The organism is Sphingobacterium siyangense (assembly GCF_007830445.1).
Lineage (GTDB): Bacteria > Bacteroidota > Bacteroidia > Sphingobacteriales > Sphingobacteriaceae > Sphingobacterium > Sphingobacterium siyangense.
Genome location: NZ_VLKR01000037.1, coordinates 1 through 56,012, shown reverse-complemented (window position 1 = coordinate 56,012; position 56,012 = coordinate 1). Strand labels below are relative to the sequence as shown.

56 protein-coding genes and 1 pseudogene are annotated in these 56,012 nt (G+C 38.9%); 26 read left to right on the top strand and 31 right to left on the bottom strand.

The genetic code is table 11. The features are described 5' to 3' along the window. Positions 1 to 449 (bottom strand): Rpn family recombination-promoting nuclease/putative transposase (locus IQ31_RS23390; RefSeq protein ID WP_244294567.1); only part of this gene is annotated, 449 nt, incomplete at its 3' end. Between the two features lie 10 nt (positions 450 to 459). Here IQ31_RS23390 and IQ31_RS23385 point away from each other — a divergent pair. Beyond that, positions 460 to 930, top strand: a complete 471-nt coding sequence (locus IQ31_RS23385) for a hypothetical protein (protein WP_145330432.1) — start codon at positions 460 to 462, stop codon at positions 928 to 930. Positions 931 to 1,149: 219 nt separating this feature from the next. Further along, positions 1,150 to 1,677, top strand: a complete 528-nt coding sequence (locus tag IQ31_RS23380; protein ID WP_145330430.1) for a DUF4468 domain-containing protein — start codon at positions 1,150 to 1,152, stop codon at positions 1,675 to 1,677. A gap of 81 nt (positions 1,678 to 1,758) precedes the next feature. Here the strand turns inward: IQ31_RS23380 and IQ31_RS23375 are convergent, their stop codons facing one another. Beyond that, positions 1,759 to 2,505 carry a hypothetical protein gene (locus tag IQ31_RS23375; protein WP_145330427.1) on the bottom strand — a complete coding sequence of 249 codons (747 nt, stop codon included), beginning with the start codon at positions 2,503 to 2,505 and terminating at the stop codon, positions 1,759 to 1,761. 262 nt (positions 2,506 to 2,767) lie between these two features. On the opposite strand from IQ31_RS23375, the gene IQ31_RS23370 reads away from it, so the two are divergent. Beyond that, complete coding sequence (locus IQ31_RS23370) at positions 2,768 to 7,276, top strand: AAA domain-containing protein (RefSeq protein WP_145330425.1); 4,509 nt, start codon at positions 2,768 to 2,770, stop codon at positions 7,274 to 7,276. A 284-nt stretch (positions 7,277 to 7,560) separates the two neighbouring features. Here IQ31_RS23370 and IQ31_RS23365 read toward each other — a convergent pair whose 3' ends face one another. Together IQ31_RS23365 and IQ31_RS23360 are read right to left on the bottom strand one after the other, a co-directional pair. Next, positions 7,561 to 7,956 (bottom strand): hypothetical protein, encoded by a 396-nt coding sequence (locus tag IQ31_RS23365; protein ID WP_145330423.1) that lies wholly within the window; start codon positions 7,954 to 7,956, stop codon positions 7,561 to 7,563. Between the two features lie 3 nt (positions 7,957 to 7,959). Beyond that, positions 7,960 to 9,132 (bottom strand): FAD-dependent monooxygenase, encoded by a 1,173-nt coding sequence (locus IQ31_RS23360; RefSeq protein WP_158638961.1) that lies wholly within the window; start codon positions 9,130 to 9,132, stop codon positions 7,960 to 7,962. Positions 9,133 to 9,215: 83 nt separating this feature from the next. Between IQ31_RS23360 and IQ31_RS23355 the strand changes: the two genes are divergently transcribed. Further along, positions 9,216 to 10,169, top strand: a complete 954-nt coding sequence (locus IQ31_RS23355; RefSeq protein ID WP_145330419.1) for a helix-turn-helix transcriptional regulator — start codon at positions 9,216 to 9,218, stop codon at positions 10,167 to 10,169. Positions 10,170 to 10,174: 5 nt separating this feature from the next. Here the strand turns inward: IQ31_RS23355 and IQ31_RS23350 are convergent, their stop codons facing one another. Both IQ31_RS23350 and IQ31_RS23345 read right to left on the bottom strand, forming a co-directional pair. Next, positions 10,175 to 10,432: a hypothetical protein gene (locus IQ31_RS23350; protein ID WP_145330417.1), complete on the bottom strand. Its 258-nt coding sequence runs from the start codon at positions 10,430 to 10,432 to the stop codon at positions 10,175 to 10,177. A 147-nt stretch (positions 10,433 to 10,579) separates the two neighbouring features. Continuing rightward, on the bottom strand, positions 10,580 to 10,816 hold the full coding sequence (locus tag IQ31_RS23345) for a hypothetical protein (protein WP_075992239.1): 237 nt from the start codon (positions 10,814 to 10,816) through the stop codon (positions 10,580 to 10,582). Between the two features lie 343 nt (positions 10,817 to 11,159). Here IQ31_RS23345 and IQ31_RS23340 point away from each other — a divergent pair, with 343 nt between their 5' ends. After that, positions 11,160 to 11,627, top strand: coding sequence for a hypothetical protein (locus tag IQ31_RS23340; protein ID WP_088161279.1), 468 nt, complete (start codon positions 11,160 to 11,162; stop codon positions 11,625 to 11,627). 26 nt (positions 11,628 to 11,653) lie between these two features. On the opposite strand, the gene IQ31_RS23335 is transcribed toward IQ31_RS23340, so the two are convergent. From IQ31_RS23335 to IQ31_RS28305, 3 genes and pseudogenes are all read right to left on the bottom strand, one after another. Next, entirely contained in the window at positions 11,654 to 12,100 is a 447-nt protein-coding gene (locus tag IQ31_RS23335; protein WP_075992237.1) for a hypothetical protein, read from the bottom strand. 119 nt (positions 12,101 to 12,219) lie between these two features. Next, a complete protein-coding gene (locus tag IQ31_RS23330; protein ID WP_075992236.1) occupies positions 12,220 to 12,477 on the bottom strand; it encodes a hypothetical protein in 258 nt (85 codons plus the stop codon). 4 nt (positions 12,478 to 12,481) lie between these two features. Further along, positions 12,482 to 12,589 (bottom strand): annotated as a pseudogene (locus IQ31_RS28305) (DUF3606 domain-containing protein); the annotation flags it as partial. Positions 12,590 to 12,756: 167 nt separating this feature from the next. On the opposite strand from IQ31_RS28305, the gene IQ31_RS23320 reads away from it, so the two are divergent. From IQ31_RS23320 to IQ31_RS23310, 3 genes are all read left to right on the top strand, one after another. Then, positions 12,757 to 12,957 (top strand): DUF2188 domain-containing protein, encoded by a 201-nt coding sequence (locus IQ31_RS23320; RefSeq protein WP_088161276.1) that lies wholly within the window; start codon positions 12,757 to 12,759, stop codon positions 12,955 to 12,957. A gap of 10 nt (positions 12,958 to 12,967) precedes the next feature. Further along, positions 12,968 to 13,741 (top strand): Fpg/Nei family DNA glycosylase, encoded by a 774-nt coding sequence (locus IQ31_RS23315; RefSeq protein WP_088161275.1) that lies wholly within the window; start codon positions 12,968 to 12,970, stop codon positions 13,739 to 13,741. Positions 13,742 to 13,825: 84 nt separating this feature from the next. Then, entirely contained in the window at positions 13,826 to 14,434 is a 609-nt protein-coding gene (locus IQ31_RS23310) for a hypothetical protein (RefSeq protein WP_145330415.1), read from the top strand. Positions 14,435 to 14,501: 67 nt separating this feature from the next. On the opposite strand, the gene IQ31_RS23305 is transcribed toward IQ31_RS23310, so the two are convergent. From IQ31_RS23305 to IQ31_RS23265, 9 genes are all read right to left on the bottom strand, one after another. After that, positions 14,502 to 14,774 carry a hypothetical protein gene (locus IQ31_RS23305; protein WP_145330413.1) on the bottom strand — a complete coding sequence of 91 codons (273 nt, stop codon included), beginning with the start codon at positions 14,772 to 14,774 and terminating at the stop codon, positions 14,502 to 14,504. A 283-nt stretch (positions 14,775 to 15,057) separates the two neighbouring features. After that, a complete protein-coding gene (locus IQ31_RS23300) occupies positions 15,058 to 16,623 on the bottom strand; it encodes an ABC transporter permease/substrate-binding protein (RefSeq protein ID WP_145330411.1) in 1,566 nt (521 codons plus the stop codon). Then, complete coding sequence (locus tag IQ31_RS23295; RefSeq protein WP_145330409.1) at positions 16,620 to 17,540, bottom strand: ABC transporter ATP-binding protein; 921 nt, start codon at positions 17,538 to 17,540, stop codon at positions 16,620 to 16,622. The genes IQ31_RS23300 and IQ31_RS23295 overlap by 4 nt, the downstream gene beginning before the upstream one ends. 1 nt (position 17,541) lies before the next feature. After that, complete coding sequence (gene egtB, locus IQ31_RS23290) at positions 17,542 to 18,735, bottom strand: ergothioneine biosynthesis protein EgtB (RefSeq protein ID WP_167512272.1); 1,194 nt, start codon at positions 18,733 to 18,735, stop codon at positions 17,542 to 17,544. A 12-nt stretch (positions 18,736 to 18,747) separates the two neighbouring features. Further along, positions 18,748 to 19,749, bottom strand: a complete 1,002-nt coding sequence (locus tag IQ31_RS23285) for an L-histidine N(alpha)-methyltransferase (protein WP_145330407.1) — start codon at positions 19,747 to 19,749, stop codon at positions 18,748 to 18,750. Positions 19,750 to 20,300: 551 nt separating this feature from the next. Beyond that, positions 20,301 to 20,774 carry a hypothetical protein gene (locus IQ31_RS23280; RefSeq protein WP_145330405.1) on the bottom strand — a complete coding sequence of 158 codons (474 nt, stop codon included), beginning with the start codon at positions 20,772 to 20,774 and terminating at the stop codon, positions 20,301 to 20,303. A gap of 16 nt (positions 20,775 to 20,790) precedes the next feature. Continuing rightward, entirely contained in the window at positions 20,791 to 21,393 is a 603-nt protein-coding gene (locus tag IQ31_RS23275; protein ID WP_145330403.1) for a DMP19 family protein, read from the bottom strand. A gap of 439 nt (positions 21,394 to 21,832) precedes the next feature. Further along, positions 21,833 to 22,318 carry a CinA family protein gene (locus IQ31_RS23270; RefSeq protein WP_145330401.1) on the bottom strand — a complete coding sequence of 162 codons (486 nt, stop codon included), beginning with the start codon at positions 22,316 to 22,318 and terminating at the stop codon, positions 21,833 to 21,835. Positions 22,319 to 22,401: 83 nt separating this feature from the next. Next, the gene (locus IQ31_RS23265) at positions 22,402 to 23,058 is read right to left on the bottom strand and encodes a response regulator transcription factor (protein WP_088161265.1); all 657 of its coding nucleotides are present in this window, start codon (positions 23,056 to 23,058) and stop codon (positions 22,402 to 22,404) included. Positions 23,059 to 23,442: 384 nt separating this feature from the next. Between IQ31_RS23265 and IQ31_RS23260 the strand changes: the two genes are divergently transcribed. Next, the gene (locus IQ31_RS23260; RefSeq protein ID WP_145330398.1) at positions 23,443 to 23,754 is read left to right on the top strand and encodes a hypothetical protein; all 312 of its coding nucleotides are present in this window, start codon (positions 23,443 to 23,445) and stop codon (positions 23,752 to 23,754) included. Between the two features lie 113 nt (positions 23,755 to 23,867). Further along, positions 23,868 to 24,749 (top strand): DJ-1/PfpI family protein, encoded by an 882-nt coding sequence (locus tag IQ31_RS23255; protein ID WP_145330396.1) that lies wholly within the window; start codon positions 23,868 to 23,870, stop codon positions 24,747 to 24,749. Positions 24,750 to 24,965: 216 nt separating this feature from the next. Here the strand turns inward: IQ31_RS23255 and IQ31_RS23245 are convergent, their stop codons facing one another. Continuing rightward, the gene (locus tag IQ31_RS23245) at positions 24,966 to 26,507 is read right to left on the bottom strand and encodes a DHA2 family efflux MFS transporter permease subunit (RefSeq protein ID WP_145330394.1); all 1,542 of its coding nucleotides are present in this window, start codon (positions 26,505 to 26,507) and stop codon (positions 24,966 to 24,968) included. 229 nt (positions 26,508 to 26,736) lie between these two features. Further along, positions 26,737 to 26,997: a hypothetical protein gene (locus IQ31_RS23240; protein ID WP_088161260.1), complete on the bottom strand. Its 261-nt coding sequence runs from the start codon at positions 26,995 to 26,997 to the stop codon at positions 26,737 to 26,739. A 206-nt stretch (positions 26,998 to 27,203) separates the two neighbouring features. Between IQ31_RS23240 and IQ31_RS23235 the strand changes: the two genes are divergently transcribed. From IQ31_RS23235 to IQ31_RS23205, 8 genes are all read left to right on the top strand, one after another. After that, complete coding sequence (locus IQ31_RS23235) at positions 27,204 to 27,800, top strand: TetR/AcrR family transcriptional regulator (protein WP_075992212.1); 597 nt, start codon at positions 27,204 to 27,206, stop codon at positions 27,798 to 27,800. A gap of 100 nt (positions 27,801 to 27,900) precedes the next feature. Then, positions 27,901 to 28,335 carry a GNAT family N-acetyltransferase gene (locus IQ31_RS23230; protein WP_075992211.1) on the top strand — a complete coding sequence of 145 codons (435 nt, stop codon included), beginning with the start codon at positions 27,901 to 27,903 and terminating at the stop codon, positions 28,333 to 28,335. A 52-nt stretch (positions 28,336 to 28,387) separates the two neighbouring features. Further along, positions 28,388 to 28,840, top strand: a complete 453-nt coding sequence (locus IQ31_RS23225; protein WP_145330392.1) for a VOC family protein — start codon at positions 28,388 to 28,390, stop codon at positions 28,838 to 28,840. A gap of 15 nt (positions 28,841 to 28,855) precedes the next feature. Further along, positions 28,856 to 28,984 (top strand): hypothetical protein, encoded by a 129-nt coding sequence (locus tag IQ31_RS28120; RefSeq protein ID WP_276521452.1) that lies wholly within the window; start codon positions 28,856 to 28,858, stop codon positions 28,982 to 28,984. Between the two features lie 140 nt (positions 28,985 to 29,124). Then, positions 29,125 to 29,664, top strand: coding sequence for an alpha/beta hydrolase (locus tag IQ31_RS23220; RefSeq protein ID WP_145330390.1), 540 nt, complete (start codon positions 29,125 to 29,127; stop codon positions 29,662 to 29,664). A 10-nt stretch (positions 29,665 to 29,674) separates the two neighbouring features. Further along, complete coding sequence (locus IQ31_RS23215) at positions 29,675 to 30,205, top strand: DinB family protein (protein ID WP_075992208.1); 531 nt, start codon at positions 29,675 to 29,677, stop codon at positions 30,203 to 30,205. A 67-nt stretch (positions 30,206 to 30,272) separates the two neighbouring features. Beyond that, positions 30,273 to 30,746, top strand: a complete 474-nt coding sequence (locus tag IQ31_RS23210) for a PaaI family thioesterase (protein WP_075992207.1) — start codon at positions 30,273 to 30,275, stop codon at positions 30,744 to 30,746. 42 nt (positions 30,747 to 30,788) lie between these two features. Continuing rightward, a complete protein-coding gene (locus IQ31_RS23205; protein ID WP_145330388.1) occupies positions 30,789 to 31,637 on the top strand; it encodes an alpha/beta fold hydrolase in 849 nt (282 codons plus the stop codon). On the opposite strand, the gene IQ31_RS27445 is transcribed toward IQ31_RS23205, so the two are convergent. Then, positions 31,634 to 31,807, bottom strand: a complete 174-nt coding sequence (locus tag IQ31_RS27445) for a hypothetical protein (protein WP_157626040.1) — start codon at positions 31,805 to 31,807, stop codon at positions 31,634 to 31,636. The two genes, IQ31_RS23205 and IQ31_RS27445, sit on opposite strands and share 4 nt — an antisense overlap. Positions 31,808 to 31,987: 180 nt before the next feature. Here IQ31_RS27445 and IQ31_RS23200 point away from each other — a divergent pair, with 180 nt between their 5' ends. After that, positions 31,988 to 33,130, top strand: coding sequence for a TlpA family protein disulfide reductase (locus IQ31_RS23200; protein ID WP_075992204.1), 1,143 nt, complete (start codon positions 31,988 to 31,990; stop codon positions 33,128 to 33,130). Positions 33,131 to 33,479: 349 nt separating this feature from the next. Here IQ31_RS23200 and IQ31_RS23195 read toward each other — a convergent pair whose 3' ends face one another. Beyond that, complete coding sequence (locus IQ31_RS23195) at positions 33,480 to 34,532, bottom strand: DUF5694 domain-containing protein (protein WP_088161254.1); 1,053 nt, start codon at positions 34,530 to 34,532, stop codon at positions 33,480 to 33,482. Positions 34,533 to 35,383: 851 nt separating this feature from the next. On the opposite strand from IQ31_RS23195, the gene IQ31_RS23190 reads away from it, so the two are divergent. The 7 genes from IQ31_RS23190 to IQ31_RS23160 all read left to right on the top strand — a co-directional run bounded on the left by IQ31_RS23190 (position 35,384) and on the right by IQ31_RS23160 (position 44,285). Beyond that, a complete protein-coding gene (locus tag IQ31_RS23190; protein WP_088161253.1) occupies positions 35,384 to 35,779 on the top strand; it encodes a hypothetical protein in 396 nt (131 codons plus the stop codon). Positions 35,780 to 35,949: 170 nt separating this feature from the next. Beyond that, the gene (locus IQ31_RS23185) at positions 35,950 to 40,293 is read left to right on the top strand and encodes a CusA/CzcA family heavy metal efflux RND transporter (RefSeq protein ID WP_145330386.1); all 4,344 of its coding nucleotides are present in this window, start codon (positions 35,950 to 35,952) and stop codon (positions 40,291 to 40,293) included. 2 nt (positions 40,294 to 40,295) lie between these two features. Next, the gene (locus IQ31_RS23180; RefSeq protein ID WP_145330384.1) at positions 40,296 to 41,444 is read left to right on the top strand and encodes an efflux RND transporter periplasmic adaptor subunit; all 1,149 of its coding nucleotides are present in this window, start codon (positions 40,296 to 40,298) and stop codon (positions 41,442 to 41,444) included. Between the two features lie 11 nt (positions 41,445 to 41,455). Next, a complete protein-coding gene (locus tag IQ31_RS23175; protein WP_088161250.1) occupies positions 41,456 to 41,905 on the top strand; it encodes a thioredoxin family protein in 450 nt (149 codons plus the stop codon). Then, positions 41,902 to 42,828 carry an FAD:protein FMN transferase gene (locus tag IQ31_RS23170; RefSeq protein ID WP_120333856.1) on the top strand — a complete coding sequence of 309 codons (927 nt, stop codon included), beginning with the start codon at positions 41,902 to 41,904 and terminating at the stop codon, positions 42,826 to 42,828. Before IQ31_RS23175 ends, IQ31_RS23170 begins: the two co-directional genes overlap by 4 nt. Continuing rightward, the gene (locus IQ31_RS23165) at positions 42,825 to 43,055 is read left to right on the top strand and encodes a DUF4266 domain-containing protein (RefSeq protein ID WP_198386094.1); all 231 of its coding nucleotides are present in this window, start codon (positions 42,825 to 42,827) and stop codon (positions 43,053 to 43,055) included. The genes IQ31_RS23170 and IQ31_RS23165 overlap by 4 nt, the downstream gene beginning before the upstream one ends. A 30-nt stretch (positions 43,056 to 43,085) precedes the next feature. Continuing rightward, the gene (locus IQ31_RS23160; RefSeq protein WP_088161248.1) at positions 43,086 to 44,285 is read left to right on the top strand and encodes a DUF3570 domain-containing protein; all 1,200 of its coding nucleotides are present in this window, start codon (positions 43,086 to 43,088) and stop codon (positions 44,283 to 44,285) included. A gap of 101 nt (positions 44,286 to 44,386) precedes the next feature. On the opposite strand, the gene IQ31_RS23155 is transcribed toward IQ31_RS23160, so the two are convergent. The 9 genes from IQ31_RS23155 to IQ31_RS23115 form a co-directional block, all read right to left on the bottom strand. Next, positions 44,387 to 45,124: a sulfite exporter TauE/SafE family protein gene (locus IQ31_RS23155; RefSeq protein ID WP_120333891.1), complete on the bottom strand. Its 738-nt coding sequence runs from the start codon at positions 45,122 to 45,124 to the stop codon at positions 44,387 to 44,389. Positions 45,125 to 45,181: 57 nt separating this feature from the next. Next, on the bottom strand, positions 45,182 to 46,552 hold the full coding sequence (locus IQ31_RS23150) for an MBL fold metallo-hydrolase RNA specificity domain-containing protein (protein ID WP_145330382.1): 1,371 nt from the start codon (positions 46,550 to 46,552) through the stop codon (positions 45,182 to 45,184). Positions 46,553 to 46,574: 22 nt separating this feature from the next. Continuing rightward, entirely contained in the window at positions 46,575 to 46,985 is a 411-nt protein-coding gene (locus IQ31_RS23145) for an Hsp20/alpha crystallin family protein (protein ID WP_145330380.1), read from the bottom strand. A 156-nt stretch (positions 46,986 to 47,141) separates the two neighbouring features. Then, a complete protein-coding gene (locus tag IQ31_RS23140) occupies positions 47,142 to 48,293 on the bottom strand; it encodes an FAD-dependent oxidoreductase (RefSeq protein WP_145330378.1) in 1,152 nt (383 codons plus the stop codon). Between the two features lie 35 nt (positions 48,294 to 48,328). Next, positions 48,329 to 49,084: a helix-turn-helix domain-containing protein gene (locus tag IQ31_RS23135; protein ID WP_145330376.1), complete on the bottom strand. Its 756-nt coding sequence runs from the start codon at positions 49,082 to 49,084 to the stop codon at positions 48,329 to 48,331. A 133-nt stretch (positions 49,085 to 49,217) separates the two neighbouring features. Further along, entirely contained in the window at positions 49,218 to 49,640 is a 423-nt protein-coding gene (locus tag IQ31_RS23130; RefSeq protein ID WP_244294566.1) for a nuclear transport factor 2 family protein, read from the bottom strand. 8 nt (positions 49,641 to 49,648) lie between these two features. Then, positions 49,649 to 50,842 carry an MFS transporter gene (locus IQ31_RS23125; protein ID WP_075992199.1) on the bottom strand — a complete coding sequence of 398 codons (1,194 nt, stop codon included), beginning with the start codon at positions 50,840 to 50,842 and terminating at the stop codon, positions 49,649 to 49,651. Between the two features lie 90 nt (positions 50,843 to 50,932). Further along, positions 50,933 to 51,892 (bottom strand): helix-turn-helix domain-containing protein, encoded by a 960-nt coding sequence (locus IQ31_RS23120; RefSeq protein WP_145330374.1) that lies wholly within the window; start codon positions 51,890 to 51,892, stop codon positions 50,933 to 50,935. A 138-nt stretch (positions 51,893 to 52,030) separates the two neighbouring features. Then, positions 52,031 to 54,874 (bottom strand): PAS domain-containing hybrid sensor histidine kinase/response regulator, encoded by a 2,844-nt coding sequence (locus IQ31_RS23115; protein ID WP_158638960.1) that lies wholly within the window; start codon positions 54,872 to 54,874, stop codon positions 52,031 to 52,033. Positions 54,875 to 56,012 lie beyond the last annotated feature (1,138 nt).

Genomic DNA, 56,012 nt, shown 5'->3' with positions numbered 1-56,012 from the left:
TCCGGTTTTAGTTTGCTATACTCTGCTAACTGAAATAACTTCTCAAAAATAGGCTTACGCAAATAAGTGGAAAGTCCATTTAGCGAAGACATATTTTTGAGTACATAAAGCCAACGATCTAAATCATTAACTAACTCTGCCTCAGCTTTAACAAAGTTAACCAATTCCACATATATAAAGCCTAGATCGTCATAAAATATTTTACCATGATCTCGATAACATAAACAAATATCGTGTAGAAAATACTTCTCATCCCCCGCATCAGGCATTGCAAATCCATCCATCAGTACAATGATATAAACTTCACTAATTGCATAATTCCAAGCCCTTCGGTTGCCTTTGGGTGCCTGATCCGCTATCAATTTACTGCTGTAATAAAGCATGCGCTTTTTCAAATTATCCTGCGCCGTGCGCTGCACTTCAATAATAAAACGTCCGCCATACGGCAAAAGATGCTGAATGCGCCTTGTTAATCGAATAACCGGCGAAGCTTTCCATCTGCCGCCAGATCTCACGGCTAATCTTTTCGGGGTAGCCCTTCGCCTTACAGTTGGAAAAGAACTTATCCTCAATTTCGATCAGGTGGTCTTTGCTGCGATATTTGCCCGACATCATCCGCCGGAGCACATGCATCAGCCATATCGAGTCCTCCATAAGCATGCGCATGCCTATAAACCCATGAAAGGAAATCTGGAGCAACTGCTCGCTCGAACCTGTACAACTCCACTTTGGGAGGACGATTTATTGTCAATAGACGATGCGCTATTATTGGTGGGTACAGAAAGCGTACAAGATGATTGGATCGTGCTGGTCAAGCAGAAAAGGGGAAATAAAAAGTATCTCTTGTTAATCGTTAAGGGAGGCAGTTTTGGCTTTTCTCAAATATTTTTTAGGCAAAACAGTATGGCTTTTGATATTGTTATCTATTAAAATTTTATAAAATGTAGTGAAATATGATTGCATCTATATTATAGTTTTCCGATCGACTTATCTTATTGAAAACTCAACGCATTTGATATACAAATTTCAATTCTCTAACCCGCTCGCTTTGGATTTTCCTTCACAAAGAAGTACATTGCAAAAAATTAATGCGACTAACGACTTATTTTGTAAAGTTGGTTGAGTTACTTTCCTTCAAAACAATTTAATATGAAAAATTACATAATTACTGGAATATTTTTGCTTCTGTTCATAAATTTAGCATTTTCACAATATTTCACCCTAGCTCCAACAGGTTTCGTTTCTAAAGAGAATCTAGATTATACCGTAGTGGAAGTTCCTGGCGCTAAACAGCAAGAACTTTACGATAATGTATTAAAATCGATCAATAGCTTATATTCCAACCCCAAAGAAGGCCTGACTTTGGTTCCCGGGCAGGCGATAACTTTAGCAGCTTACCAACAAAGAGGACTTAAAACATCCGCTATTGCTTACTATGATGTCGATTACACCTTGTCTTTTTTATTTAAAGATGGAAAAATAAGAATCAATAGTCCAACTTTCAGTGCTCAAATTATGAATTACAACGGTACTTGGAATAAAATGAACGTGAAAAAATTTTATTTCAAAGGCAACGGTAGCCCCAAAAATGAGAAAAAACATCAATTCGTAAACGCGTACTTTAATGAGCTGATCAAATCTATTCTTGAAAAATCAACCAATATTGATAATTGGTAATATCGATGTATTTGTTCTCTTCCTGACAATAAACTTGCGAGCTTTCATCCCATTTTTCCGGTTTTAATTCTAGAAATAATATCATTCAACGCCTTTAAAAGACATAATAACGCCAGAATATTTATCGTGATCTGCACCAATATAAGATAAATCAATACCGGATAAATTTTTATTGTTCACAGCTTCTTTAAATAGCGTATAATTCATTTTTTCGACCCTATTATTCCAGTCTTCATCCGATGTTGGCTTAATTGATTCCAAATCTTTCATTTCAAACATCGCACGATCCGATATTTTTTTAGACCGTTGGACAAAAATTGTATCTCCTTCTATCTTTAGAATCTTAACCCAACCTGCTGGTAAACCTTGGATGTTATTTCCTTCAGCATCGGTAAAGAAACTTGCACCATATAGTTGTCCTGCCTGTAGTTGTTGAGCCGATTGAGCAAGACTTTCTTTTTCATTCCGATATTTCTTACCATCTATGTTCAGTTTAATACCATAAATAATAGAGCCGATAATTGCTATCGATGCCATAATCAAATACCCTTTCCAAAGTTTGAAATACGGAATTTCTAGTGTCTTCTTAAATTTCTTTACCTCTTCTTTTATTTCAGGCGAATAATTTCTTGCGTGGATGACCTGCCCGTATTGATTGACTAAACGAGACATTTTTACCAGACCTCCTCCAACTGGAAACCCTAAAAATTTGGTCGCAGGTGTAATGATACTAAGATTGAAATTCTGCGCTATGGTCTCATTTTTTAATGTTGCAATGATATTTTTACTTCCTAAAACGTACTCGTAACGTGTATAAATGAACAGCATAAATGGAATGAATTATAACTATAACGGTTCGAAATTAAGAAAAAATTCCTCCTGTAACAATCCTGTGTCAATTAACTAATTAGTACAGAAACAGATAAATTTATTTGATATCCTACGCGTACCTGAACCATCTCGTGTAGGATCTTTGCGATGAAGCTGGAGTGTCTAATTAAAATGCTGACAGGCATTGATAAGGTAATTTGATTCGATTGCTGATTATACCGAATATTTGTATCTTAGGTTAAATACAAATATTACAATTATGTCATCCAAGATTTTCCTGCAATCTTTACAAAGTAAATTAAAAGGCGGTAACGCCCGCTCTATTCATTTAAATGCATTGCCAGGAAGGTTGGCCACACGGTTAGACCTACAGCAGCTCGACCTCATTGAGGATGGTCTAGCCAAATCATTTTTAGATACCTTGTTGACCAAAGCAAACTTTGAGTTTAAGATTTCATTTGATACGATAGACCTCAATGAAAAAGATGCGGAAACTCAAAAGAAACTGACCTTAATTTCTAAACGACTGAACTCCATCATCATAGAAAATGAAGATTATTTTAAAGAACATGGGATGAAGACCCTCGGATTCGGCTATCCTATTCTTATAAAAAGATCCTCAAAAGACCCTTCTAAGATCATAAAAGCCCCATTATTCATTTGGCAACTAGAGGCCGTTAAATCTAAAAACAAAGTCAATGAATGGTCGTTTTTGCGAAATAAAGTGGTTCAAGCGAATGGAAAAATAGTGGATTCAGATATTCACCCGATTAGTATCAATGAAGTCCTCCTTTCTTTTATCAAAAGTGAAGATGACATCACACTCCCCAGTCTAACCAATGATGCTTTAGAAGACGCACTGATTGATAGCAACGAATTAGTGAACGCTTGTGCTGAAGTACTGGAAGCACTCAATTCAAATAGTAAAGAGCAGATACTTGAGGTGCTAAGCAAAAACTTTGAAACAGCTATCAATGTATTACCCGAAGCTTCCCAGATAGATGCTATCGCCAATAACAAAGCCTACATTCATTTCGGCGGTGTTTTTGGCTTGTTCAGAGCGCAAAAAGAAAGTATTATCACCGACATTTCACGCTTATTGGATCGCTTCGATACCTTTGAATTTGATGAGCTTAAAGTGGAAAATCTATCGACAACTCCTTTCAGCGCTGTAGATACAGACCCAAGCCAACAGGCTATAATAAGTGCTCTTGGAAATGAACCGAACCAAATAATACAAGGCCCTCCGGGGACAGGAAAAAGTCAATCATTAACTGCGCTGATCACAAATGCCCTTGCCAATGGACTGAAATGTCTTGTCGTCTGCGAAAAGAAAACAGCGCTTGATGTCATTAAAGCAAATATCGAACGTACGAATCCTCAGATCGGTGCTCTGGTAGGTGTAATTGATGATGTAAACGATGCGCGTGAAGCAATCGTGGATTCCGTCAGGGATCGTCAGATCGGAGTTCCGTTTTACATCTCAGTAAGACAAGCTCAAAACCAGTATGATGCGATAAAATCAAAACTCAAGGAATCGGCTGAACTTATTAATGCACAGCATGCTGCCTTAGCTCAAACGGTCTACGGCGATAAGAGTTGGTCGCAGATCGTCGGACGGTATTTGGCCTTATTAAAAACCTTTAATCAAGTACCGCTTAAGAATATTATACCGAAAGAGGATTTTAATTTTGCTCAGGATCATACAGAACTGGAAAGGACACTTGTTGTTCTAAAGCGTAGCCATAATTTATTTAAGCAATCGCATCAGGTTCATGCCATATTTAGACCATTGGCAGACGATCTATTTATAGATCAACAGGTTGGGCCATCACGTGCAAGAATTGAGGATTTTATTGCATACGCTCATAAACAGCTACCAGGTATTGAACAGCTTATTGCTGAACTTCAAGTGAGTGGAAAGCAGTGGGCTGATGATTTTTCGAGTGGCATCCCCGCCATAATGCAGCAGGATTTTAAGTCCTATATGGCATTTTGTATTGGAGATTCAGTGAAAGAAGACGTATTACCATCCACTTTTCCTCAGGAACAGCGGATCAACGAAATTGCCTTAGCATTACAAACAGTTCGGATTAAAGCGCAGCAATTTTTCAAGCAATATGAAGATGCTTTGCAACAACATTATAGCAGCTATCATTCATCGCTAAGCAATGCAATATCAACTTATCTTGCCTACGCTGAATCAAGCATTGCTCAATATGGAAAGAACTTATTAGATAATAGTAGTGGTGCAAGATTTAAAACAAGTTTGTTGAGTATATTTTCAAGAAAGCATAAACAGATAAAACAAACGAGAATCGAATTAAAGAATCGCATCGCGCAGGTAAGATCAGCCCATGTTGAGAAATATTATATAGAACATCAATATAACGATCACTTGGAAACAAGTGATTTATCTATTTACCTAAACAATATTGATAAACTCCGAAAAAAGCTAGCCGCTTGGAAAAAGCAATACCCGATTACGATCAGTAGCTATTTGGCTAATATTACAAATCATCATTTTCATACTGAAGTGAGTGAACTAAAAACGCAAATAGCTCCCCTGATTCAAAAATTGGATAGTATAGAGCAAGTGCTGATCGCTGATTATAATATCATTCCAAGGACTCCTGTTATTGATATCAATGGGTTGATTGAGGCAGTACCTTATCTAACTGAAAGAGTAACTTTTCAATTAAGGTATTTTAATAATTTTCGTGACTATTACGCGGCACGCTCTGATGCCTATCGAAGTCTACAAAACTCGTTTGACGAAATTGAAAGTAACCAATTAACAGGAAATATTACGGATGGTGTATTTTTACAATATATAAATCTTCAAACCGCACAGGAACAATGTGATAAGATTAAGCATACCATCACAACGTTCAATGAACATATGAGTGATTTCCGTATCTACCATGAATGGAAATCATTTTTCCTTTCAGTGGATGAAGCGCAGCAAAGGCTTATTACAAGAATCAGCATACATCTTAAAGATCATTGGGCTGATGCATTTGAATGCTGGTATCTGTATTGGATACTCACGACAAATGAGCCACAGGAATTGCCAAAAAGCGATTACCAACTACAACAATATCAACAGCAAAAACAAGAGTTTAACCATGCACAGCTGAATAGTATTATTGCCTTATGGACGGAAAGGCAAGCTGAAGCCGTCGGACATTTTAAAGCCAGAGGACAAAACATCAATAGTTTGTTTAACAAAAAGGGCGCTAAGGGAATGCGCCGCAATTCACTCCGCACTATTGTGAACAGAGAATTTGAACTATTTACTGATTTTTTCCCGGTATTATTGGTCAACCCATCGGTCTGCAGTTCTATCCTTCCGCTGCAGGAAGGAATTTTTGATGTGGTCATATTCGATGAGGCCAGTCAGCTGCGTCTTGAAGATACTTACGCTGCCCTGATCCGTGGAAAAGCTAAAATTGTTTCCGGTGACAAGCATCAGATGGCTCCCTCCTCTTACTTCGAAGGAAGTGGAGCGCTACTTGACCCGATTGATGATGAAACAGAAGATTACGAAGATGAATTTTCAGATCGGACTGCGCTACAGGCTGCTCAGCTTAACCTCGCAGATAGTGAATCCTTACTAGCTTATGCTGTAGACAAAGGGTTCGTTGAATCTTATTTAAAAGTCCATTACCGCTCGAAACACCCTTATCTTATCGACTTCTCCAATCATGCATTCTACGGGAATAGGTTAATGCCTGTCCCAGCGAAGGAGCACTACACGCCTATCGAATATTTACAGATTGATGGTTTATATGAAGGGCAAGTAAATAAACAAGAGGCATTGCAAGTGGTCGAATTGTTACAACAGATCATGAAGGAAGCTAAAGACAGTATTCCAAGCGTGGGTGTTGCTACTTTCAATATTTACCAACGCAACTTGATCCTTGAGGAACTGAGTGCAGTTCGCCAGAATGACCCTGCATTCGACAGTTTAATGGCGCAGGCGGGAGATTCATTCTTTGTTAAAAATCTCGAAAACATTCAGGGCGACGAACGGGATATTATCATTCTATCCACAACATTTGGGCGAAAAGCCGACGGTTCGTTTAGTCAAAACTTTGGTCCGATTATACAAGGTAAAGGACATCGTATGTTGAATGTAATCATCACTCGAGCGCGGTCAAAGGTATATGTATGTACTTCTTTCCCGCAGGAGTATGTTGGTCAGTACCCAAATCTTATCCAACAGAAGGGCAATAAAGGCCGTGGTATTATGTACGCTTACTTTACCTATGCGAAAGCGGTAAGTGAGGGTAATGACGAATTGCGAAAGGGCATTCTCCAGCTATTGAGTCAGTATTGTACAGATAAACTGTATGAGCCAGCAGAATTTAGCTTGGGGTCTGAGTCTCCATTTGAAGATGAAGTATTCGAACAACTTGCACAGCATATCGGTGCCGATCGTTTAGAACAGCAGCATTCCGTAGGCGGTTTCCGGATTGATATCGTTGTCAAATCAAAAACAAGCCACAAACCACTCATCGCAATAGAGTGTGATGGCGCGAAATATCATAACAGTCCGGAAGCTTATGCTTGGGACAGTTTCCGACAGGAGCAACTTGAAAGATATGGTTTTGTATTTCATAGGATATGGTCAATTAAATGGTGGGATGATGCCGATGGAGAGCTGAAGCGACTACTTGATTTTATTCGTCAACAGGATGAAGAAGAGGCAAATTTGAACAACCACGTGCATGTGGCAACGAAAATCAATATAAATGATAATTAGCGAATCGCCATTGATAGAACCGATAATTCGCAGGTAACCAGCACAAATAATGTTATCTCATTGGTTCCCGACTCCTATTAAAGGTTATCGAGGCAACAATCGTAACCACAATAACCTTTAAAAGGGAGCTATTCACACCAAATGACGAAGTCTGATCTCACGTTCAGGCTTGATAACTTAAAAGATGCATATTAATTATCGCTTTTGATGACATTACTCCTACAGCACTAAATCTAGTTTCGCCAAAAAATCAGGTGGTCAATTTGCAACTAAGAATCGCATGGTCATTTGATACGAAATTTACATATAATAGAAGTTACTCGATATCCTAAAAATACACAGGGTAAAATACCTAAAATCAGCAATACCCAAAACCATATAGGATTTTCAGCCGACAACCATAGCCAACCCACGACCAGTATTATTAAACCACCAACTATAAGATTTTCTCTTGGCTTGCCCCCTATCCTCGTAGTAGCCATTCCACCCAACACACAACTAAACCAAACACAAAAAAGTTTGATGATAAATTGGGAAAAATTGGTGGCAGCGATTTCCTTACTGGTAAATATTTCTAAAGATGACGTGAACAGCAAGCCTTGCATTTTTGCAAAAACAGAACTCATTAATCCTATCGTTCCGAATCCAACTATGACGGAAAATATCTTTCTAAAATTCATTATCTAATTGATTTTAAAATTTAACTGGTCTTTCGTTAATACAATTGGATCAATCATTATTTTTTGCACATCAGCCTCAGAGGCGGCTCTGAATGAATGGACAAAACAGTTTAATTTTTCTTTACTATCAGGGATAAATGATGCTGAATTATTTTTTGCATTAGCCTGAAATTTCTGAATTATTGGCTGCATCATGGTATCATAATTGCAACAAGCCGTTTTTAAATCATTCGGATTTTGATGAATAAAATGAGCTAGCGCCTTTGCTCCATAAATTGATAATGATGCTCCCATTCCCGATAGCGCAGTGGGACAATACCCCGCATCTCCCAATAAAACCACATTACGATTTACTAAAGTGGATGAATTTACCATCCCCATTTTATCAATAAACATTAGACCGTTATCCGCGAAGCGACCTAACAAATGCTGTATATCTTCATTATACCCAGCAAAAGATGTTTTGAGTATTTCATTAGCTTTATTTTGAACAGATGGTAAATCTCCTGTATTATGTAAATAGCACTGAATGGCTATTTCATCGGAAGCAATGGGATAAATAGACAGCATCTTATTCACATCAATATAGATATTGAATTTGCCAACCTCATAAGAATGATGCTCTTTCAATCGTCCAGCCATATAAACAAATTTAAAATCCTCTAGCGTACTTTCCGGAAAATAATTTTGTCTTGTCGTAGAGCGTAACCCTTCTGAAACGATAAGGAGATCGGCCTCCAACACAGTTCCGTTGTTGAGTAATATTTGGACTTTGTCTTCATCATGCATTACGTTTTCAACAGAAGATGAGAAATGAATACTCACTTCATTTTTTACTTCGTTGTATAAAACGTGATGCAATCCGCCTCGCGTTATCAGAACGGAACGTTCAATATTCTCGTTCATTTTCTCATAGCTAAGACTTTGTATAATTGAATCGTCTGACTCCCTGAAATTTACAAATTCAGAGGGTGACGATGCTTGTTGTAATTGTTCTGCTAATCCTAATTCTTCGATAATACGAACGCCAAAACTCTTAAGCGAAATAAGAAATCCGGACTTACTGAATGATGCCGCTCTTTCCAAAACAGTCACCTTATGCCCTTGTTTGCTCAACAGTTTTGCAACAGTCAATCCAGCGATGCCACCTCCTGAAATAATAATATTTTTTTTCATTTTTTTCATTTTTATACAGCAAATATCTTTCTATATTTACAAATAAAATAGCCCAAATTAAACTAATAATAGTCCAAAAAATTATGTTTGATGAAAAGCGTAAAATGAGAAAACTTGCTGAAAAACTTGGCATCTCCTTATCTTCCATTGAAAATGAGATAAAATTTTTGCATTTCAACGAATTGAACATTGTGGACTTGATGCCCGAGATGTTAATAATGGTTCGCTCTTTAATTGCCAGCAAGACTTTTGCTTATAAAAGAAAACCAATCAGGACAATAGAAAAAGGACTACTCATTTCGTTTCAAAATATTCTTATTGACAAAAAATCGGCAAATGCCATTAGTAAAAGATCTTTGAACAATCAGCCTCATGTTCGTATTATACCTTCACATTTGGAAAGTGAAGTGTTATTTCCTAAAGATGTTCACGTACAGCAAATCAGCATTTTAGTTGAGCTGGAATACCTGAAACATTTTGTAGGAAATGATGCAGATAAATTGTCTTATCTTTTTGATATAGAAAAAACCTTTTGGATAGAAGAATTTTTGTCACCTGAAATGACTGATTTAATTGCTCAATTAGCTGACCTTTCAATAGAAAACATTTTACCGCAAGCTTTTTATCGGTTAAAAGCACTTGAACTTATTTATCTGCTTTTCAGCAATTTATTAAAAAGAAAAAAAACAGATTATTTCCATCTTAACAACGCTGAAATTGATGCGGTTTATTTGGTTCGGAATACGATAGCATCAAATCTGGAAAAATCCCTATCTAAAGATGAACTGGTAAAAATAGGTGGAATGAATGAGCTAAAACTAAGAAGTATTTTTACACAAGTTTTTGGAAAAGGAATGTACGAATATTACAATCATCTTCGTATGCAAAAAGCAGCAAGACTATTACAGCAGGAAAATCTTTCAGTTTCAGAAGTTGGCTATCAAATAGGATTTAGCAATCTGAGTTATTTCGGAAGGTTGTTTGAAAAACACTTTGGATTAAAACCAAAGAAGTGGCAGGATAAAAATAGAATGTAAATACCTTATCCCTTTGCAAATTCTACTTTACCGGAGAAATCAGAGGTTGAGAGCTCCATTTTAAATATGCCATCTGAGTCGGTAACGGTACTTCCAATTAGTTCCCCTTTTTCAGATTTAAAATTCACAGATGTATTGCTTGCTTTTTCATTAGTGTCACCCAATCTAATTACCCCCGATACAATTAGGTTTTCATACATGTTACTTTCATTCACATCTGTGTAAGCTTGCACTTCAAATCCACCGCTGTTATATCGTTGCACTCTCCTAATCGGATCTTCATTATACATTCTCCGAGAACAACCAATAGTTATAAAAATTATAGATAATAAAACTGTAAAAAATCTGTTCATTAAAATCGACTCGATAAAAAAATTACTTTTATAAACAATAAAGATAAGATTACATTTTTAACATCCCGCAGGTTGACCGTGTTGAACTGTATCATTGTTTTCTACTTTATACTGTTCAGCTTTAATACGATCTATTATACGTTTTCTTTTAGTGTCCGAGAGCTTCATAAAAGCTTTAGGACCTGTTAATCCCTTCCAAGCCATATCATTGTAAAAGTCAGAATCGAATCCATTGTCCGCATAAAATATCTTGGCGACTATTTCTTCGCCAAAATCCGGCAAGAACAAAGGCATACTGATGTATATCGGAATTTGTGGGCTAAAAGGAGGGTTACAACTTTTATTTTGATCTTCGTGTGTATACGCTAGCCGGTTAAAATTGCTGGCTCGCCACTATTTACCAATTGATAAACCTATATGCCACAGCTCTTGTTCTTTCTTAAATATTTAGAACCATGATATATACGGTTTATGCACAACAGCAGTATCAAGGCAGGAAAATCTCTCTGTTAGCAGTATTTATAATTGTAAAAAAAGATCACAAAAATAAAGTACAAAGGAGTGTAGTGACACTGAAAGATACAATTACCACAATTTGATCATTTATTTTTACTAAATTAATTAGTATTTTTGATCCATGAAACCTCTTGAAGTCTTTTGCCGTAATCGCGTTATGTATGTCCAAATGACTGTGCATGATAAAAGCATGGGCATGAAAGACTATCATCTTTACAACAAAAATGGGCTTGCTTTTTATGTTTTCAGAAAGTCTCAGGGAGTTTGGGAACTTGCGTTTGGAGAACTTGCAGATGATATAAAGGAAGCATGTATCGATGCACTGATCTTGCGATTCGATACCGATGTACCGGAGCTATTTTACCACCATGGCGTGCGCCAGGTAGTCGAGGTACGCGCGAAAAAATACAGTCTTTGGCACATTTATCTGAACAATGCTTATGTAGGCAGCATCCAGCACGACAAGTATACTAAGAATTTCGATTATCATATTGAGGACAACAGCCTACTGACCGACGACCAGGTACAAAAATACATCGGAATGATTCAACACGGGGAGCTAAAATGGAGAAAAGATGATAATAGATAATTTCGAGATTATTTGTGTGTTTAACGCTACTTTTTTAAACGTTTTGTCGGTTTCTTTTTTTGTGGCTTTGCTGGTGTCTTAATTTTTTTCTGTACGGCCTCCATGCGCTTTCTCCAGCTGATGATCTGAGATTCTTCATATACGGGAAGGCCTTTATCGTTGAGAAGCCCCATAGATTTAGCTAAACTAAGACTGAGACGTGCAGACTTACTGTTTGCTTTCTTCCAGGTCTGTTGATCGTCTTTAAAATCCTTCTCATAGGCAGCAATAGCCTGCTTAATAATGGCTAGCTCCTTCTTATATTCTTTGAGCTTTCGATAAAGAATCATTAATCTGTTATATGCCCCTGCTTGTAATGGTGCTTTCCTTATAACCAGGATATAGCTTTTGATGGCATCTTCAGTTTTACCTTCAAGCTCCTGCAATCGTGCATCTTTTAACAGCTCATTTTTGGATTTCTTAATACCAGTCATATTTATTTTTATCTTTCAATACGATCCTGAATACCCGGCCAAATCCCCGCTAATATATTGTAGAGTCCTTTTAACCTGAATATCATAATTAAACTTGAGAAAAGTAATGAACAAATTAACTAGCTCAAAGTTCCATCTCGGTTTCGGTCTACTTCCAGTAAAAGAAGAAGTTTGGCAATAGCGGGTTCCCTCCATTCTTCCGCAAGATCGCCCTCTATAAAACCAAAATCTTCATCTAAGATCATCTGGCAGCCATCCATCGTAATTCGGGCATATGGTCCGTTTTGCCCCTCCTGTCCTACTTCAAAATCACAGTATTTTTCTACTCCTATGTTATTTGTCACCGGAATTCCAGTGAATGTTGCTATAGCTCCCATATTCTCATTTTTTATTTTTCAAATAATTAATAACATCCTCACGACCATTGCCAACGCTTTTGATGGCCTCTTCGACTTGCTGCCGGGTTACGCCAAGTTCTTTTGCCAAATAATCTACCTCATAAGATCACCGCCAGCTACCTGATTGCGGTCCCTTGCATCTTTTTTATTTTTATTGTCTGTCATAATAAATGTTTTTGGAATAGAACAACCGCCAGCCAATAGCGTTTGAAAACTATCACTATTCTGATGTTGTTCTAAATACAAAAAGGAGGAATTATGCCTTGGTATAATGGAGATTATCCACCATCATATAAAAATCAACCGGTCAACATCCGGGAGAAAGCAACTGAAATCGCAAACGCTTTGCTTGAGGAAGGCGCCGAAGAAGGAATTGCCATAGCAACCGGCCTAAAAAAAGCGAGGGAGCATTTTAAAAAGGTAAAAGAAGAGAGTAGAAAGAAGTACACAAATTATTAAATCGACAACTATGCCAGAATTACCAGACCTACAGGCCTTCAGCAAAAATCTCACAAAAATGCTTAAAGGTAAAGTGCTTGAAAAAGCTGCCATTCACAACAAACAAAAAACCAAAGTCAGCCTGAATGAGCTGCAAACTCTAGAGGGCAAAAAACTCGTCAAAGTTTATCGGGAAGGTAAAAGGCTTTTTTTTGATTTTGGCAAAGATGCTACCTTGTCGGTTCATCTCATGTTGCATGGGAAACTGATATATTCTGAAGACGAAAACCCAAAGTATGCATTAGTTTCCATGAAGTTTAAGGATGGTGGCACGCTATCCATTACCGACTTTCAGAGGATGGCATATATAGAATTGAATCCTGAACATGCAAACGTGATGGATGCACTTTCTGAAAAGCTAAATCCAAAATTACTTTTCGGATTGCTGCAATCAAGCAAGGCCAAAATTAAAACTCTCCTGATGGACCAAAACGTCATTGGCGGTATTGGAAATGCCTACGCCGACGAAATCCTGTATGAAGCAGGGATATCACCACTTTCAATTTCAAACAAAATCCCCGAAGAGAAGGTTCAACATCTTGCCAAAGCAATTAAGGAGGTACTGGAAAATGCCGAACAGCAGATTCTAAAAGAGCATCCTGAAATCATTAACGGTGAGATAAGGGACTTCATGAAAGTTCATAACAAAAATGCGAAGGTTGATGGTAAGGGTCATGAAATATTGCAAACCAAAATTAGCGGCAGAACTACTTATTACACAGAGCAACAAAAAGTTTTCGAATAGGACAGGATACGACTAGAGAATTACTTATCTCAGTGAAGTTTTTTGGCACAGATCTGGTACGGAAATAATAGCAACTAATTGCATATGAATAATCTATATATTATCTTCTTTTTTTTAGTTCTCCAGGGCTGTACAATGCGTAAAAGTACAATGACACCGGTACAAAATAATAAGTCCAAAATATACAATGACAGCTCAATGCAACAAGACTATGTTTCCATTTTAGAAACAATTTTGTCTGACGATTCAGCTGGTATCAAACTGCAACGTGAAGGAGAACGAAGGGCGTTCATTCATAACAAGTTTATGAGAGATTCTATCTCATCATTGCATGACAGGAATTATGTTTTTTACAACGTCGATCCACAGAAGCTGATGAAAATACTGGATAACCAGCTCACAGATTCGCTGGATATGCTGAATCAGATGAACGAAAGGAAGGCAATCATCCCGATTCCAGCCGCTATCAAAGCAGCGTACACTGTTGATGACGCCGATAAATACAGGATGGACCGCAACCAAAGCATTTATTACTTTCATCTTCCCATTATAGGGTATAATCGCAAAAAAGCATACGTGCCGGTTGACTATATATGCGGCCCTTTATGTGGAAACGGTGATGCATTTCTGCTTGAAAAAGTGAATGGTAAATGGGTAATCATACAACGATTCTTTAACCTCTGGATCTCTTAAAAAAATGTAGTCACAATAATCTTTAAACAGAAGATATTCACGCCAAATAACCAAGCGGACTTATAGACTAATGGACCTTATCACTTTCTATAAATACACTTCCCGACAAATAGCACTCGGGAACATTGGCTAATACATAATCAATGTCCAGAATATTAGGACGAGCCGTACTTCCATGCCCACAATACAAACTCCTGATCCAGGTATCTACGTCATCCACCCATATCGCCTTCCAGGTAATATTTTGTGGATCCTGGACATTGACAGGTGAAATTAGGACATTATACCGCATCGCTCGCAGCGCGGTTAATACGACTCGATTTACTTTGACAAATTTCATCTTCGAAAGCTATATACGGTTGTCTTTACTTTGGAACAGAAATACAACCCATATGGTTCAAAAGTCATTAACTTTTTGTGCTTAGCGGCAGATCCTAATAGTACTAAATCTGACTGATCGCTTGCATCGGATCCATTCCCGAATCAAGAGACTCGTGGTGGTTACTCCTTTTTATATATAACTATTAAAACTGTCCTGTATGAGTTTTATGAGGTGTAATCATACAGGAGAAATGCTTCGGAACATCATTTTTTGACTTTCTGATTTAGTTTTTATACCACTTTTAGTAATATTTTTTCAAATCACTAATTCTTTCAATATGAAGTTCTCTGGCCTGAGACCGCCGCATCATTAGCGCATAAGCATTATTAAATCCCAAAGGTTTTAACCACTTGATGCCGTACAGCCTCTGAAACTCATTGTTCACATAATTATAGGTATCGGAAGGACTTTTGGATACGCTTCCTAATACCTGCTGATTTGGTTTTAACAACACCAAAAGGCCTGTTCCGGTGTACTCTACATAGCAATCAATCGCATCGCTCATCAAAGCATCAAAACATATTTTGGTCCCGCCTAACCCCGTCTTTGTATCTACTTTATAATTGGTATGGCCTTCAATCAGCATTTTGTATATCGCAGCTAAAATATATTGCTCCGCAAAAATTTTCGACCCTACCCTGATCGTACCAGTGCCCCCTGAACCAGGTGGTTTGTAAAGGTTGTTGTGCAGTAGAAAGTCCTTTGCAATATGTTCTGGCGTCTGCTTCAAAAAATCGGCTCTATAATTTAGATCCGTCATGACCGAATCATTGAACTTATCTGCCAGCAGATTCATTGTTTCTTCCAGCTTTGGGAATTTCTGAAGTGTTGCCGTCTTTATAATTGGCGCTGCAAAATAAGGTGGGAAAATCTTCTTGTCATCTGCCAGCACAAACAGGTCGTATGCCTTGATCCGCCCATCGGTGGAGTATCCGCTAATGAGATCAAGATCTTTTTCATAAGCGGCTTTATACATAATTGCATCGCTGACAACAAGTGGGTTGACCTGAAGACCATAGATACTGCGAAGTCCCAGGTCACCGTCCTGACGTCCCATAAACTCTGGTGTGAAACCTGCCTTGATGCGACTGTCATTGGACCTCATAACCATATAAAGCATACTTAAAATGCACACAGCGGTGAATATGCCCAAAATAATATAGGTCTGTCGACTTTTGATATTTACCTGGGAATATTGGATTAGTGCAATGCCTTTGTCCAAGAGGATTGCTAGTAATGCTGCAGGAATAGCACCGGCCAAGATCATGTTTGAATTGTTGAGGGATATACCGCCAAAAATAAATTCACCCAAGCCTCCGGCGGCAACAAATGATGCCAAGGTAGCTACACCAACATTGATCACTGCCGCTGTACGTACGCCCGCGATAATCACTGGCATGGCAAGTGGGAGTTCTACTCTGAGAAGCAGTTGCCAAGCGGTCATACCCATCGCCTTGGCTGCCTCCACGATACTAGAGGCAACTCCAGTAATGCCTGTAAAGGTATTCCGAATGATGGGTAAAAGTGCATAGATAAATAGTGCAACAATGGCAGGAATGGCTCCGATACCTAAGATCGGAATAAGAAAGCCCAACAATGCAATACTCGGAACGGTTTGCAAAACACCTGCAAAACCTAAAATAATAGCAGCAAATTTTCTTTTTCTCGAGATCAGTATTCCTAGTGGCACACCGATAAGAATTGCAAATACCAAAGATAAAAATGTAAGCCCAAGATGTTGGCCAATCTGGGTCAATAGCTTGTCCTGTTGTTCGAGCATAAATTGCCAAAAACTTTGCGCTTTCATACCACTTGTTGTTTTCGATAGTTGTTAAATGCACCCACTAGCGTTTCATAGGCTTGCGCCGTATCTGTATGCATACTCAGAACTTGAGTGGCATGCCATAAATCTGTGCTCAATGTAAATCCATAACGCGAGATAAAAGGATCTATCGCCGTAATCCCTTGTAGTTCTTGTAAGGTAGTCACTTTATACTCCAATAGTAGGCGATTTTCGGCGAAGAAATTGGCTACAAATTCATTTGCAGGTCTATATAACAGTTCTTTTGGCGTTCCAATCTGCACGATTTTCCCCTTGTCCATTAAGCAGATCCGCTGTCCAAGTTCGAAAGCCTCCGACACATCGTGCGTAACGAGGATGATCGTCTTACTGCGTATCTCCTCCAAGGATCTGAATTCTGCGTGGATATCTGCTTTGGTTATAGTATCCAGCGCTCCGAAGGGCTCGTCCATTAATAGAATTGGTGAATCGGCTATCAGTGCCCTAGCAATGCCTACGCGCTGTTGTTGGCCTCCACTTAGTTCATGAGGATAACGTTGGAGGATGTCTTCGCCTAAGTTTAATTTGTGAAGTAGCTCCACAGTACGCAGGCTTATTGTCTTTTTTTCCCATTTCAGCAATTCTGGAACTACAGCAATATTGCGTGCAACCGTATAATGTGGAAAAAGACCAGCATGCTGCATGACAAAACCAATTTGCCTACGTAAATCTTGGACTTGTTTTTCCCTGATATCTTTTCCAGCAATAAAAATCTGACCCCTATCGGGTTCGATAAGTCTATTGATCATTTTTAGGGTTGTCGTCTTTCCACAACCGCTGGTCCCTAGCAGAACAAGAACTTCGCCTTCCTTGGCCTGAAGGGAAATCTGATCGACTGCAACCTTTCCATTGAAGAATTTTGAAATGGAGACGATATCTATCATATTATCTCGCCAGTCTAATACCTGTAAATTGCCATTGCAGTGCCGTCTGAAAAAAGTTTCGGTACGTTTTGCGGCTATGATCTTTAGGTGTTGCAATAGAGGCTCCGCGCAAGACCATTTGGTTAACCATAAATTTTCCGTTATACTCGCCCACGGCACCAGCTTCCTTTTTAAATCCGGGGTAAGGTAGATATGCAGAATTGGTCCACTCCCAGCGCTGTCCCCAATTGACATAATCTGCCGCGACTTCCCACTCTGCCTCTGTCGGAAGCCGCATTCCCCTCCATGCTGCAAATGCGGAAGCTTCATAAAAGTTGACATGGCAAACTGCATCCTCATGGTCTATTTCCATCAACCCCGCTAAGGAATAATTCATCCATTGACCATCCATCAAATGCCAATATAAGGGAGCCCGAGCCTGACGCCGTTTTACCCAGTCCCAACCTTCGGCATGCCAATACCTGAAATCAGCGTACCCACCAGCTTCCATGAAAGCCATATATTCCTTATTTGTCACCAAATCACTCGCAATTTCAAAGTCATTCAGATAAACCTTATGTCTGCCTTTCTCATTGTCAAAACAGAAACCCGGACCTTCATATCCGATTTCATAAATCCCAGCATCAAATTTGACATACGCTGATTCAGCTGCAGTATAACTGATAGCGGCTTTTGTACTGCCGTATGCAGGAAAAAGTGGATTGTGCCCAAGTATATATTTGATATCTGTAAGCAGCAATTCTTGATGTTGCTGTTCGTGATTTAATCCTAGAACGAAGATGTCCAGAAGATCATTTGTCAAAAATCCACCATCCACAAACTCAATCATGTACTTGTCCACACATTTGCGGTATCTATAGATATCTGCCACGGACGGTCTGCTCAGATTTCCTCGATCTGTACGAATCACCCTTGCTCCTATTGTTTCATAGTAACTATTAAACACAAAATTATAATCAGCGTCAAATTGCTGGTAGTTTGGCAGATGCGGAAGTAAAATAAATGTTTCGAAAAACCAAGTGGTATGTCCAAGATGCCATTTTGGAGGACTAACATCTCCTATGGGCTGAACCACATAATCCTCGGTTTCCAACGGTTGGCAAATTTCTTCGGAATATGCTCGTATAGCAAGATAGCTATCGATCCATTTTTGCTTTTCCGACATTTCAATAAGCGCAGTTTGTATATTTTTCATAAATAAAACGTATTAGGACACCCTCCATACCGAATCAACAAACCATCCTTTGCTGTCTTCAATATTTGCGATCAGCTGAAATCCTGCTAAGGAAGCCATACGCTGTATTTCCTCAGGAGCATATTTCTGAGAAATTTCCATGTCAATCAATTCATTTTCCTTAAAAAATATGGAATCACCCTTAATATGAACGTGTTGATTGGTTAGGCTGACCAAGAAACTGCGGCAGGCTCCAGAAATTGGATCGTAGGACTGATAATGCTGAAAATATTGGGTATCGAAATCAGCTTCAAGTTCACTGTTGATGCGATTCAATAAATTGATATTGAAGGCCGACGTGATTCCGGTTTTATCATTGTAGGCAGAAAGAACGGTGTGTGGATTCTTTTTGAGATCGAAACCGATTATAATCATATCACCGGGGCTTAGTTTACGGCGCACTTCGGCACAAAAAAGCTGGGCTTCGTCCATATCCATATTACCTATATTACCGCCTAAAAATAATACTACTTTTCGCCGTGTGGAAATTTTCATCGCTTGGTCAAGCATTTCAAAGTACTCTCCCTCAAGCGGTACAATGTCTAAATTTGGGATGTCACGATCTAATTTTTCGACTAATAACGAAAGAATATTGCCCGATATATCGATAGGCATATAGGAGTATGAGGTGTGATTTGCGCTGAGATGTTGTAATAGATGACTTGATTTAAGGGCATCACCTGCACCGAGTTCTATCAGGTCGAAATCGGATTCATCAGTAGTGATTAAATCCGCTAGCTCAAAGGTTTTTGTGCGGAATATTTCGAGCTCGCAGTCGGTCAGGTAATATTCGGGCATATGCATGATATCCTGGAAAAGTCGATCGCCAATGGGATCATAAAAATACTTTGAATATAATTTCTTTGGATAAGTATTTAAACCTTCTATCACGTCCTTGTGAAAAATCCCTTCATACTTTTCGATCTCAGGTACAGCACTATTTACCGGTAGAACATTATTTAATTGTAAACTCATAACTCTATGGTTTTTGCGGTCTTTTATACAGCAATATAACAGGCAAAATGAGCGAATAGTTTCAGAATAATCCAATCTGTGGAAATAGTCGATCTCTAACGACAAGAGAAGAACATGAGAAGAGTAGAACTTCACGACTACACAGCACAGTCATTGGCTGAAAGAATTCCGTTCTTTAAAAAAATTTTAACAAAGTAACTTTCTGAACCACACTAAAGATTATCTCTCCGACATTTTTAGTTAAAACAACGAAGTCTGCGCCGCATCACTTCCCAATGGTAGCAATCCTTATACAGGATCGGATATTTGGGAAAGGTAATGGCCTGCACGTTTTCCAGATAGTCATAATTGTAATCCAATTGACGGCGCTCGTCCCGCAATTGCGGAAAGGTATTTTTGATAATCTCAATATCGGTATGGAGGCTAATATCCCAGCACCTAATGGTATCCTTTTTTGTTTGGCTTTGATACGAATATACGCAATTTGTACTTTAAATACCGATTGCCCTACGGCAAGAAAATGGCTGCTTATTGGTTCGGACCGGATCTGATTACCGAAGGATCTCGATAGCAAATACTTTCTTTTGGGTCTGTCCATCGCTAATGGTAGCCACTACCCGACCATATTCCAGGGAGAATAGGATATCGATCGGATTTTTGCGCTGAAACCTGGTCTTGGTACGCAGGTAATTGACAATATTTTTCTCGTAGAGCTTAAGCATACGCTTATCCCAATTCTCCTCCTTGATGCGATTGAGAAAAATACGATAGCCTGAACCTGTTTCCAGTAGACTTTCAATCTTATCGGCCTCCTGCGGCAACTGCAAAGCTCTTCCCTCCTTTGCCCCTAGTTGATGGGCATGCTGATCGGCAGCTTCCTTATCATCATAAGGCGTGAGCAGAAAACCTGTCTTTTCCTTAACATCGGGCCACTCAAAGCGCTGCAGCACAAAGTCGGCATAGCCCGACTCGACGAGCTCGCGAAACGAACTTTTGGTGACTTGTTCAAAGGGATTGTACAGCATAGGACTAAGATAGGATTTAATCAGTAAACTCTTTCTTGTTCTTTCGGATGTAGTCAACCTGAATTTTTTGCAAGTTTTCAACGTCATTAAGTTTGTAAAATTCCTCGTCAAATTTGTTTAACGGATTGTTCTCATAAGATTTACTAAAACCTTCTACCGTACCATCCTGTGCTTCGGTTATTTTCGATTTCTCCTTTTCAAAAGTGCTGTTTGCCCGCTGGGTCAGATCAGCAAATTTAGTAGCGCCAACTAATTTCAACGCTTCTGGCAGCGCAGCAGCAAATTGGCCGCTTGAATTAAAATAAAACTGGTTATAACCACCATTATTTACCTCTGCTTCTAATTGGCTGATCATATAAATTGCTTGTCTAGATTTGTTCCAAGACAAGACGATTTCATATTCTTTATCATATGCCGGCGATAACTTACGAAAGAGGTTATCATAGACGACTTCCAATAACATGTCATCCGATGTCGTATCAATAATTTGCTCGGTTAATGGCGTCTGAATTGATGGCTTATTATTATTTTGCTTCGTACGTTCAGAACAGCCAAACAAATTTAAAATCATTATTATAATTCCAATGGTAATAATCGGTGTTCGCATTGATTTTATCATCTTTAAATCTTTTTATTACTCAAATATAATCATTGATTAACCATACTTTTGTGTTTTATGTATCTCGCAAAAGGATGGCTGCTGCTGCGGCTCGGTCTTTTTTCATTTTTATCAAACCAAGGTCTCAAAAGAATTGTCCATCTATTGTCGATCGTTACGTATCAGTTCAGATTGATTGATTTAATTGTATGGTCAGGTTTTTAGGCCTGGCCATTTTAAACGTATTTTCCGGTCCTAAATGGATCTGTCTATAATTTAGTTAAGGGGCTAATCGAAAGATTAGTCCTTTTTTTGAAAAATAATGAACTATTCTATCAGAATTATGTTCTTCACCAGGTTAAGTTAGTTTGTTTTAGTAGTTATAAAGGTCGGGGATTCATGTCACCGGCCTTTTTTATTTTTTGTAAACCACCTACGATAAATTTGAGAGGAAAAATCACTAAAATAGCTTTGCAAGTATATTTTCAAAGGTGACCAAAATATTTTCGCCATATTTCTGCTGTGCTTTTGTACCTAAGAAGTTCTTTTTCAATGCTGTTTTTTCGGAAACGATTATCTGCATGTTATAGGATATTGCAAAATATGCATACAACTTAAAATGTGACTCTTCCACCGGAGTTGCGTAACCGGTAACACCTATACCAAAATCAGCATTGAACAAGTGTGATGCCTGCAGTGCCATATCTTCTGCGATCTGAGACGACACACAATCACTTGCTCTGGCCTCATCCTCATCGATTCCCAATAAATTTACTTTCTCTTCAAGCGTGTAAGCTGTAATCCCACCTTTAAAATTAACTGCAGCATTTTCGATCTGGGACAGCATAAACTGAAGCTGTCCAGCTGTTACACTTTCGGCCGTTGCGACAGTCTTACGATCAAGTAGCTTGCCAATACGTTGAATTACTTCCTTATCGAGTTCCATCTTATACTTATTAATTTAAAACTATAGCCTTAGCAGACCTTTTATCTACACGGAATCTTAAATCCATTATTGACCGTAAGCATTTATTGTAGCAGTTTATTTTCAAAGGCAAACCGCACTAGATCAGCTGTATTTTTTGTTTTTGTTTTATCAATCAGCTGCTGCCGGTGCCCCTCAACTGTTCGTTTGCTCAGAAATATCTGATCTGCTATTTCAGCATTTGTAAAACCACGTGAAATCAGTTCCAAAACCGTTAATTCCCTTTCAGAAATATCGTAGCGATGGAAAATAGCCTCTTTATCGATATAAATAGGACTATTTAGCTGAAAATGATCGAGGAGGGATAGACCTATTTCCATTGAAATATATCTTTTACCCTGTAATATGTTGAATATACCTTGAACAAGTTCGTCATAATCCGAATTTTTCGATAAAAAGCCAACTGCCCCCGCCCTAAATGCTTCAGCCACGGTATTATTATCCTCGATCATTGATAAAACAGCAACGTCAATTTCAGGATATTTGACCTTCACTTTATGGATTAATGTAATGCCGCTCATCTCTTTCATTTTGAGATCCGTAATTATAAGATCAGGTGTCTCGCTTTTATCTAAGAGTTCTAGCGCCTCTACTCCATCTCCCGCCTCCCCAACAATGGAGAGTTGCTCATGTGACTCCAATATTAGCCTAAAGCCGTTCCTTACCAATGTGTGATCGTCAACAAGTAATATTTTATACATCGTAGTAGAGAAAATCGTGTGTTATAGGTAATTCAGAACAATTAGCCTGCCATTTTTACATTACTAGAAAATTTTCAATTTATATTTTAAAATTTGTAATAATTACTTATTAACCCCAGTATTATTACCTTCCATGAAATACATAACGCCATTCCATCGTATAAACATCCCCCTATAATTTTTATAAAAAGTATCCCTCTCACTTAAAATTGGATTATGAACTTCCAATACATTAAGATCCTTAACGCTGAAACTTAATATCCGCAGTTAAAGTACTTCATCAGACTATTATAATGATTTCAAGTAGTAAATGACTTATATTGCGTAGTTTATCATTTAACGAAACCGATCCCAAGAAGGTTCACTTTATATATTTATTAAAAGATGAAAAAAAACCAAATTACGCAGGATCGGTATCAAGGTATACTTATCGTTGCATTCGCAATTGTCGCACAACAGGGCCCCGAGAATCTTCCGAACGATGTGCCAGATAATCCTGAAGAGGAATTATCAGAGAATGAATCCGATGAAACTCCAGAAATGCCCGATCAGGATGATTTAGGCATCGACGGAGAACTAGGAAACGAAGAAGAAAATGAATTTCCTGAAATTGACGAACAGGAAAAAGACGAAAGAGAGTTCCATGACCGTTTGACGACTTTGTTTCGGGGCTGTTTTCTTACAAATATTTTTTAGGCGAAACCGCACGGGTTTGGATATTGTTATCTCTTAAAGATTTATAAAGTGTGGAAAGTTTGACATTCGAAGCTTTTCAATAGCACGAATTACAAACAATAAAAAATATTACTATGTCATTATTTTCAAACGATTTGAGCAAAGAGCCTGTATTTGACGGCATTGGTTACGAACCTTCTTTTTTTTCAAGAAAGACGATGGTTACGACCAAGACAAATTACAGTAAAAAAAAGTACAGTGATAGCAATAAGGACACCCGAAAAAAGATTCTGGTGCTCTGCACAGAAGAACGGTATATGACCATGAAAAATGGAAAGAAGTTTTCAACAGGCAATCATCCGGTCGAAACACTGGTTCCGATTCTTCATTTCGAACAGGCTGGATTTGATGTTGACTTCTACACACCAACAGGTGCTCCTGTAAAATTTGAGATGTGGGCTATGCCGTATGAAGATGAAAACATCGGTAAAATCCTCGACAAGTATAATACGCAATTTTCAAACCCGCACAATCTGAGAGATTTTATAGCTGACACGAATAAAGGATATGTTGATTACGTTGCCGTTTTTATCCCAGGTGGGCATGGCGCAATGCTCGGACTACCTGAAAATAATGATGTCAAAGAACTTATCAAATGGGTAGTAGCGGAAGATAAATATCTATTGGCAATCTGCCATGGTCCCGCAGCGCTCTTAAGCGTAGCAGATTGCGGAGACGCTGATTTTCCTTTTAAGGGATATAAGATTAATTCGTTTCCTGATGAAATGGATAAGACTTTGCCAGAAAGTGGATACCAGCCCGGCGAGATGCCCTGGTTTTATGGCGAAAAACTCAAACAGCTTGGGATCGAAATTTTGAATAAAAAAATTGCCGGCGATTGTCACGTTGACAGAAAATTAATTACTGCAGATAGTCCGTTAGCGGCTGATAAATTCGGGAAACTCTGCGCAGATGAACTTCTCGCCGATGAAAAATCAAAAGTGGAAAATGGATAGGCGATTTTTTTTCAAATAAAAGGTCTATATTCTGTTTTGAAAGCACATGTGTCAAATATGCAAAATCCTCCCTTGAACTTTTGCTTCTTGATAATCACTTTATTTCCATATGCTACAGATGGCTTGGCAAGCTCCAAACCTATTCCGGCTGTACCGCCAGAAATAATAACTGAGTTGTTTTTGTGTTCATATTCTTATTTTTTGAGATTAATTTTACTAATGATCAGCTGCTGCGACCACAATTTTTTTATTACTTTTCCGCATGGAGAAAAATAACAGCAGAGGTAGAGATAGTGCAAATGCCGCCCCGATGAAAAGATAAGCGTCGATATAACTTAACATGAAAACCTGTTTTTGCACAATCATATCCATTAGGCCGATGGCCCGATGCTGCGCATCACGATGCCCAAAACCTTTAGTTTGAAAGAGAGCTGTATACTTATTCAGTCTTTCTACCACTGAATTATTTGTGTAGGTGATGTTTGAAACTAAACCTGACCTGTGCTGGGCCATTCTTCTGACAATAAACGTATTGATGATAGAAATACCAAAAGACCCGCCCAACTGTCTCATCATATTATTTATGGCTGTTCCCTGCGGTATATCTTCGGATCTTAATGACGAAATTGCAAGTGTAGAAAGGGGAACCGTCAGCAAAGCCATTCCCAGTGCCCTGAAAATCAAATTAACTGATATTGTCGTGAACGGGACTTCTAAAGTTACCCTGGACATCGACCAATTGAAATAGATGAAACAACAGAAGCCGATGAATACAACTAATGCAGGTGGTACACCTTTCTGTAGCGCACGCCCTGTAATTATCAGCGCAAACACGGCTATAATAGATCCAGGAAGGAGCATTAAACCAGCCATTGATGGGGTAAACTGTAAAAGCCGCTGAGCAAATACCGGGGTCAGATAAATGGAAGTAAACATCCCCATACCGGTAATAAAAGTGAGCAACGCAGAAATACTTAATGAAGGAGATCTTAAAATAGATAATTTCACCACAGGCTGTGCTGTGGTAAGTTCCCTGTAAACAAAAAGAAGAAGTGAAAAAAATGCAATAACTGCAAGTATGATGATATACCGGGTTTCAAACCAATCTTCTGTTTCCCCACGTTCAAGAATGGTCTGTAAAGAACCAATTCCTACGATCAATAATAAGATTCCTGCCCAGTCTATTTCTTTGACCTTTTTTCTGGTTGGCGACTCCGGAAGAATCCGATAACAGATAATAGCCGTAATGATGCCAATAGGAATATTAATATAAAAAATCCATTCCCAGGAAAAGTTATCAATTATGTGTCCACCAAGTGTTGGCCCGATCGTCGGTCCGATAAAAACACCGATACCAAACAGGGCACTCGCAATATTTTGTTTTTCTTTTGGAAAGCATTCGTAGACCACCGTCGCAGAGACAGAGAGCAATGCCCCTCCGCCGATACCCTGAAAAAAGCGGAAAGCCACCAGCTCCCATATACCTGAGGCGTTGCCACACATAAAAGAACATAATGTAAACAGTACAAGAGATCCGATATAGTAGTTTCTTCGCCCCAGGTTATTCACAAGAAAACCCGTCATCGGAATAATGATAACGTTTGCGATGCCGTAAGAAGTCACCACCCAAGAAGTATCTTCCAATGTTGCCCCCAAGCTTCCGCTCATATGATTGATTGCCACATTGACAATAGACGTATCAATCAATTCCATGATAGCCGCTGATATAACGGTGATGATCAAGAGTATTCGATTCATTTTTTTATTTATAATTATTTAAACAATTATATACCAAATAGTATATAATTGTTTAAATAAAATCATTAAGATAGTTAAGGTTGTTTTTGTATTGTTGCCCCGGCTGTTGTTTCCGAATCCAAGTTAGCCCATCGACTTGTAGATGGGCAGATATATTAGTAAACATATTCCAACTTTAAAGGCCTCCATGTGCCTCGATCGTTAATTTTAAGAGATTGTTCATAAATTATTATCGTATTATTTTGTGGCCATACAAAGTTGAAGCATCATTTATGCATTTATTGATTCGGTTGAACACAATCGAGATGTTACCCTGAAATACTGCAACTGCCGATTCATTCCGCTCGGAAAAATTACCGTATATCGGTCCTTTAGTCAGTTTAGTCACTTTCTGAATATCAGTTAATGCCGTATTTTCATATCCTTTAATATGGAATACCTGTGCTGATCTCTGAATGATAATTTCTCTTGTTTTTTCTGCTTTTGGCATCTTGACAATTACTATTGACAAAAACTTTAATCGTGTACAAATATATAAAAATATAATACCGCTCGGTATATTATTTCTTATTTTTATTGATTTGTTACATATTAAAGACTCCACATTTGAGGCATTATCCAAATAATCTTTTAAAAAAAAAAGACCGGTCGTTCTATTTTTTTAATTAACTTTGTTCTGGGCAAGAATTATCACTGATGAAAACTCAAAAATCCGAAAATACCAAACAGCTGATCATAGAGAAAACTTCGACCGTTTTTAATGTGAAAGGCTATGCGGGTACATCCATAAAAGATGTAATGAGCGCCACTGGTCTTTCGAAAGGTTGCGTTTATGGTAATTTTGAGAATAAGGATGAGATTGCATTAAGCGTATTTGACTATAATTTTGCTAAGGTAACGCAGCATATGAAAGAACGTATTTTAGCAACTAAAGATTCACTTGAAAGGTTGTTGGTTTATCCTCATACCTATAAAAACTATTTCAGGTATCCGTATTTACAGGCAGGATGCCCTATTTTAAATACTGCCACGGAGGCTGATGATACACATCCGGCACTGCAGAAACGCGTACAAAAAGCCCTGGCATTTTGGAAAACATCTATCGAAAATCAAATCAAACGCGGCATAGAGAGAAATGAAATAAAAGCAGATACCGACCCTACCGAAATTGCTGTAGTGATGATCTCGATGATCGAAGGTGCTTTTATGCAGGCAAAGGTCAACAAGCATATGACAGAGCTTAATATAGCAATGTCCTATTTAGAGAGAATGATCAGGAATCTGAAAGCATAATTTTTTTTTGCTTATGAAAAGACCGATCGGTTTATTTCAATAAATATTATACTAAAAAACGAATAGAATATCATTAAAACTAAATTACCATCTTAAAGTTATGCCAACACAAATCAGGCTCGCAACAACCGGAGATTATCCAGGAATCATGGAAATCTGGGAATCCGCTGTAAGAGCAACTCACGACTTTTTGCTTGAGGAAGATCTTTCCTTCTTTAAACGAGCTATTCCAAAGGATTATCTCCCTAACCTCGAAGTATTTATCCTTATTGAAAACGGGAAATCTATCGGATTTTCATCGGTATCAGAAGGAAACCTCGAAATGCTTTTTATTCACAATGACTACCGTAGCAAAGGATATGGAAAGCATCTATTTCAATTTATGGATGAAACGCAAGGCATTACAAAGGTTGATGTTAATGAGCAAAATTATCAGGCTAGAGGATTTTATGAAAAATTAGGGTTCAGAGAAGCAGGGAGATCCGAAAAAGATGGCTCTGGTAAAGATTATCCGATTATTCATATGCTAAGATGAAATGGTAATAATTATGACAACACTATAATTATTAATAATAAAATATATAAAAATGATTGAAGGATTATATGAGACACACATTCAAGTAAGCAACTTGGAAAACGCAGTGCAATTCTATACTCAAATATTGGGACTTGAGTTTGCGCACTATGATGAAACCCGGCCGATTGCGTTTCTTTGGATCGGAGAAAATAAAAAGGCCATGCTCGGACTTTGGGAACAACAAGGAGATCTCCATAAAACACATTTTGCATTCAGCTGTTCCAAAGATTTTATTTTAAATAACGCAAATACTTTTTTAGATAAAAACGGATTAAAAGCCTATAATTTTCTCAAAGATGGAAGCAATGAACCAATGGTTTTTGCCTGGATGCCCGCACTTGCTCTTTATTTTGACGATCCGGACGGAAATCAACTCGAATTTATCCATATTCTAAAAGGTAAATGTCAGCCAGAACTTGGCGTACTTAGCTACAAAGAATGGCAAAAAATCAATTCACTTTAATAGATTAGATACCATATGAATGAAGAAGACGATTATTTGGAAATAAACAGGGAATCTTGGAATACCAGCACAGAAGCTCATATCCATTCTGATTTTTATGACCTGGATGTCTCAAAAAAGAATCTTGTAGATACGGAGCAATAAAATTTTATATTGTCCTTAAATTAAAATAAGCTATTTCTTCAAATTATATGTTTTTCAGGTTAATAATTCTTTATCTGTCATTTCTTCCATTTGCTGTTCATGCTCAAAATAAGTATGTATTTTTTTTGCATAATAAATTTTTGGAAGAAAATCCGTTAAATGCACATCATCCTAAATACGGACCAGCGGCATATACAGCTATTTTAGAAAAACTTCAATCTAAAAATTCTGTCATACTATCTGAAAAAAGAAAGGTCGGCACTAATCCCAAGAAATATGCAAAAAAAATGATTCTTAAAATTGACAGCTTACACAGCGATGGAGTTCCTTATGACCATATTTCAATTGTTGGAACGTCTCAGGGAGGTTATATAGCTCAATATATCTCCTATTATGCCAAAAATCCAGCGTTGAAATTTGTTTTTATTGGCTCAAGCTTTAAAAATGATTCGATGAATAAAGATCAAAAGCTCAGGCTCTACGGGAAGATTTTATCGATTAATGAAAAAACCGATGTTGACGCTGAGTTATTATCAAGGCAACTTAGATTTAAAAATTCTGATTTAAAATCTTTTAAAGAAATTACTCTCAACACAGGTATGGAACACGGTTTTCTATTCAGGGCATTAGACGAGTGGATAATACCTGCCAAAGAATGGAAAAGCAGTAATAACCTATAAATTTATAGTAATGAAAGAAGTAAAGCCACAATCATTTGTCAGATGGTTCGATCGACAATTTGATTCAAACACAGGCTCGGAATATTTTGACGAATTTCTAAAACTCCTTGAAGATTTTCCGGCTGTTTTAAATCAAGTGCTGAAAAGTTGTCCTACAGAAGTTTCAACCCGCAAAATGGGAGATAAATGGTCTGTCAATGAGAATATAGGACATTTAATCCTTTTAGAAGATCTATGGCGAATCCGTTTTAGAGATATAATGAAAGGAAAACCGGATATGTCCACTGCCGATTTAAGCAATACAGCAACTGATCAATCTTCTTTCAACAAAATGGTGGTTGAAGAGCTTATTAACGATCTAGTCAGCGAAAGAGAAAAAACAATTGTAATGCTTCAGAAATTGAGTGAAGAAGATTTATTGAAGACAAGTATGCATCCGAGGTTACAACAACCCATGAATATCATTGACCTGATGCATTTTGTTGCAGAGCATGATTTGCACCATTTGCACACCATCAAGTCAATAATAGGAACCATGTAAAACAATATAATTTTTTATTAAAAAAAAGACTGACTGGTTTATTTATATAAATACAATAATTCCGTATATGGCAAAACTATCAATACTAGATTACCTAAATAAATTGATAAAAAGTGAAATTACCGGCGATATGCATACGCATATGCATTACCCGACACCAATATCAAAAACATTGGGCATAAACATTATAGAGGCTGGTTTAGGTACAGCGACCGTTCAGATCAATACTACAAAAGAACTGCACAGTAACCAACAGGGAACCATTCACGGAGGACTGCTTTGCGAATTGGCTGACGCAGCCATCGGAACCGCACATTCGACTCTTATTCAGGAAGGCGAAACTTTTACATCCGTAGAATTGAAAATCAATTTTTACCGGCCAGTTTTCGAGGATATACTTACTGCCAAAGCATCGCCTTTGCATAATGGAAAAAACTTAAATCATTACCGATGCGATATTTTTCGCAGTGATGGCAAAACAGCAGCTATGGTAACGAGTACAGTCATGACTTTAAGAGGTGATAAAGCGAAAGGACGGTAATGCAGTTCTTATTATACAACAACATTATATACAGAAATATTCATGAATAAAACGGTCTTTAAAAGCCCTGAAGCAAAAAACAAAATTATCCGGGCTTACGACGATGCAATAACAAATTCGTCATTGAATTTGAAAGCCAATGTCTTGAAAACAACTTTTGGTGGCACCCATTTTTTGGAGGCAGGAAGTCAACACCAAGAAATCGTCATCTTACTGCATGGCGCGTCTTCTAATGCAACGTCATGGTTATCCGACATAGCCGAATATTCAAAACAATATAAAGTCATAGCAATAGACATTATCGGAGAGGCAGGAAAGAGTGCAGAAACCAGACCTTCTTATGAAACAATAGATTTCGCAGAATGGCTAAAAGAGATTTTCGACAGCCTCAATATCAACAAGGCAAATATAGTCGGATTATCGCAAGGAGGATGGTTGTCATTGCGATTTGCAACAAGTTATCCTGAATTAGTTGACCGGCTGATTTTGCTGACGCCTGCAGGAATAATTCCTACCAAAACAACATTTATCATAAAAGCCATCCTCTATTCCCTTTTGGGAACAACTGGACGTATCAGGATCAATAGACTGGTCTTGGGAAGCCAGCGTGTAGATAATAAGATTATTTCATTTATGGATTTAATACAAACCAATTTTAATGCGAGAATAGAAAAAGAATACATTTTTTCAGATGACGAACTCAGTCGTTTGACTATGCCAGTGTTATTCATCGGCGGAGAGCAGGATGTAATACGCTCTACCCAGAAAATTGCCAGGAGATTGCAAAATATTGTGACAGACTTTACCATAATAGTCATCCCGGAAATGGGACATGTCTTGACTGGATTGGTACCACGAATATTCCCTTTTTTAAACAAAACAAAACACTAATTAATTGCACTACTCTGATGAATACGCAAATAAACTAAAGTCATCTCAAGATTCCATTTGATAACCTGAAAATCTATATCCTTTCCGATGGATTTCGCTATCCATCGAATGGGCGGAAACTGTTGATAAAACCAACGATTGGATCGTTGAGCCATCTGTTGTTCTTTCATTTCCATTATTCCTCAGAGGAAAAATACCTTAAAGAATTGGATACAAATCAACAAGGTATACTTAATGCTTTCCTTACGATTGCAAATTCTTTAGAAGAATCTGGATAGATACATTAAAAAGAGCACTTATTATCACTATTTTTCATATTTTGTCTTTAACTTCAATTTAAACAAGAAATTATGACCAAGTTCCTATTCGTTCTCATTTTCACCTTTTTGGCAATCAGCAATAATTATGGCCAAAACATTCGTTTAAAATTTAAAGTCTATGCGGATACCTTACCAGCATATAGTTACGTATTAATTAATAATGATGTCTTTAAAACGGAAGTTAAAAGTGGAACTTGCGAGTTTGTAATAAACAAGATTCTTGATAAAGGTCATTTCAATTTTGCGCAACTAGCCCTATCAGACAGTGTATTCACAAACCGAGAGGATTTCTCCAGTTTTTTCCGTAGACACCAGATTTTCCCACCAAACTTCTTGTATTCTTTTATTATTGATTCCAATGATCTAACGATGGATATAAATATAAACACACATCAATTAAAAGTATATGGAAGCGATTTGAACAAACAATTTACTGAATTTGAAACCACAGCAAAAACGCTCGATTTAACCAATATTCCAGTTTTAGAGGAACAGATTAAAGGTGATAACAATAGAATGACCGAATTCCTGAAAATTTTTACAAAATATTCGGCAAATAAGCTCAGCGAAGAGCATCTCACATTTCTATTGGAATACCCTAGCTTATCTTTTTACAATTCTAGTACTGTATTCCAACATAAAGATTCGATTTATCAGCTCATTCAGCTGCTGAAGAAAGAAAACTCTCCATATTTTGACAGTGAACGGGTTTTAAAAAAATATCAGGATATGGTTACATTATATAAACCAAAAGAAAATGTACCTGTCCCCAATTTTACCATAATAAACTCGCGTGGAGAAAAAAAATATATCAGGGAACTTTACGATAGTACTGAATACCTAGTTATTGATTTTTGGGGTACATGGTGCGGCCCCTGTATAGCTCAGCACCCTGAGCTACAGCGCATCGTGAATGAATATAAGGATAATGGAAAATTTAAATTTTTAGGCATAGCTGTTAATGACAAATTTACAACATGGAAGCAGTATTTGGAAAAACATCCTTATACCTATGAAAACTACATTTTTGAGAACAGAGATTACCCCAACCTTCAAAAGGAATTGGGTATATATTCATTTCCACGCTATGTCATCGTTAATACAAAGGAAAACAGGGTTGTCCGATCCAATTTTAAAATTGATCAACTTCGTGACATATTAAATACGTTGTAACTATACTATGGTATCCGCCTGACGAACTATAGGTCAGTTGGTTTCTTGAAGTTGTGCACGTGAAGGTCTTTTATATTTTTAAGGTCTCTTGATGATATTTGCTTTCATATCTTCATGCTTTTATAAGTTTTCATTAACACAAATATCGATTGTAGTACTAAGATCTATTCCCTAAAACTAATAAAATAACACACTCTCCTTATCCGGCCCTTCACTGCGCGATGCTCGAAGAGTCCGCTCATGAGAGTTCTTGCGGATTAAAGAGAATACAAATTAAAATGGTGCTGCTTAAATATGGTGCTGCTCTCGTCGATTTCCTTTTCGCTATACCAGCCTATTCTTTTTTCTACTAGTCAACTTCATTGATGTTGCTCACTTTTACAGCAGGCATCGTCTTGAAAATGTCCTGCATGTACTTTCGATGATTGGCCCCAGCTAGGACTACAACTCTTTTCGCCCCTACTACCTTAGCCCTGTTGACAACATTATGGCACATGCCCTCATTTCTCATAATCCACCAATGTATTTTTGACAGCATTTCTTCTTTGGGAAATCCATTCATATTATATAGAACAGGCAAGTAAAAATCTCCCGAGGCGGAAATCTCCGCGGCCTCATCCGTATTCAACCATTCCGTTACCCTATTTGAAGACTCTTCGACATGAGCATATTTCTCAAAACCCTTGTTAATAGCTATCAAGGCTGATTTTAACTGATTTTTAGAGGAATCGGCCATATCTTTCCTGAACAAGACAAATTTCGCGTCAAATGCTCCCCACGATGCTTGCCAATTCAGATCATAGTCCTGGCAATCCATAGCCATCAGTTCCTCGATGCCTAGCTCCTGCATCATCGGGAAGGCGATATAGGCATACTCAGAAGTTTTTAGCCTTCTCATACTTCGTCCAGTGGTATCTGCCCCAGGGCTAAGCAATTTTTCGATATCATGTTCTATTTCAGCATTAGGTTGATGCCGCAGGAAATTATAAACTTGCCAAAATTGATAATGCCCATTTGCCACATCTTGATCAAGATAATAGGCATGCGCTAAATCGACTTTTACACGATAATCATTGGGTTGCTGATTGGATCGTTTCTTCAAGCTGTCAATAGTATGCTGCAGTAATACCTCTTTTATAGGTCGATTGCTCTTAAGTTTGTTTAGCCGGTTTATATTCGGTTGTTTGCACCAATAATCCATCAGCAACCGCTCGTCTTCGCTACTCAGGAACTCGCCAAAAAAGGCGTCAGGCTTAAATTTTCTAATTTTATGATGGATGCTGGAAAAATCCTGGGTAGGATATTTACTATAATCATGGGAAACACCGATTAATAAAACCTCAATATCCTGTGCTTTTGCGTTGATCGAGATTAAGAAAAATAAATAAAAGATATACTTCATATTTTGTGCCTTCTTGTTTCGTTATTGGATGTTTCCTTATTCAGCTACACACTTGGCATTACGGTTTACAAATTAGCTTACAAGCACTTATGCCATCTACAGAATTAAAAATACAAATAAATACGTATAGTTTAACCGCATCGGCCTATAATCCTTTTTTACCCGCTAACCAGTAGCCGTGTAAAAAAACATGCCATTGGTTTTTTGTTTAATGACTTTTCTAAGCAGCTGAGCCGATTTGGCGTTACCCGTCAACACGAAGTTAGCTTCTTGCCAATCCGGGGTATCGACCATTAGGAACTTGCTGATCCATTCCTCCATGCTGAACGAAAAGTTTTTTTTGGGGTAAATATCAGGCAATTTTCCAAGCCCAATAATTTTGGAACATTTTTGTTCTCTTCATCCAATTCATAAAGGAAAATAAACTGACATAAAACCTGTTTTCTCCTCTCGGTTTATACGAGTCGGCCTACCGACACTTTTATAGACTTTATATCCAGTTCTCCCATTTCTGCAGGAACGATTTTATTCGGATCTGAAATTAATTGTCCATCTTTCTTAAATTCTTCGAGTTGCCCTGAGTAACCTGCCCTTGGTATAAAAATGTCATGTTAAACGTATTTGATCGATGAAATTACGCTTTAATCCTGAAAATCCGCCATCTTCTGCGCCAAAGGGCTGACATAGCACAAAATGGAATGATCGCCAAGATAATTGAACATCAACGAAAAGACGAGAGTCGTGAAAAACAGAGAATATCAACTGTTTTTTGAAATGGAGACCAAAAAAAAATCCGCCAAAAAAAATATTTGACTATACAACGCTCATTTTTTTTAATAACTTTGTTTAGGATGAAAAAATGGTTTGCTATATGCTTTTTGACGATCTATATCGCCTCGGCTACTGAAGTTGTTCAGTTGCTGCGATTTCCGTTGTTGATAGAGCATTATTTTGAGCATAAAACAAAAAATCCGCAGTTATCTGTCATCGAATTTCTAAAGATTCACTATAATGGAGATCACCTGGAAAACCATCCACATGATGACGACTATGACGAGGATCAGAAACTCCCATTCATGATGCATACGGCTTCATACTATGCTATTTTTGTCTGCCCGCCAACTGTAGAAGTAGAAATTCACAACAGCTCCATACCAAGGAAAATTAATACTACCCCCATACGGAACGATCAGTTTATAGACGATACTTTCCTTAATTCCATCTGGCAGCCGCCAAAATTCTGTTAATACATTCCTCCTTTTATTTTTAGGATAAAGACGTCCGCAGTGAAGCAGCTTTCTTGACAGAAAGTGCCTACAATTTCTGTATAGGAATACGGAAGCATTTTTCAATGTCAATATATTATTGGTCACTCGTGTCTTTGTCAAAACTTACGATTTAACAGAATCAAATTGATATGCTTACGAAAATTATTGAGTTCTCTGTAAAGAACAAACTCATTGTCGTGCTGTTGATGTTGGCTTTGATCGGTGTAGGTGCTTATCAGGTGACGAAATTGCCTATTGATGCCGTACCCGATATTACCAATAATCAAGTGCAGGTCATTACAATAGCTCCATCCTTTGGAGCAACAGATATTGAAAGGCTCGTGACCTTTCCGATCGAACAGGCTAACAGTAATATCGCTGGATTACAGGAAATCCGTAGCTTTTCGCGATTTGGACTATCCTTGGTAACCATTGTTTTTGATGACAATATCGATATCTATTGGGCCCGGCAACAGGTAGCTGAGCGTCTGCAACAGGTACAACAGGAAATCCCGACAGGTATAGGTTCTCCACAATTAGGTCCTATTTCTACAGGTCTTGGCGAAATATATCAATATGTCGTTCGCCCGCAACAAGGATACGAGGGTACATATAATGTCACTGAGCTCCGTACTATTCAGGACTGGATTGTCAGAAGGCAGCTGCTGGGTGTTAAGGGGGTGGCTGAGGTCAGCAGTTTTGGCGGAAAACTCAAACAATATGAGATCGCTGTAAACCCCGACAGGCTAAATGCTTATGGGATTACCATTAACGACGTCTTTGATGCCCTCAATACCAACAATCAGAATACGGGTGGCGCTTACATCGAAAAAGGCCCCACAGTCCTCTACATCCGAAGTGAAGGATTGGTTGGCACGATTGAAGACATTCAGAATATAGCAATTACAGGAAAGCAAAATGACTTACCGATTTTCATTCGGGATGTAGCCGATGTACGTCCGGGTTTTGCAACGCGATATGGTGCCATGACCTACAATGACAATGGAGAGGTGGCTGGAGCCGTCGTCATGATGCTTAAAGGAGGCAACAGTAGCCAAGTGATTGCAGACGTCAAGGCCAAGGTAGAGGAAATCAGAAAAACCCTGCCCAAAGGAGTCATCATCGAGCCCTTTCTAGACCGTACCAAAATGGTCAATAATGCGATCAGCACAGTGCAGACAAATCTTTTGGAAGGCGCACTCATTGTGGTATTTGTACTAGTTCTCTTTTTGGGGAATGTACGGGCCGGATTGCTCGTGGCCTCAGTCATTCCTCTGGCCATGCTTTTTGCGATCTGTATGATGAACCTTTTTGGGGTGAGTGGTAATCTGATGAGTCTTGGTGCACTCGATTTTGGATTAATCATTGATGGTGCAGTCATTATTGTTGAATCCGTCATGCATCAGCTTATGCAACAGCAACGATTCAAAGCCCTACTCAAAGTACCTGCTTCTGAAATGGACGATTTGGTAACTGCATCAGCCGGTCGCATGATGAACAGCGCTGTCTTTGGACAGATCATTATTCTGATCGTTTACCTTCCAATCTTAACGCTACAAGGAATCGAGGGCAAAATGTTCAAACCTATGGCAGAAACTGTTGCTTTTGCGCTATTGGGTGCATTCCTTCTATCGCTCACCTATATACCGATGATGAGTTCATTTGTACTTCGTTCAAAAAGTAACAAACCCTCGCCTTCGGATAAGCTGATGAAAAGACTGGAAAAGTTTTACCTGCACACACTGCTCAAAGTACTGCGGATTCCAAAGACAATTTTTACACTGGTTATTTTACTTTTTATAGGAGCTGTACTGATACTCAGCCAGCTAGGTGGTGAATTTATTCCTTCACTGGAGGAAGGCGATTTTGCAGTAGATACCCGTGTCCTCCCAGGAAGTAACCTGACTACGACCATTGAAAGCACACAGAAAGCTGCCCATATCTTAAAGAGCAGATTTCCGGAGGTAGAAAAAGTAGTCACCAAAATTGGTAGTGGCGAGGTGCCGACCGATCCTATGCCGATGGAGGCCTCGGATATGATGGTTATTTTAAAAGATAAAAAGCAATGGACTTCGGCGCATACCTTTCCTGAACTTGCTACAAAAATGAGCGCAGCATTAGCCGATGTCCCCGGCATTACGGCCGGTTTTCAGTACCCTGTACAAATGCGGTTCAACGAGCTGATGACAGGAGCACGTCAAGACGTTGTCCTCAAAATATTTGGAGATAACCTGGATTCCCTGACCTTACATGCTCAAAAAATAGGTAAAATAATCGAACAGGTCCAGGGAACCCAAAATCTCTACATCGAACCGATTGCCGGGCTTCCGCAAGTTGTCATATCTTATAATCGCCCTAGCATTGCACAGCATCATCTCTCGATTGATGAAATAAACAGAACCATCAATGCGGCTTTTGCCGGGCAGCGAACAGGCTTGGTATTCGAGGGTGAGAAACGCTTCGACATGGTTGTACGGCTTGCTGCCAGAGACCGAAATAATATTGCTGACATCCGTAACCTTTTGATTCCTAATTCCATGGGAAACCAAATTCCACTGTCCCAATTGGCCCGTGTAGAAATTGTACAAGGACCTAATCAGATCCAACGGGAAAATGCGCAACGGCGGATTGTCGTCGGATTTAATATCAACGGTCGGGATGTAGAAAGTATCGTTCATGACCTACAAGCTAGGATTGATAAGGAAATCAAACTTCCAACAGGATACTCCATTAAATATGGCGGTTCTTTTGAAAACCTCAACAACGCCAAGCAGCGCCTGTTGATTGCAGTGCCTATTGCGTTAGCGCTAATTTTCATACTCTTATTCCTTGCATTTAAATCCGTTAGGGAAAGTTTATTGATCTATACGGCCATACCATTATCGATTATCGGTGGAGTGTTCTTATTGGCGCTGCGTGGAATGCCTTTTAGTATTAGTGCCGGGGTTGGATTTATAGCGCTATTTGGTGTCGCTGTGCTCAATGGTATCGTATTGATTTCTGAATTTAACCGGCTTCAAAAAAGTGGCATTCGTAATATTGTGCGTATTGTTGTCGATGGTGGTGAAAATCGGTTGCGCCCCGTTTTGATGACCGCATCGGTGGCCTCACTGGGATTTATCCCAATGGCGCTGAGCAATGGAGCTGGGGCTGAAGTACAGCGCCCTTTAGCAACTGTGGTCATCGGTGGTCTGCTTATCGCGACGCTATTGACCTTATTTGTGCTTCCGCTCCTTTACGTAACCATGGAGCGCGGATTTAAACCTCATAAATTAAAAGGAAAGCATATTGTGCCTCTTTTGATTGCTCTTGCTGTTTTTGCAACAAAAAATTTGACAGCACAGACAAAGATTACTTTGGATCAATCCATTGAACTCGCGCTCCAAAACAACCGAAACATAAAAATTGAAAAACTGCGTGTGGCTTATGCCAAGGCTCTAATAGGGACATCCACTGCTGATATTCCGCAGACGGATATCGGCCTAGATTACGGGCAGATCAATAGCGCTTATCAGGATACTAAGGTTAGTATCAGTCAACGTTTTGGTTTTCCTACTGTCTACAGAAGACAACGTCTGCGCTATACCGAAGAGTGGAAAAAAAGCAAGCTGAATGTCACGCTTAAAGAGTTTGAGCTGAAAAAGGCCGTCAGCCTTACCTACTATAACATACTATATTGGCAGCAAAAGGAAAAACTTTTGAGCGAGGCATTATACCTTTATAGCAGCTTCTTTGACAAGACCATCCTCCGTAAAAAGGCAGGAGAAAGCAATGCGTTGGAAAGCTCAACTGCGGCAAATCAAAAGGCCGCAATCACAATCCAATTGAGACAGGTAGCTGATGAAATAAATGTCCTTCAACTGCAATTCCAATGGTTGCTAAATACATCAGAAGCCTACATCCCTACCATTGTGGAAAAGGCTATTTTCGTTCAGTCATCGATGGCCGATCACCCTTTACTCAAAGTGCTTCAACAAGAAAAGATAGTCGCAGCGCACACAACTGCAATGGAAAAATCCCGACTACTTCCCCAATTGCTGCTAGGCTACAATCTGAATAGTTTTAAAGGCGCGGGGCCTGATAACAGAATCTACGACGCGAGTCCAAGATTTCATTCGGTGCAGTTAGGGCTCTCCATACCGTTATTTTCCAGCGGACAGCGTGCTCGGATCGAAACTGCACGTCTGGCAGAAACCATTGCAAGCGATGAGCTTCAAAATGCACAATCTGCGCTTGAAAGACGGGCCCAAGAATTCGCGCAACGCTATCAGACCAGTCTTGCTATTGTCGATCAATATGAATCCGAGGGACTCAAAAATGCAGCAATAGTTTTTGAAACAGCGCAGAAGCAATTTTCCAATGGAGCCATTGACTATCTCGAATTTGTCACTTTAATAAACCAGGCTATCGCGTTGAAAAGTAGCTATACAGATGCATTGTGGCAGCTCAATGAAAATGCCATTCAGCTTCATTACATCATGATAAATCAATAGAAATGAAAACGAAAAATATGATAGTCCAATATATCGTTCTTATGTTGGCAACAACTGGCATCTCTTGCCAGGACAATAAAGGCGAAGCTTCACTGTCATCTGCAAAGCCGAAAGACGAAACTCTTGTTTCCTTAACGGAAGCACAACTGCAAAATGCCCAAATAGAGACAGTAACGCTTTCGGACCAGCCGATAGCCAGCATATTAAAACTGAATGGAAAAATTGATGTACCGCCTCAGAATATGGTGTCTGTAAGTATTCCTTTGGGGGGATACCTAAAGAGTACCAGCCTGCTGCCAGGCATGAAAGTATCAAAAGGTGATATTATTGCCATCGTCGAAAATCCACAGTTTATCCAACTGCAGCAAGACTATCTTGCCGCCCAGTCGAAACTACAATTTGCCCAGCTCGACTACAGACGTCAAAAAGAACTCAACCAGAGTCAGGCAAGCAGTGATAAAGTAATGCAGCAAGCACAGGCTGAAATGAACAGTCAGCAGATAACAATGAATGCAATTGCCAGACAGTTAGAACTTATTCGTATTCAACCTAGTACTGTTACCCCAGGAAATATCCGTAAAAGCGCGCCCGTATACAGCACGATCGATGGCTATGTAAGTAAAGTCAATGTCAATATCGGAAAATATGTAAATCCTTCTGATGTCCTCTTTGAATTGATCAACCCAACGGACATCCATCTAAATTTGAAAGTCTATGAAAAAGACCTTGAACAGCTGCATCCAGGACAAACGCTATTAGCTTACTCCAATGCTAATCCCAATAAAAAGTACTCGGGTAAAATCCATTTGATCGGCAAGGATGTCGATCCCACAGGTATGACAGATGTCCATTGCCATTTGGATAAATATGATCCGAATCTGGTACCTGGGGTATATATGAATGCTGAAATCCAAACGACAACGAGCTTGGGACAGGCTCTGCCGGAAGAATGTATCGTAGACTTTGAAGGAAAAAGTTATGTATTCGTCTCGGAAGGAAACAGAAATTATCGTCTGACAGCAATATCCGTTGAGGAGCGCCAAAAAGGCCTAGCAAAGGTTTTGAATGTCCGAGATTTCGCAGGTAAAAAAATAGTTAGTAAAAATGCCTATACCCTATTAATGCAATTAAAAAACAGCGGGGAAGATTAAATAAAATCGTTATGAAAACATTATTAAACACGTTGGTATTAACACTCTTGTGTTATACCATTCATGCGCAGAATCGACTGAATGTCGCAAAGCAGCAGGCGATAACGCAACATAAACTTATACTGCTCAATTTTTCCGGTTCGGACTGGTGCATTCCCTGTATAAAGTTGCATAAAAACATCATTGATAGTGAGCAATTCAAACAGCTCATAAACGATCAGATCATTGTTTTTCTTAATGCCGACTTTCCAAGAAGCAAAAAAAATCAACTGCCGGTAGAACAAAAAAAAGAGAATGCGAATCTTGCAGATCAGTATAATTCTACGGGCATATTTCCTTATACGTTGTTACTGGATGCCAATGGGAAAATTTTAAAGAGTTGGGCCGGCTTACCTCCTGAAGACCCCGCCAATTTTTGTGATGAGATCAGAACAGTTTACAACCAAATAACACGGCCATGAAAAAAGAATATCGACGTGGACTTAAACTCATGGGCAATCATTTTGAGCTAACGGTGGTTGATGACAATGAGGTGAAAGCCAATGCCCATATCGATGCGGCTATCGCGGAAATACAACGGATAGAGCGATTACTGACCACTTTCAATGAAGACAGTCAAACCAACCTGATCAACCGTCATGCGGGCATCCGTCCTGTCAAAGTTGACCGGGAAATCTACGAAATTATCGAAAGGAGCTTACGAATTAGCCGCCTGACCGATGGTTATTTTGATATTTCCTACGGGAGCATTGATAAGGGCCTTTGGAATTTTGATCGCAGTATGCTATGTCTTCCTGACGCAGAAACTGTTGAACGCAATCTGAATTTAGTGAACTACAACAATATAGTACTCGATGATGAGGCAGGTACTGTATTTTTAACAAAGCAAGGCATGCGTATCGGTTTTGGCGGTATCGGGAAAGGATATGCGGCAGAAATGGGGAAAAGATTATTGCAGCAGCGGGGCGTAGATTCGGGTGTGGTAAATGCCTCTGGCGACCTTACCGTCTGGGGAAATCAGGCTAATGGAAAACCATGGACCATCGGAATTGCCAATCCGGAACGGGCAGTCCTTCCCTTTTCCTATATGAACATCACGGATACTGCTATAGCAACATCGGGCAACTATGAAAAATTCGTCATGATCGATGGTAAAAAGTACTCTCATACCATCAACCCAAAAACAGGAATGCCCATAAGTGGAATAAAGAGCGTTACGATCATCTGCCCGAATGCTGAGATAGCAGATGCTCTTGCGACACCGGTCAGCATCATGGGCGTCCAAAATGGCATTGAGCTCATCAATCAGATTCAACAGGTTGAATGTATCATCATTGATGATGAAAACCATATTTATTCATCCCATAAAATCAACTTCAAATGAAAAACAAAAGCAATAAAATATACTGGAGCCTCGCTATGATCTTACTATTGGTAATAGCCTCGTCCTGCAGTACGGTAAAGGAATACGAAAAAAATAAACTCAACGATGCTGAAATGAGATTGGGCAACCGCCATGTCGAAAAGACTGAACTCAGCTTTCAGTCTTACAGAGAAGGTTCTTCTGGCGCAAACGCCGGAAAGGTTGGCGGCGGCTGTGGTTGCAATTAAAATGACACCTGTTTTTTAATACGTTATTACATGAAAAAAGTATTTCTTAGTGTTGCGGCCCTTTTGGGCCTGCTGCACGCAAAAGCACAGGAAAGCAAACCCACGGAAAAATCGAGGAAGCTTACTTTCGAAGAGGCAAATCTTGTCTCAAGTTATTATCATCAGGACGGTAACAATTCGGCAGTAACAGGCGGTATCGGTTCAGAAAGACTAACAGATATCTCCAATAATATCGAGGTGGTTCTCTTAAAATATGACAAGAAAGACCGGAAAAATAAATTCACTTTCAATATCGGACTGGACCATTACACTTCGGCATCATCTGATATGATCGATCTCAAAGCCAATTCCTCTGCTTCACATGCCGACAATCGAATCTACCCTTCAATTTCCTGGTCTCGGGAAAATGAAAAAAAAGGATCGACACTGATGGGCGGAATATCCCTTTCCTCTGAATTCGACTATCAATCCTATGGTGCCAATATTGGTTTTGCGCAGAAAACCAAAAACAGAATGGGCGAATTTACAGCACGATTCCAAACCTACCTCGACCAAGTAAAGCTGGTCACCCCTATCGAGTTACGATCCAACACCAACCTTGGTTCAGGTGGAAGCGAACATGAGAACTATGGCTCAAGCGGCAGAAATACCTATGCGCTTTCACTGAGCTATTCACAGATTATCAACAGCAATTTTCAGGTGGAATTTTTGGCTGATGCCGTCCAGCAATCAGGTTTTTTGAGTTTGCCCTTCCATAGGGTCTACTTTATTGATGGTACAGTGCATCAGGAAGCCCTACCCGATAAACGATTTAAAATACCATTAGGTATGCGGGCAAATTATTTCTTCGGCGACCAGTTCATCATGCGTGCCTATTATCGTTATTACAGAGATGACTGGGGAATAAAGTCCAACACGGCAAGTATAGAAATGCCGATAAAGCTTTCGCCATTTGTTTCGCTAAGTCCTTTTTATCGGTATTACCGCCAGACTGCTGCCAAATATTTTGCGGCATATCAGCAACACAGCGGATTGGACGATTACTACACCAGTAACTATGATCTATCTCAATTCAGCAGCAATTTCTATGGTGCCGGCGTCCGTTTGAATCTCCCCAATGGACTTTTCGGTATCCGTAAATTGGATATGCTGGAACTGCGGTACGGACATTACAGCAAGTCAGTGGGGATGAAGTCGGATATTATTTCGCTAAATCTTAGATTTAAATAACCGTTAGGCTAACATCTTAATTCCAAAATGAGGGTGTCTTAATGGACGCCCTTTTTTAATGTTACCATTCAGAAAAGTAAAGTCAGCAATGGCTTTTCTTTTTATGATTTACCACTATAGATGTATTTATAAAGCTGAAATGCGGCAGTTATCAATATGACGATCAATATAATATACCGAAATGTTCTTTCTGATGTTTTTTGTAATATCAGTTTCCCAAGATAACTTCCTAAAATGCTTATGCCAATCAAAAATGGAATGTAAACTAGGTGTTTGCTGGTAAAATATCCATTGTTTATATATACAACTGCTCGGCTTAGATCAACACCTAGATCAATCAAGGCGGAAGTAGCGATAAAAACATCTTTTGGCAATTGAAAAGCTGCTAAGGTAATTCCCCGAATCGCTCCGCCTGTACCCGCGATCCCGGCTATGAATCCAGAAGTGACGCCACCGAGGTAGAGGTTCGAATTTGATGGTTTTAACGGCCTGTCTGACTTAAATATTAAAAATAAAGCTAGGAAGATTAAAATGATATTCATCCCCAACTCGATCTGTTGAACGGGTAAATACTTGGTGATGATAGCTCCCAATATGACAAATATAACGGCAGGAATGCCCAGCTTGATGGCAATATCCAAACGGATTCCCTTTCTGAATAATGCAATTTTTGACAAGTTGCTAAAAACATGAAATACAGCGGTAATACCCAATACTGTTTTAAAATTAAAGAACAGTGAGGCGATAGGAACAAATAAGATGGATGAACCAAAGCCGGAGACCGTCCCCAATATTTCTGCCACTAAAGCTAAACCGAAAAAAATCAGATACCTTTCCATAAAACTTGATCCTATCAATACCTTGGGATACATCAACCGATGTAAAGGAAATCTGTACTATATAATTTCAACCCGCTCATCTTTGATTAATATTTTAACTGGGAGGTTCAAATCTGTCTGGATCTTTACCCGTAGTGCCTCCAAGGCTGGAGGTTCGCCATGTACGAGCATGATTTGCTTTGGCGGTATTTTATATTTCCCAATCCATTCCATTAGCTCGGACTGATCAGCGTGTGCTGATAATCCCGTTAATTCTACAATATTAGCCCTTACAGGATAATACGAGCCGTGGATTTTCAACTCGTGCGAATGATTTAACAGTGCCCTTCCACGCGTGCCCTCTGCCTGAAAGCCTACAATAAGTATCGTATTCCGGCTGTTTCCTAGATCGTGTTTCAAATATTCAAGAACGCGACCGCCAGTCACCATTCCACTACCTGCAATAATGATTTTACTTCTTTGATCACGAATAATTTCCTGCGTATTTATATAATCTCTGTTAATTTCAACACCAGAGACAATCGAAGCCCATTCAATTTTGTCCACAGCAGTATATTCAGCATAATCGACCATGATGGTTGTCGCAGAAGCAGCCATTGGGCTATCCAATATAACTGGTAGATCGTGGGGGATTTTTTTCTGTTTCTTTAGGTGATAAATCATATAAAGAAGCTCCTGTGCTCTGCCCACGGCGAAACTTGGAATGGTAATATTCCCATGATTTTCAACTGTAAGGTTTATCCAATGCTGAAGGCTATCATTCACATTTGTATTATCATGCAATCGGTCTCCATAAGTTGACTCCATAATTAGATAATCGGCTTTGTTAAAAAAATCGTTAATAGGTAAAACCTCACTTTTGTTCCTTCCGATATCTCCCGAAAAGATAATTGTTTTATCAAAGCATGTGATGGCTACTGAACAGGCACCGATGATATGGCCGCAGGGTTTAAACTCACATTGAATGTGATCGCTCAAGTTGATCGCGGTGTTTTCCTGGACAGTATAAAAATGCTGAAAAGATCGTTCGGAATCGTCTCGCGTGTAAAGTGGCTTTGCGGGATGATGTTTGGAATAAAAGTGGTAATTCGCTTTTCTTGCGTCCTCTTCCTGTAATTTGGCACTATCGAGCAGGATCAATTTTGTGAGTTCAGCTGTAGGCTCCGTCATATAAATCTTACCTTTAAACCCATTTTTTATGAGCAGAGGTATATAACCGCAATGATCCAGATGAGCATGCGTAAGAAGCACTACATCAATGTCTTCTACAGGGACATCTAAAGGTCCCCAATTTTGCTCACGCAATATTTTAATACCCTGAAACAAACCACAATCAACCAATATCGTGAGTTCGGGAGTTTGAAGTAGATGTTTGGAGCCTGTGACTGTTCCGGCGCCGCCTAGAGATTTTAAATAAATGGTTTCCATCTTTTTAGGTTTAAAGGTACCTTCACTTCTTATTTTTGTAATGCGTTTTTTTGATAGCAATATGAAGTAGCCCGTCTTTATAATTGGCCTTTATCTGATTCAAAGCAATATTGTCCGGTAGGTTAAAGCTGCGTGTAAAAGAGCTTGTAGAAAATTCTTTTCTCAGATAATTTTCATTCTCTTCTTTTTTTTCTATACGATGTTCTGCAGTAATAACTAAATCGCCTGCCTGTACTGTTATGTTAAAATCCTTTTTTCTAAATCCTGGTGCCAGTACCTTAATTTTGTAAACACTTTTTTTTTCAATAATATTGACTGTAGGTAACAGTGTGTCCTGATGCTCGGACGATTTATCATTAGACCAAAAGCCATCTCCTTTAGGTACGAGTGAAGGTTGCTTGGCTTGGCCTTTAGGTTTTGTAATTTTCATCATAAATATATTTAATGGTTTTACTCCTAAAGTTAGGCTTATGCAAATTATTAGATCATGATTTCAGCAATATTAAAAAATGATGCTGGTCACTTTCCATATAGCTATTAAATCATATAATTTAGTGTTAATCGGATTCAATCACGTAAAAAGCGATATTTACCTCCGCTCGGTAAACATCGCTAGCAAATTATCAAGTCCGTCTTCAGCGTGCAATATTTCAGTGTTTTGCAACGTATCTTTTGTTACTGCTGCCGCCCTTGCCTGCATTTGTTTTTCGTAATTTGAAATTGCAGTCTGAATATCCGGAAAATGGTCGCATGTCAGATTCTCGGCCAATTCAAAAGCATCCTGCATCGCCTGGTTTACGCCCTCACCGGCATATGGCGGCATACGATGAGCTGCGTCACCAAGCATGGTCAAGTTTGATAATGTTGTCCAAGTCTGGTCTAACGGAAAGTGGTATTGTGGTCGCGGCATAAACCACATTTCATTACTTGCAAAAAGTTCATGCCATTTTTCGCTCCAGTAGGAGAACGCGACTTTAAACCAATCAAAAACCTGTTGCTTGTTATTAAAGTCAATGCCACTTTCCTGCGTCCAATTTTCGGGAACTTTACAACCAGTATAAAACGATAAACTGCCCTCTCCTTTTGCACTTAAAATAATGGATTGTCCGTTTCCAAGCGCAAAGACTTTTCCGCCTTTTGTTATTTCCCAAAGTTTCGGTGTGTTTTTTTCGGCCTCGTAGATATTTCCTTCAACAATTGTAACGCCAGAATAAATCGGCTTAATATCGGTTAGGTAAGGGCGAATTTTTGAGTTTGCACCGTCGGCTGCAATGACAAGGTCAGCGTAAAAAGATTTTCCGTTTTTGAAATGCAGCAGCCAGCCATGATCCTGTTTTACCATTGAAATAAACTGACTGTCCCAAACAATGGTATCTTCATGCAATGCGTTTATTAAAATATCACGCAAAGGGGCACGATCAATTTCAGGGCGATCTTCCTGATCCTTATCTTGAAGCTCGTGCTCATCCATTTTGATAATGGCCTGCTCGTCCAACACCCTTAAACGTCCCGCGTCGGGTCGAAAACTAGCTTTAAATTCGTTCATCAAATTTGCTCTTCGAAGAGCTTCCAAACCACTTTCTTCGTGCAGATCCAGTGTGGCTCCCTGCTGGCGAACTTCTTTATTGCTATCACGTTCATATACGGTTACATTTACTCCTTTTAATTGTAAGAGTTTGGCTAATGTGAGTCCGCCAGGACCACCGCCAACAACTGCAACTTTCTTGTCTTGTAATTTCATATCCAGTAAAATTTATTTTTTTTGACTGAACAAAATTACGTGGGCCTGAGCGTTGAAAATTGTATAAAACGCTCATTTTGGTTCTTCAACAGTTCTTTTGGTGAAACACCAGCAAGTTTCTTGACTTCTTTAATAAAATGGGATTGATCGGCAAAGTTTTGTTGTGGAAACAATTTGCCTTCTTTGATATGCTGAAAGGAAGCACGGAAGCGGATAATATTGCAATATGCTTTTGCCGTAAGTCCAAACTGCTGATCGAAATAACGGTTGATTTGTTGCCGACTCCAAAACGATTGCGCGGCAAGTTCTTTAATTGTAATCGCCCCGTTTGATGCATAAATGAGGTCGAACAGTGTCCGTTTCCTGTTGTCAACTTCAAGCGGCAAAAGCGACTGTATTTTATTTGTCGCTTTCGCGCAGAACGAATCAAAGTTATTCAGGTCGTTGGCACTAAAGTTCCAAAAATTGGGAGGCAAGAGAGTTGCCCTATCCACCAAGTTGACGATGTTGGTCTGAAAAACAGATTGGACTGCAAGCGGGTTAAAACTGATGGCGTAAGTCTGTCGCAAAGGCGCAATGATAGCCTTCCCCGGCTGAGTTTGGATACCCAAAAGCGTCACGTGGAAAGACTCTGTTGCAGATTGCGTGAAAAATAGATCAACTCTTCCGTCTGGCAATACTACAACTTCTCTATTACAATCCGATTGGTTTTGTAAAAGCCAAAAGCTTTCAACAAAATCCGCTAACGACTTGTCAGGTTTTATTGCCTGGTATTTTAATTCATTTTCCATTGTTTTAATCCGTTTATAAGCCATAACCTTCCCCTCAAAATTTATTACGGCACATCCGGTTAAAAGTCCCATACCTCCAATCAAAATTAAGGATTATTATATAATCAAATATGAAATAGATCAAACACTAAGCCTATTCGGATGAGGGTAGCGGCAATCCTTGTTTTTCAATGACAAATGCTTTAAGCTCTGCCATTTTTCCATCTTCGAATCGCCAAATGTCGCAATAATCGAAATGATCATATTTTCCGTCCTTATTTCTCAACCGAATTTCTCCGGTCACCATAACAAAATCACCTTCCTCAATAGATTTTTCCACATCAAAAACCGGCGGTTCCTGATAGAACTCTTTCAAATAAGCGCGAACTTCTTCTTTCCCATGGAGAATACGCTCACCTATAAAAACCCATTTCGTCTCTGCAGTACAATAAGCTAAGAAGCTTTCATAATCTCCTTTGGCAATAAATTCATTCATAAAACCACTCAGGGGAACAAGTTGTTTTAAACGATGAAATAAGATATATTCAATGCTATGACGAACTACAGAGATCAGCATTTAAGTAACTACTTCTCTTTCCTAAAAACAAATATCGCGCAAATCGCTGCCAGTAAAAGGCACCCGCCGAACACCTGGAATGCGCTTTCCAGACCGATATTGATAATCAGGCTCAGTAAAAGGCTCCCAAGGCCATAACCCGAGAAAAGAAAGAATGCAAAAAGTCCTGTCGCCGCTCCTTTTTGCGCACTGAATGTGGTGACAATAGCAGCAAACAAAGGATGCGAGAGGTCAAATCCGAGTGAAAGTAAAGCCACTAAAACACAGGATGCTGCAAGATTTAGATTTTGGCTGAGCAGCAATACGGTAAGTGCCCCCAAAAATAAACCTAAAGGTATTATTCTCTGTCTTCCATAGTGGTCCGCAAGCTTTCCGAGTAGTGGACCTAATAATAGGCCCGGAATACCATACCCCAACAAGGCTAGCCCAATCTGTAATTCGTCGAGGCCATAGTTTCTATAGAAAAAATAAGCCAGCCAGGCAAAAATACCACCATGGAACATCCCGTTAAACAAAACATAGAAATAGGTATGCCTAGCTCTTCCGCTCGACAGGATATTACAGAAGACGAGGAAAATGTTCTCCTTAACTCCACGGATCATCTCATTTGCTTTAAATATGTCCTTTTGATACATGACAATCAGCAACAAAATAAGCAGCGCGATGCTCGCGACGCCAATAAAAAGCCATTGCCAACCGACTAGCGATGTGATCAAAGCGCCTGCGCTGGATCCGAAAGCTGTGCCACCTGCCATGTTACCAAAGAATATCCCAAGCGCGTGCCCCCGTTTTTCGTACGGGTACCGATCGCTGATCCAGCTAATGGTTGTGGGGGCAATACCGGCGGCACCGATGCCGGTCAGCAAACGAAGGAAAATCATCTGGTTAATTCCATGGGCGTAAGCGGTCAGTAATGTCAATACAGAAAAGATGACTAGGCACAGCGTAATTATCCGGAACCTGCCAAAGCGATCACTTAGAGGCGCATATACCAATGTAAACAATCCATAGCCGAGCAGGTAAGATGGTTCAATAAAACTCACATGCCGGGTAGTCGTACCAAACTGTTCGGATAGCAGTGGAAGCAATGGCGCGACCATGAATCCCTGAAAAAAAACAATGAAAGTTGCCAAAGAAAGAATATAAACCGGGAACATAGATACGTCTGTGGCCGTTCTGTCATTTGTAATTAATTTGTACATTTCTATTATTTGTTAAATGATACAAATTTCAAGAATGTTCGCCGCAGAAGACTTATACGGATTGAGGCGATAATTGGACTTTTTATCGATTTAAATAGTAAGTGGACTTTTCATAAGTTGCAAAGCGTCTTGACGGTATGCTGTAGGAGTTAGACCCGTCATCTTTTTAAAAAACCGGTTAAAATAATTTGCTTCATTAAATTGTAATAGATCAGCTATTTCTGACACCTGCAGATCGGTGTGTGTTAAAAGACTTTTTGCTTCCAGCACTAGCTTTTCATTAATATGAAACAACGCCGTGCGCCCGGTATATTTTTTTACTAAAAAATTCAAATGGCTAGCTGTGAGATTCAGTTCATCTGCGATTTTTCGAACCGTTGGCCTTCCTTCTTTTCGTATATCGGGGGCGTCAATAGCATAAGCATCGAGCACTTTTCTAAACTTGACCATCAGGGAGGCCTGTTTTAACTGAAAAGGAGTTTTTACCTCCTTATCTTTATAATACAGACGACGGATTTGGATAAGCAATACCTTTAATAAAGTTTGCATCATTTCAAAATTATCCTCCTGTCCCGATTTCATTTCAAGAAGCAGCGTTTCGGCTGTATGCGATACCTTGTCCATATCTTGCTGCGAAAGCCTCAGAAGTGAATTGGCCCCACGCATAAAAAATGGGTAATCTTTTTCAAATTTGGGTTTTAGAGGGTCTATTCCAGCAAATTCGGACGTAAAACAAATGAGATAGCCATAAATCGTTTCCTCACGCTGCCAGCTTTCCATTTTACCGGGATATGCGAAGTAAATACTGTTAGCTGAAGTATAGATGGTTTCGTCAGGAAGCAGGAATCTGGGCCCCTGTGTCTTGCAGATTAAAATACGAAAAAAATTACCTCGGAAAAGCGGCATGAAAAGCAATTTGCCTTTTGCCTGGTCTTCAATCCGCATGACGTTAAATAAATCATTCACAGCTGTGCCAATCCTAAAAGTATCGAAAAATTGACTAATGGTATCGAGCCATGGAATTAAAGCCTGTGTCTTTTTGTTTTTCATGCATTAAAGAAATCTATCAAATTTAGCCAATAGCGCGCTATAAAATAAAGGAATTATCAACTTTGACTTAGCGACAAGTTTAAACCTCGTTAACCCGAATAGCCATTATTGACTAAATCATATACAAGTCTTTCATACCTAGTTATTGCTGTCATTTATCAACCATTTTTTCAAAAGCTCCAGCAATGTTTCTTTAACAAAAGGCTTCACAGCAAAATCATCCATTCCACACGAAATGCACCTTTCCTTTTCGTCCTTAATATTACTGGCTGTCAATGCTATAATTGGCGTATGTATCCTCCCCTCTTCATTTCTTCTAATCAATCCAGTTAACTCATAACCATTCATTTCAGGCATCTGTATATCCATGAAGACCAAATCAGGCCTATTCTCCTTGAACAATTCAAATCCCATTACCCCATCGACCGCCTCTATGATTTCCACATTGGGAAGAACATTCTGTACAATGGTTCTAGTAAGCAACATATTAAATTTGTTGTCTTCAATAATTAAAATCTTGTATTTTCTTTCCAAAAAGGCCGTTTCTTTTTCGGCATATTTGATCGTTTCTTCATCCTGCTGTAATGCAGCAACTAATGTTGAATACAGTTGATCTACTTTAACTGGTTTATTAATACAATGAATAATATGGCTGCTTTCAGCAATACGGGCTGGGTTGGTCTCAAGGACGGATAACATTAAAACTACGGGCTGTCCAACTCCTTTGTAGAGTGACTTTTCCCTAATTTTTTTTATCGTATCGATACCGTTCATTATAGGTAGATCATTATCAATAATAATCGCATCATACCGCTCACCTTTGGACAACATTTGAAGAACTTCAAATCCGTTATCGGCCAACGAGACATTAACTTTCTTCAAATACAACATCAATGCAATATTAGCTCGATCGGCATCTTGTCGGGCAACTATCATAACCTTTAAGGATTCTAAAAGTTTCCATTCATACACATCCCCCTTTTGCGACCTTAATGTAATTTCAAAATAAAATTGGCTCCCTTTCCCATATTCGCTTTCCAATTTTAGTTTACTATCCATCATTTTTAGCAATTGATTTGAAATACTAAGTCCAAGCCCTGTTCCGCCAAATCTCTTGCTTATTGAAGCATCTTCTTGAGAAAATGCTTCAAATATTTTTTGCTGTTTATCTGGTTTAATACCTATTCCGCTGTCCGTTACACTGAAGCGCAGCGTGGTGGAGTTTTCGTCCGAGGATAGTACATCGACATGTAGTGCAACACTTCCCTTGTCCGTAAATTTTATTGCATTACTTAAAAGATTCATGATCACCTGTTTGAGTCGAAGTGAGTCAACCCAAACATAATGCGGTAGCGATTCTGATAAATTTACCCGAAAATCCAATTTCTTGGCCTTCCACTGAAAGTCAATCAAACTTGTAACCTGAGCAAACATCTCATACAAATCATTTTTTTCAATCGAAAGCTCCAATTTGCCGGCTTCAATTTTAGAAAAATCAAGTATATCGTTTATGATGCTCAAAAGAAGATTAGCAGACTGATCGACAATAGAAACATATTCTTTTTGTGTATCGTCTAGTTTTGTTCGACTCATCAAATCCGTAAAACCTATAATTCCGTTAAGAGGTGTACGAATTTCATGACTCATATTAGCGAGAAACTCTGACTTCGCCACGCTACCCTGGTCAGCAAGCTTTTTAGCTTTCTCTAATTCTTCTCTTTGAAGAACAATCTTCGTGATGTCTGTGGCAATGCCAAGATAACCTATAATCTGACCAGAAATATCGCGCATTGCAGTGACTGCTAGAGATACGTAAAGTCGCGTAAAATCTTTTTTTATATAAGTCCATTCTCTTTGCTCGGATCCGTAGCGCTCTGCCATCTCGACAAACACCCTAAATTCACTAATCGGATACCCAAATTTACTTTCAAGTTCCTTCGCTCGATCTTTAACTTCCCTACTGCTATGAAATAATGTCGGCGTAATTTTACCGATCACTTCATCACCTTTATACCCTAATAAATTTTCTGCGCCCCGGTTGAAAAGGGTTATCAACCCTTCTGCGTCAGTTGCAATGATAGCGACTGCAGTAGTGGCATTCAACACATCTTCGAGCATTTTCTTAGAACGAATCGATTCCGCCTCAGAACGTTTACGTTTATCGATATCCTGAAAAGTGCCATATAGTCGAACGCACTTCCCTTTTTCAAAAGTTGCTTTCCCTAGTGCTCTAACCCACAAGCTTGTACCCTGATAGGTATCAATTTCTAATTCAAGATCCCATGAAGCTCCTGTAGCGATTGCACTATTGATAGCCTGAACAATTTTAATCCTATGTTGAGGATCTTTGTAAAACTCAATTGCTGTTTTAATAGTTGGACGATAATCCTTTGGAACCCCATGAATAATCTTCGTCATTTCAGACCAATCGATATAATCATCAACTAAATCATACTCCCAGCTCCCCACTCTGGCCACCTGACTGGTCATGTCTAGTGTAGATTTCGCATATTCCAATTTACTAGTTAACTGGAGGTGCTGGTTTTTCTCTTGAAGTAAGCCAAGAACTTCTGTGCACAATAATGAAAGAAGAGTCCGTTGATTATCAGAAAGCTTGTTTGAGCTACTATCCATAACGCTTAAAAAACCAACTATTTTTCCTTCGTGATTGATGAGTGGTGCTTCATAATAATACAGTATTCCAAAATTCTGGAAAATCACTGAATTGCGCTGCGAAGGAAGTTCATTGCTAAGGTCTGGAAACTCTAGCGTGCCGTTGTCATCAAATACATAGTCCAAAAATACTTTATCGATACTTATATTTCCATCGACATCATGAAAATAGGTCCGCACAAAATTTTGACTGTTGTCGAATAAAGTCAACACCGCCATTTCCGTATTACAAATCAATTTCGCTTTAAGGAGCACTCCAAAAAGATCTTTCTTAATCATGTCAGCGACTAACTTATAATCATTATCCATGATGAGGTGGTCACTGTTATCGTTTTTAGGGTACCTTTGATTCTGCATAAGGTTGTAATATGCTATAGAAATTTAAAGTTTATAACAAAACAACAATTTTATTTGAATAGTTTTTTAATAAAAAAAGAATTAATTCAAATTAAAATATTTTGGAGAACTAGGCATACGCGGAATCATGCGTCATCTGTTCCCTTATATTCCATTACATCAAAGACTTTGATCTGCTCCGCATACATATCAACCGTTGGCTAAAGCCGGGCGGCAGTTTTGTGTTTTCTGTTGAGTATCCGATATTCACTACTAGACCCGACCAAGACTGAATCTACGATGCAGCCGCAAACAAGTTGTACTGGCCCGTAGACCATTACTTTGGAGAAGCAAGGCGGGAAACACACTTTTTACAAAACAATGTAATAAAATAACATAGGACACTTACCACATACCTTACAACCCTGCTGGCCCATAACTTTGCGATCAACTTAGTTACTGGACCACAGCCTAACATGGAGATGGTTAACCATGTTGCCTGAATGGCAGACGAACTCAAAAGCCCTATGATACTGATTGTGTCGGCACAAAAAAGGCCGGAATAAACCAGCCCTGATATATATAGTTATGATCCCAATAATGGGATAGTCGGTTTCAAAAAAATGCTGGCCTAACAAGTGCAAATCAAGCCAGCAAAAGCAATCTTCTCATTTTTCGTATAAGAAACAATTGTAATGTCTTACTCGTTTGAAAAAAATAAAAAAACCTTGAGGAGGGGATCTCAAGGTTTTTACTACCTGTTATTAACCTAATTTATGAAAGTACTCTTATAACAATGGTTAGTTCGCCTTCGTTTGATCTTTTTATAAAAAAGTTGAGTTCGTATTCCCTGCTTCACAATTATTTTATTTAAATGAGAGCTTATTCAAAATGGTATTGTCTAAGACCAACTTAACCTATAAAAAAGAAAAAGGCCACTTAGACAGTATCCAAGTGACCTTAAAATCTTATATTGTAATCTGTTTTATTTTCCTTTAGCCTTCTCTGCCTCGATCTGCTTTACAAACTCTACAGTGACGTCCGCTAATTCGGCTATCTCCGATATCGAAAACTTATTCGAAGACAAAAGATTTTTTATTACTTCCGCCTT

Bases quoted from the DNA above. Each gene is read 5' to 3' on its own strand.
- IQ31_RS23385 (WP_145330432.1), top strand. From the start codon at position 460: ATGCGCCTTGTTAATCGAATAACCGGCGAAGCTTTCCATCTGCCGCCA.
- IQ31_RS23380 (WP_145330430.1), top strand. From the start codon at position 1,150: ATGAAAAATTACATAATTACTGGAATATTTTTGCTTCTGTTCATAAAT.
- IQ31_RS23375 (WP_145330427.1), bottom strand. From the start codon at position 2,505: ATGCTGTTCATTTATACACGTTACGAGTACGTTTTAGGAAGTAAAAAT.
- IQ31_RS23370 (WP_145330425.1), top strand. From the start codon at position 2,768: ATGTCATCCAAGATTTTCCTGCAATCTTTACAAAGTAAATTAAAAGGC.
- IQ31_RS23365 (WP_145330423.1), bottom strand. From the start codon at position 7,956: ATGAATTTTAGAAAGATATTTTCCGTCATAGTTGGATTCGGAACGATA.
- IQ31_RS23360 (WP_158638961.1), bottom strand. From the start codon at position 9,132: ATGAAAAAAAATATTATTATTTCAGGAGGTGGCATCGCTGGATTGACT.
- IQ31_RS23355 (WP_145330419.1), top strand. From the start codon at position 9,216: ATGTTTGATGAAAAGCGTAAAATGAGAAAACTTGCTGAAAAACTTGGC.
- IQ31_RS23345 (WP_075992239.1), bottom strand. From the start codon at position 10,816: ATGCCTTTGTTCTTGCCGGATTTTGGCGAAGAAATAGTCGCCAAGATA.
- IQ31_RS23340 (WP_088161279.1), top strand. From the start codon at position 11,160: ATGAAACCTCTTGAAGTCTTTTGCCGTAATCGCGTTATGTATGTCCAA.
- IQ31_RS23335 (WP_075992237.1), bottom strand. From the start codon at position 12,100: ATGACTGGTATTAAGAAATCCAAAAATGAGCTGTTAAAAGATGCACGA.
- IQ31_RS23330 (WP_075992236.1), bottom strand. From the start codon at position 12,477: ATGGGAGCTATAGCAACATTCACTGGAATTCCGGTGACAAATAACATA.
- IQ31_RS23320 (WP_088161276.1), top strand. From the start codon at position 12,757: ATGCCTTGGTATAATGGAGATTATCCACCATCATATAAAAATCAACCG.
- IQ31_RS23315 (WP_088161275.1), top strand. From the start codon at position 12,968: ATGCCAGAATTACCAGACCTACAGGCCTTCAGCAAAAATCTCACAAAA.
- IQ31_RS23310 (WP_145330415.1), top strand. From the start codon at position 13,826: ATGAATAATCTATATATTATCTTCTTTTTTTTAGTTCTCCAGGGCTGT.
- IQ31_RS23305 (WP_145330413.1), bottom strand. From the start codon at position 14,774: ATGAAATTTGTCAAAGTAAATCGAGTCGTATTAACCGCGCTGCGAGCG.
- IQ31_RS23300 (WP_145330411.1), bottom strand. From the start codon at position 16,623: ATGAAAGCGCAAAGTTTTTGGCAATTTATGCTCGAACAACAGGACAAG.
- IQ31_RS23295 (WP_145330409.1), bottom strand. From the start codon at position 17,540: ATGATAGATATCGTCTCCATTTCAAAATTCTTCAATGGAAAGGTTGCA.
- egtB (WP_167512272.1), bottom strand. From the start codon at position 18,735: ATGAAAAATATACAAACTGCGCTTATTGAAATGTCGGAAAAGCAAAAA.
- IQ31_RS23285 (WP_145330407.1), bottom strand. From the start codon at position 19,749: ATGAGTTTACAATTAAATAATGTTCTACCGGTAAATAGTGCTGTACCT.
- IQ31_RS23280 (WP_145330405.1), bottom strand. From the start codon at position 20,774: ATGCTGTACAATCCCTTTGAACAAGTCACCAAAAGTTCGTTTCGCGAG.
- IQ31_RS23275 (WP_145330403.1), bottom strand. From the start codon at position 21,393: ATGATAAAATCAATGCGAACACCGATTATTACCATTGGAATTATAATA.
- IQ31_RS23270 (WP_145330401.1), bottom strand. From the start codon at position 22,318: ATGGAACTCGATAAGGAAGTAATTCAACGTATTGGCAAGCTACTTGAT.
- IQ31_RS23265 (WP_088161265.1), bottom strand. From the start codon at position 23,058: ATGTATAAAATATTACTTGTTGACGATCACACATTGGTAAGGAACGGC.
- IQ31_RS23260 (WP_145330398.1), top strand. From the start codon at position 23,443: ATGAAAAAAAACCAAATTACGCAGGATCGGTATCAAGGTATACTTATC.
- IQ31_RS23255 (WP_145330396.1), top strand. From the start codon at position 23,868: ATGTCATTATTTTCAAACGATTTGAGCAAAGAGCCTGTATTTGACGGC.
- IQ31_RS23245 (WP_145330394.1), bottom strand. From the start codon at position 26,507: ATGAATCGAATACTCTTGATCATCACCGTTATATCAGCGGCTATCATG.
- IQ31_RS23240 (WP_088161260.1), bottom strand. From the start codon at position 26,997: ATGCCAAAAGCAGAAAAAACAAGAGAAATTATCATTCAGAGATCAGCA.
- IQ31_RS23235 (WP_075992212.1), top strand. From the start codon at position 27,204: ATGAAAACTCAAAAATCCGAAAATACCAAACAGCTGATCATAGAGAAA.
- IQ31_RS23230 (WP_075992211.1), top strand. From the start codon at position 27,901: ATGCCAACACAAATCAGGCTCGCAACAACCGGAGATTATCCAGGAATC.
- IQ31_RS23225 (WP_145330392.1), top strand. From the start codon at position 28,388: ATGATTGAAGGATTATATGAGACACACATTCAAGTAAGCAACTTGGAA.
- IQ31_RS28120 (WP_276521452.1), top strand. From the start codon at position 28,856: ATGAATGAAGAAGACGATTATTTGGAAATAAACAGGGAATCTTGGAAT.
- IQ31_RS23215 (WP_075992208.1), top strand. From the start codon at position 29,675: ATGAAAGAAGTAAAGCCACAATCATTTGTCAGATGGTTCGATCGACAA.
- IQ31_RS23210 (WP_075992207.1), top strand. From the start codon at position 30,273: ATGGCAAAACTATCAATACTAGATTACCTAAATAAATTGATAAAAAGT.
- IQ31_RS23205 (WP_145330388.1), top strand. From the start codon at position 30,789: ATGAATAAAACGGTCTTTAAAAGCCCTGAAGCAAAAAACAAAATTATC.
- IQ31_RS27445 (WP_157626040.1), bottom strand. From the start codon at position 31,807: ATGAAAGAACAACAGATGGCTCAACGATCCAATCGTTGGTTTTATCAA.
- IQ31_RS23200 (WP_075992204.1), top strand. From the start codon at position 31,988: ATGACCAAGTTCCTATTCGTTCTCATTTTCACCTTTTTGGCAATCAGC.
- IQ31_RS23195 (WP_088161254.1), bottom strand. From the start codon at position 34,532: ATGAAGTATATCTTTTATTTATTTTTCTTAATCTCGATCAACGCAAAA.
- IQ31_RS23190 (WP_088161253.1), top strand. From the start codon at position 35,384: ATGAAAAAATGGTTTGCTATATGCTTTTTGACGATCTATATCGCCTCG.
- IQ31_RS23185 (WP_145330386.1), top strand. From the start codon at position 35,950: ATGCTTACGAAAATTATTGAGTTCTCTGTAAAGAACAAACTCATTGTC.
- IQ31_RS23180 (WP_145330384.1), top strand. From the start codon at position 40,296: ATGAAAACGAAAAATATGATAGTCCAATATATCGTTCTTATGTTGGCA.
- IQ31_RS23175 (WP_088161250.1), top strand. From the start codon at position 41,456: ATGAAAACATTATTAAACACGTTGGTATTAACACTCTTGTGTTATACC.
- IQ31_RS23170 (WP_120333856.1), top strand. From the start codon at position 41,902: ATGAAAAAAGAATATCGACGTGGACTTAAACTCATGGGCAATCATTTT.
- IQ31_RS23165 (WP_198386094.1), top strand. From the start codon at position 42,825: ATGAAAAACAAAAGCAATAAAATATACTGGAGCCTCGCTATGATCTTA.
- IQ31_RS23160 (WP_088161248.1), top strand. From the start codon at position 43,086: ATGAAAAAAGTATTTCTTAGTGTTGCGGCCCTTTTGGGCCTGCTGCAC.
- IQ31_RS23155 (WP_120333891.1), bottom strand. From the start codon at position 45,124: ATGGAAAGGTATCTGATTTTTTTCGGTTTAGCTTTAGTGGCAGAAATA.
- IQ31_RS23150 (WP_145330382.1), bottom strand. From the start codon at position 46,552: ATGGAAACCATTTATTTAAAATCTCTAGGCGGCGCCGGAACAGTCACA.
- IQ31_RS23145 (WP_145330380.1), bottom strand. From the start codon at position 46,985: ATGATGAAAATTACAAAACCTAAAGGCCAAGCCAAGCAACCTTCACTC.
- IQ31_RS23140 (WP_145330378.1), bottom strand. From the start codon at position 48,293: ATGAAATTACAAGACAAGAAAGTTGCAGTTGTTGGCGGTGGTCCTGGC.
- IQ31_RS23135 (WP_145330376.1), bottom strand. From the start codon at position 49,084: ATGGAAAATGAATTAAAATACCAGGCAATAAAACCTGACAAGTCGTTA.
- IQ31_RS23130 (WP_244294566.1), bottom strand. From the start codon at position 49,640: ATGCTGATCTCTGTAGTTCGTCATAGCATTGAATATATCTTATTTCAT.
- IQ31_RS23125 (WP_075992199.1), bottom strand. From the start codon at position 50,842: ATGTACAAATTAATTACAAATGACAGAACGGCCACAGACGTATCTATG.
- IQ31_RS23120 (WP_145330374.1), bottom strand. From the start codon at position 51,892: ATGAAAAACAAAAAGACACAGGCTTTAATTCCATGGCTCGATACCATT.
- IQ31_RS23115 (WP_158638960.1), bottom strand. From the start codon at position 54,874: ATGGATAATGATTATAAGTTAGTCGCTGACATGATTAAGAAAGATCTT.